Genomic DNA, 56,292 nt, shown 5'->3' with positions numbered 1-56,292 from the left:
TGGTATTGGTTCATGGTTTTACTTTTGGCGAAGCAAATTATAACCCTTTACCATGCCGTTCAAAAAACCACCACGAAAGATCAACAGTCCCTAGGTAAGCGTCAGCAATTTAGCGTCGCATTAGATATTTCAGGAACAGAATTTCAACAGCAGGTCTACCAACAACTACGCCAGATCCCTTATGCGCAGACGCGAAGTTATAAGGACATTGCGCTGGCACTGGGTAAACCGGGCGCGGCAAGAGCCGTTGGTATGGCAAACAACAGAAATCGCCTCCCTATCATCATTCCTTGCCACCGAGTAATTGGCCGCAATGGTCAGCTGGTCGGGTTTGCTAGCGGGGTCGAAATTAAACAGCAGTTGCTAGAACTGGAACAAGACTACTTACCACAACCTTTGTCAGTATGAATGCGCAATCACGGTGACTTGCCTATATCTGTAACTGAGCGGCACCGATCGCCGCTTGTCCCAGAGCCAATCCCCCATCCCCACATGGATATTGCCGTGCACAAATAACCCGTTTGGACTTTAGATAGTATTCGAAGCGTGAGCGCAACAGCAGGTTATTCATCACCCCTCCGCAGAGCACTATCGTCTCGATACGACGCGCATCGGCCACCTTAAGGGCCAACTGAGCAAAACCATTAGCCAACGCATCATGAAATAACCATGCTTTTTGTGCTCGTGAACCTTTGACACTCAGCCATTGTTGCCAAAAATCAGTCATATCCAAATAATACTGATCGCCACATGGCACTAAAGCCATGGTTAAAGACGTAGGTAAACTGCTCACCTGCATCGCTAACTGTTCAAGGCTGATAGCCGCCTGCCCTTCATAATCAAGCACTCTTGGTGAGCAACCAAGATAAGCAGCAACCGCATCGAACAAACGCCCAGCAGAGCTGGCAAGCGGTGAGTTCACCTGCCTAGCTATGGCTGCGCTCAGTGGTTGAACGGGACAATCGGCTAGATCGTTTGGCCAACGTTCAGACCAGTTCGGCACAAATGCTAACCACTGCGCTAATAGATTTCGCCACGGCTGGCGCGCGGCTAAATTTGCTCCCGGGAGAGCCACCGCAGGCAACCCACCGACATGCTCAAAACTTTGGTAGTCGGCGACCAGACACTCACCGCCCCACCAGGTCCCATTGGGCCCCATCCCCAAACCATCCAAACAGATCCCGACCACCTGCTGGTTTGCTTTCACCTGAGCCTCAACCATTGCTGCAGCAACGTGCGCATGATGATGATACACCTTAACCACCTGCGCATTGAGTTGCTCAGCCAACATTCGCCCTATCTGATGGCTGTAATACCCCGGATGAGCATCAATGACGATATGTTCCGGATGGAGCTGATACAACTTCAGGTAATGCTCAATCGCTTGCTGATACTGATTTTGCACCGACAATGACGTCAGATCACCGAAGTGGGCACTTAAAATCACTTCTCGGTTTCTTGCCAGTGCAAACGTGTTTTTAAGATCAGCCCCCATCGCCAACAATGGTGCAGCCAGCATGAGAACTTCATCCATTAGGCTGCTTTGCGGCACATAACCGCGACTGCGCCGTAGCAGCACCGCTTGTTGCTGGTGATCTAAGCGTAACAGCGAGTCATCGACTCGAGTTACAATCTTACGGTTGTGACCAAGCATGCCATCGACCAAAGGGCCCAGTGTTTCCCAAACGTGTTCATCATCAAGCATGGGAGCCAGTGCTGACTGATTCGCCGAGGTTAACACCAACGGTCGGTTGAATTCTCGGGCAATTAGATGGTGCAACGGATTAGATGGATAAATAAGGCCTAGCTCATCGAGCCTCGGTGCCACTAAGGAGGCTATGGGCGCATCGATCCGCCGACGAAATAAGCCAATGGGCGCCGCGCTTGAACTGAGTAACCGATGTGCCACGGCTAATTGCTCTGGCACAACTAATTTAGCTAACCACTGATGATTAGGGACCATCAATGCAAATGGTTTACTCACCCGTTGTTTGCGCTGGCGCAAGGTTGCCAGAGTTTGCTCATTGGTCGCGTCACAAACCAGATGAAAACCACCTAACCCTTTGAGTAATATAATTTTCCCCTCTTGCAAGGTTGCAAGTGCCGTCGCAAGTGGGTCAAGATGGCGAACATGGGGGCTATGATCGAGCCAAATGAGTTTGGGCCCGCAATCAGGGCAAGCCGTTGACTCAGCATGGAAACGCCGGTTATCAGGCGAGTGATACTCACTTAAACAATCAGAACACAAGGGAAATTCATGCAAAGTCGTGCGTTCACGATCATAAGGCAGTGCTTCTATCACACTAAAACGAGGGCCACAGTGTGTACAAGTGGTAAACGGGTAACGGTAGCGATGGCTAGTTGGGGAAAAAATTTCAGCTAAACACTCTGGGCACGTTGCGGCATCAGGTGCAATAGCGGTTTGACTGCCATCAAGACAACTGGCTCGAATAGAAAAATTCGGGGGCGGCTGATGCCAGTGAAAAAACTGCCACCCCACGTTTTGAACATCAGACAAAGGCGGTGCATGCATTCGTAAATCTTGCGTAAAACGCTGCAAATCAGGAATAGGATAGGCTCTGATTAATACCCCAGAGCCGTCATTACAAACATCCCCACACAGTTGATAACGCTTAGCCAACTGCCAGATAAACGGGCGAAATCCTACCCCTTGAATCGTTCCCTGAATACGAATCGCAACCGCCTGATTCATACCAATTTAAGCACCAACAGCTTGATCTACTGCACTACGAAGCCGTGCTTTTAACTCATTGTAAACTTGAGCCGTATGATTTTCAGCCCAAATTTGATCGGCAATAGCACTCACTTTCACCGCGCAGTATTTAGTTTCAGGTGTTTTTGAAGTTGGATCCAGATTATCCTGAGTCAACTCATTACAAGCACCAATCCACCATTGGTAAGTCATATAAACCGCGCCTTTGTTGATCCGGTCATTATAGTTGGCACGAGTAATCACTTTACCACGAGGCGATTCAACCCATACGAGCTGCTGATCATCGATCCCCAGTTTCTGCGCATCTGCAGGATTCATTTGTACAAATCCGGGTTCATCAGCCAAGGTACGTAATGCAGCACAGTTACCACTCATAGAACGACATGAATAATGACCCACTTCACGGACAGTACACAACACCAGAGGGAAATCTTTACTTGGTCGTTCAGCCGGACTGCGCCATGCAGTAGCAAATAATTGAGCTTTCCCGCTCGGAGTTGAAAATTCATTTTCTTTGTACAAGAATGGTGTCCCTGGGTGATCCAACGTCGGACATGGCCATTGAACGTGCCCTAACCCTTCCATTTTTTCGTAAGTTGCACCGTAATACAGTGGGCATAACTCACGCAGTTCATCCCAGATCTGTTGGTTGTTATCATAGTGCATTGGATAACCCATTTCAGTGGCTAGCAGTGAAATGATTTCCCAATCACGTTTGACGTTGTATTTGGGTTCAATCGCTTTTTCAAACCGCTGGAAGCCACGATCGGCACACGTAAAGACCCCACCATGTTCACCCCACGAGGTAGCTGGCAGTAACACATCAGCTTGGGAAGCCGTTTTGGTCATAAAGATATCCTGCACGACCAAGAAATCAAGCGCTTCCATTCCTTTACGAACTAACCCTAAGTCAGCTTCGGTTTGCAGCGGATCTTCACCCATGATGTAGTAGGCTTTGACTTTCCCTTCTAGAGCCAGATGTGGCACCTGGGTAATACGAACCCCAACTTCTTTATCCATTTTTTCAGGGTCGATATTCCAAGCTTTCGCAAATTTCTCGCGAACAGCTGGATCAGTCACTTTTTGATAGCCGGGGAACAAATCAGGCAGAACGCCCATGTCACAGCCACCTTGAACGTTATTTTGACCACGAACAGGCGCAACACCGGCACCTTCTCGACCTAAGTTACCGGTTAAGGCAGCAACCGTTGACAGACCTTTGACCACTTCAGTGCCCTGACCGAATTGAGTCACGCCCATCCCCCACATGATGACAGCCGATGGGGCAGCAGCGTATGTGCGCATCGCTTGGCGAACATCACCTGCAGGCACACCCGTAATCTCTTCAACTTTTTCAGGTGAGTAATCTTTTACGACATCCCAAAGTGTTTCATACCCTTCGGTATATTTAGCAACATATTCTTTATCGTAGAGATTTTCTTCAATCAACGTGTGAATGAAGGCATTCACCAGCGCCATGTTAGAACCATTGTTCAACTGCAAATGCTGATCGGCAATTCGGGCCGTTTCAATTTTGCGTGGGTCACAAACAATAATTTTTGCGCCATTTTCGCGAGCTTTAACAACACGGCGAGCCACAATCGGATGAGAGTCGGCACAGTTATAACCAAAGACTAATAAACAGTTTGATTTTTCAATCCCAGAGATTGAGATACTCATCGCACCGTTGCCGAGTGTTTCACGAAGCCCTGCTACCGATGGACCATGACAAACACGAGCGCAGCAATCGACATTGTTCGCGCCAATCACAGCACGCGCAAATTTTTGCATCACAAAGTTCGTTTCGTTACCAGTACCACGCGATGAGCCAGTGGTCATAATGGAACGAGGACCGTATTTTTCTTTAATTTCGCTTAAGCGTTTCGCGGTGTATTTAATCGCTTCATCCCAGCTAACCACTTCAAATGGTTCACCGCGTTTACGCCGGATCATCGGTTCACGAATCCGTGGTGTTAATAATTTGGTATCGTTTAAGAAATCCCAACCGTAGTAGCCTTTTAGACATAACTCATTTTGGTTGGTAGCACCATCAGCGCCTTCGGCGCGAATGATTTTGCCATCTTCGACAACCAGATTTAATTTACAGCCAGCCCCACAATAAGGACATACAGTAGTTACTTTTTTCATCTTTATATCCTGAAATCTTAAAAAATAGAGGCGCTGGCATCGAGTGCAGCACGACGGCGTTTTTCAGCATTCATTTTGGCCAATTCATTGCGATCAACACACCGCAGAGCTTTGGTCGGACAGACGCTGACACACGATGGGCCTTCAGGTTTGTCATAACACAGGTCACATTTGTTAGCTTCGGCTTTTTCCACAACGACATTAACCGCCGCACCGGTATTGCGCACTACCGGGTGAGTCACCACTTCCATGGCACCATAAGGGCAAGCTACGACACAGGTTTTACAACCGATGCAGCGATCTTGCAGGACATGAATAAAATCGCCTTCACGACGAATCGCACCATTAGGGCAAACATTCGCACATGGGGCATCTTCGCACTGACGACATAAAGTGGCAGTACTGATATTGCCACCTTTGATCACTCGAATTCGCGGAGTGAAATTAATTGGATCAACTTCGGTTACATCGCCGTGAGCATCGTGAGCCACGACACAGGCTACCTCACAAGTCCGACAGCCGATGCATTTGTTCGCATCCGCTAAGATAAAACGATTCATGAGCACTCCCATTGTTAGTATTCGGTATAAAGCTGCCTAGATACCGCTGTTTTGTATATGTTATACATAATCCAAGCCAACTTATTTTTTACATATATTTCAATCAATTAACTAAAAATAACGACATCAGATTTGTCTGTTTCTCTCGTCTTTTCGACACAAATGACGAAGATGACGACATCTAAGCGCAGGGTTCGTCAGTCGTGTCATCAACCAGTTGCGGAAGTTGCCGCCAACTCCCATCAGCATCATTCAGTAAAGATGCTAACTGGGCGCAGGCCTCCTTCACCGCTTCAGTCATGGGGTAGCAAAATCCGACGATGTCAGGCTGAATGCCAATCATCACCACTTCATCAACCACTTCTTTTAAGTCGTCGATAAGAAAATTAAGCGGCATACTATGAGTGCTCATCAGCATCATTTCGCCGATCATGGCGGGATCAATTTGGCGAATCGCGCCCGGTGGCAGCCCCATTTCAGTGGCATCGACAATCACTAAGGTCTGAGGGGCGCTCTGGCGAATAGCAGCCGTCTCCCCTTCAGGAAAGCTGCCACCGACATAAATCTGCCAATCGCTCTGATGTTCTTTGAGCAAGTTAGCCAGCAATACGCCGGCACCGTCATCGCCCATCATGTCGTTACCAACACATAAAAGGGCTTGGGTTATATTAGTCATTAAGCCTCCGGACAATCAGATGAATAGCTTTTTCCTGTTGGATCATCTTAAGCAATTGCATCAATTGATCGCGCCAGTTGATAAATCGGGGTTCGCAATCTTCATTCATTGCCTTCAGTGCGGTGGCCAACATCACCACATGAGATGCATCAATAATGATTTCACCATATTTCGGTAAACCGGCTAATTTGGCATGGGCATAGGGCTCGTCAATCAACTCAAGCCAGCGCTGATAATCAGCGTAATCACAACTAAATTCTGGCTCAAAGCAGTCGATCACCCCTAAGTGATGACCAATTGCTAAGCCGTAATAAACCAGCTGCTGGCTTTGCGCCGGGCTGTCTTTTTCATCGATAAACTTGCGCCGTAGAGCAAAAAAGGTCACCGTTTCACTCATACTCGGATCTCATCGGTCAGTTGCGCCAACTGCATCATAATTTCAGTTAAACGCGGATCATTGCGCTCTTGTAAAAAACTGCTGAGCGCAAGCTCAGTGCGCGGTTTTACAAGTAATGCTAAAAACTCATCGGCAATCTGGTGGCCATAGCGATACCCTGCCAACTCGCGCGCTTTTCTCTCGATGGCCACCCGCAGACTCGGAGCCACTTTCGGGTGTCGAATTTCAGCAGCTTTGAGATCATTTTCAGAACTATCGCGCGCATGAATTTTCTGCTCCAACAGTCCTAAAGCCATCGCTAGACCATACAACGTTGCGGCGGGTGTAGGAGGACAGCCAGGAATGTACACATCGACTGGCAAAATTTTATCAGTCCCTCCCCAGACACAATAAAGGTCATGGAAAATACCCCCACTATTGCCGCAAGCACCGTAGGAGACGACAATTTTTGGATCTGGTGCCGAGTCGTACGCAAGCAGTGCCGGAACGCGCATCGAACGGGTCACTGCTCCGGTATATAGTAAAATATCGGCATGTCTTGGTGAGGGAACCACTTTAATCCCAAAACGTTCCGCATCAAAAAGGGGGGAAATTGATGCAAAGATTTCAATTTCACAGGCATTACATCCCCCGCAATCAACGCGATAGACATATGCAGAGCGGCCAATTTGATTCAGCAAAGTGCGTTTCATCTGCGCGACAGTTTCATCGACACTGACCGGGATCGGTTGTCCCTGACTATCACGAGGTCCAATCAATTCACTCATACTTTTTCCTCCCGTAATAATCGACCAATTTGTACTCGCTGCGACTGGGTAACATTCTGTTTTCGTTTGCATTCTGGACAGGTATAAAGCTGTTCAATCAGGCTTTGCTCATCGGTGTATTGACCACTTTGCAACAACACCTCTTTGGCATACTCAAGCTCTTTCGTCACGGCAAAGGGTTGACCACATTCACGGCAATGTTGAATTGGAAAATCTGCTTTGATATACAGATCATCTTTATTCCAAGCCGCCATCTGCACATCTTGGCCCAATTCAATTGCCCCGGTTGGACACACTTCTTCACAGCGTGCGCAGAAAATGCAGCGCCCCAGAAAGAGTGACCAGTGTTGCGTATTGGTGGCAATATCTGTTTCGACTGATAGCGCATTGGCCGGGCATGCATTGATACAGGCCCCACAAGCAATGCACTGCGAACTATCGTGTTCAGGTTTACCACGAAAGTTTTTATCAACATCCGGAGGGGTCAGAGGATCAGTTCCGGTAACAACTCCGGTTTTTAGTGCTTTTTTAAAAAATTTCAGCATGATTTACGCTCTCCGACCCTTTATTTCAGCGGTGAATTTTTACGTTCAATGCCATAGCGTTCGACCTCTTTATAAGAGACCGTTTTGCTACGCCGTTTATTAACATCGATAAAGGTCACCCGGTCTGTGCATGAATAACAAGGATCAAGGCTGCCAATAATGAGTGGCGCATCCGAAACCGTATTTCCCCGCAACATATAACGCAGTGTTGGCCAGTTCGCATAAGTGGCCGCACGGCATCGCCAGCGATAAAGTTTCTGGTTATCACCGGTCATGCTCCAATGAATATCATCGCCACGCGGCGCTTCACAAAAGCCCAGTGCAAATTTATTCGGCTGATAGGTAAACCCTTCGACCATCAATGGTCCCTGCGGCAAATTATCCAAGCCATAATCAATCAGATTTAACGCGGTAAACACTTCGTCCACTCGCACCATCAGACGCGACATCACATCGCATCCGTTTTCGCTGTGAACCTTCATCGGCATCAAGTCATAGCCAGCAAAAGGATGGTCACTGCGGGTATCGCGGGCATGGCCACTGGCTCGCACCATAGGCCCGACGTTACTGAAATCACGCGCAATCTGTGGATCCAAACGCCCTACGCCGACACCACGCTGTTCCATATTCGGCGTGCTCATCATGACATCCAGCAAATCCTTAACTTCTCGGCGCATCTGCTGAGCCAGCTTACGAGTTGCGATCATGTCCTCTTTTAGAATGTCACGACGGATCCCCCCGATGAGGTTCAGTCCATAGGTTTTACGAGCACCAGTGAGGATCTCGGCCATCTTCATCGATTTTTCTCGCACCCGGAAAAACTGCATAAATCCAGAATCAAAACCCGTAAAGTGGCATGCCAACCCCAAGTTCAAAAGGTGGCTATGCAACCGTTCGATCTCGAGCAAAATAGAGCGAATCATTTTGGCGCGATCAGGCACTTCAATCCCCATCGCATTTTCTACTGAGGTGGCATAAGCCGTGCTATGAGCAAACCCACAAATCCCACACACCCGATCTGCAAGGAAAGTAACTTCGTTATAACCCATACGAGTTTCGGCCAATTTTTCCATGCCCCGATGAACATAAAATAACCGGTAATCGGCATCAACGATCTGTTCTCCATCAACAAACAGACGAAAATGACCGGGTTCGTCAGAGGTAACATGCAATGGACCGATTGGTACCACCTGGTTACTGGCATCGCCTAGTTCATTGTCAAATGGATACGTTTCTCGATCAGTCGTAGGTGCCGGACGCTGCCGGTAATCCATACTATCTTTACGCAGTGGATAGAGATCTTCTGGCCAGTCATCAGGTAGGACCAACCGTCGTTCATCTGGCAATCCGACCGGAATCAAACCGTACATATCACGGACTTCACGCTCACCCCAAACGGCGGCAGGGACTTTCGGTGTCACTGATGGGAATTCTGGAACCGCTTCGTTCACCAATACCTTAATGGTAACCCAGCATTTTTCACCTTGTTCCATCGACAACACGTAATAAAGGCCGTAATGACCATTGAGTTTACGTTCATCATTACCAAATAGAACCGACAGCCAGCCACCTAGCTGGTAATAAACATATTCGACCACATCCGGCAACGCGTTAAGTTTGACCGTGATGGTCAACTGGTCAGCGGTCTGCCATTCGCTGGCTAACACCGCATTTGGAAATTTTTCGCCGACTTTCGCCAGATACTGCGCACCTTTTGTGCTTTGAGAAAATTGTTCAGTCACGGGTTAACTCCAAAGATACAGCCGAGGGAGAAAAAGAAGACGGCAGCGCTGAGCTTGCCGCCAGATTTTGTGGCACAGATTCAACATGCATCACAACTTGAGAAGCTTGTGTTAATAACTGGCTGACTGAATGTGGAATATGAGTCCCCATCAACAGCATCAGAGCCAGCAACAACGCCATTGGTGTTGTGGTTAACCAACCCAATTCGCCTTTCGGCAGCGAATCAGGACATGGGCCTAAAATCGCCTTGGCAATCAATCGAACCAAACCGGCCAATACAATGGTTAACAAAATCAACAAAAATCCAATTAACCAGAAATGGCCACTTCGAATGCCCGCCGTCACAGTGAGCAGTTCGCTTAAAAAGACATTAAAAGGTGGCATCCCACCCAATGCCAAAGCCCCACCCGCGAGTAGGACTCCGGTGAGGGGAGTTAAACGCAGAACACCTTTAACGACATTCAGGTCGCGGCTACCATATTTGAGTAAGACGTTACCGGAGCCACAGAACAACAAGGTTTTTGCCAGACTATGGTTTAAGGTATGCAACATGGCCGCCAATGTCCCAAGCGGACCACCGATGCCAAGTGCCAGAGCAATAAACCCCATATTTTCGACACTGGAATAGGCCAACAGCCGTTTCATATCGCGCTGCACTAAAATCAGCAATGCAGCCACGGCAACCGACAAGAAACCAAAAATCAGTAACAGATGTTGAGAGAAAGCACTCCCGATAGTGGCACTGACCAACACATGAAAACGGATGATAATCAGCAATGCACAGTTTAGAAGTACCGCCGAAAGTAGTGCACTGGTTGGGCTGGCTGCTTCACTATGGGCATCCGGTAACCAAGCATGCATGGGGAATAACCCAGTTTTCGTCCCAAAACCAATCAGGGCAAACACAAATGCCAATTTCATCAGCGTTGGATCCAGCATTTTGGCATATGGCAACACAGCGCTATAGAATATGGCCTGATTGGGATCGGGCATCACTTGCACAGCATTGGCGTACACCAAAATTGTTGCGTACAGACCAAATGCGACCCCGACTGTACAGATAATGATGTACTTCCAGCCAGCTTCAAGCGAAGTTCGTTTACCATATATCGCGACCAAAAAGGCTGAACTGATCGTGGTTGCTTCCACCGCCGCCCACATTAAAATCAAGTTATTACTGGTGATGGCCAATAACATCGTGAACAAAAACAAGTGAAACAATCCATAGTAATTACACAGTGTTGTTTCACTGACTTCACCATGGGCAAGTTCGTGATTCATATAGCCAATCGAGTGGAGGCCTGTCATAAAGCCTATCAGTCCCAAAATAGCCATAAATAATGCAGCTAAACTATCAATATGAAACCAATTGCCAAGCGCAAAAATGTCGCCCTGAGCATAAACCGCACAAGTTCCATACACGGTGAAGACCAAGAGCAGCACAATGGCAATCGTATGGAATGTGCTGACCCAGATTTTTTTATTGGTAAAAAGCCATTGGCAGGCAAACGTTAACGCCGATGCGACCAGCGGAATGGCCAGCAGGGTGAACATTAGTTCATTATTACTCATCCTTAATCACCCTTTCAGTTGTGTCAGTTGACGGACATCTAAGGTGTTCAATGTCCGGTAAATCTTACGAACCATCAGCACCATCACGATAACCGCAAAAATAGAGTCAGTCGCAATACCAATTTCGACCAGTTCGGGGGCTCGATATGCCAACAGCGCCAGCGTCAAATGGGCGCCGTTTTCCATCAGGCAATATCCAAAAATCTGTTTAAGGATATTGCGTTGACTAACAATGCATAAAATGCCCAGTAAAAAATGGCCCAGTGAAATCGCCAATACTGGCTTAAGTGCGGGATTCATCGGTAACGTAACGGGTTCAACCGCAGCAAAGCTAATTAAAACAATCACCACCGCGATGGCCACCAACACAGGCGTACTAATCAGCGGGGGGACTGGCGAACGGTCCATTTTGCGCAGCGCCAATAACATGATCCCCGGCACCAAAACCACCTTGGTGACAAAGGCACTAATCGACCACTTATACAGTTCATCTGCGCCAAGCAGATGCCCTAATGCAATAAAAGTGGCCACCAATACCAACGATTGCAGACTATACAGCCAAGCCGCCGTGGTTGGCCGCCGGGCAATGATGACCAGCATCGAAGTGATAATCAGCAGTCCGGCTATTTGAATGACAAGATAACTTCCGGTCATAATCCTTTCCTATTGCAACCAGAGCGCAGCAATCACGCTCGATATAAGTGACATAATGATCAGTACCACCAAAACCAATTTCATCGATACGGGCACTTCGCTCGCATTGGCAATGGTTTCTGAAGGCTCCCCAGGAACAGTTTTGCCGAACCAGTGTAAGAACCAGGCAAAACTGGCAACCGACTCCAAGAGCACCACGATCAGCAACGGAACTAACCACAGTTGTTTGGCACTAATGGCAAAACCTGCAGCAAACAGCGGGAATTTACTAAAGAAGCCGTTAAACGGTGGCACCCCGGCTACCGCCATCGCCGCAACACAAAAGCCAATACCTAACAGCGGCAATTTATGTATCATTCCTTTAAAGCGTGGTAATAAACGAGTACCGCAGCTATAACTCAAGGCACCAGCGACTAAGAAGAACAAGCTTTTCGCATAAGCGTGGTTGAAGATATAAGAGACCCCAGCATTAAATGCTTCGTGTGAGCCAAAAATCGACAGCGATAGTGCCAAAAAGATATAAGACAACTGGGTAATCGTTGAGTAGGCCAACAAGCGCTTCATATCTTTTTGCGGCAGATACATAAAGAAGCCATAAATCAGCGTAATCACGGCCATGACAACCCCAACGACCCCAATAATGTGCGGCACATTTCCGGCAGAGAGAATCGCCCGAGCAAAGATATACACCCCGACTTTGACCATCGATGCCGCATGCAGATACGCACTCACTGGCGTTGGTGCCTCCATCGCATCCGGCAACCAAACATGCATCGGCAACTGCGCTGATTTTCCCCAGGCAGCAAACAAGATGCCGCCAATCACAACCAATTTGCTCGGTTCATCAAGCTGAGCCATAGCCGCCAGATCGAAGGTGCCAGTTTTGGCAAACAACCAAGCGGCGGCAATGTACAACCCCAAAGAGGCAATATGGGTGACCAACAAGGCTTTAAGCGCGGCTTTGAGGGACTTCTCGCTCTGGTAATAGCCAATCAAAGCCCACGAACAACCGCCGGTAATTTCAAAAAACAGCAGCTGACCTAAGATGGTTGACGAGAGGGTTAAACCCGCCATGGCCCCGATGAAGACCAGCAAAAAGGCCCAGTAACGATTATCACCTGTCTGTGGATGTTCTCGGTTACCCATACTCATATAACCACATGAGTAAAGGCTAACTAAAAAGCCGAGCGACACCACTGCAAAGCCAATCAGCAAACTGACTTTATCCAGACGGAAACCAAACAACTGAGCGTGACCGACCTGATAAAGAATCAAAGTGGTCTCGTGCTGACCGTTTTGCCAGAACAAATAGGCTAAAGAAGCCATTCCCAGTGTCGCCACCAGCGCGAATAACGAGCAGAGCACAGGCCCATATCGTTTCGGTAAAATGGCAATCAACAGCGCCCCGATAAACGGCAAAAGCATCGTTGCCAGGGCTATATGCATCATCATGAAAAACAACTCCTTAGCTTAAATCCCAGTCAGGAAAAATACGAAGGCCAAAGCGGCGATTCCAAATCCCAGCCAGGTCACCCGATCGGTTAGCAAAAACCGGCCTCGGGCCATGGCATTCTCAACCAGAGCTGCCAGCACAAAGACCACTACTAATTTAATGAGCAGCGCCACAAAACCACCGAGAACACCGATGAATGAGGGCGAAACGCTTTTGCCAAATGGAATAAAAATGGCCAGAAATAATGCGGCAACCACAACCTGTTTAAGGCTTAGGCTCCATTTCATCAAAGCCAAACCTACCCCCGAGTATTCACTGAGAGGACCTTCTTGGAGTTCCTGCTCAGCTTCGGCCACATCAAACGGAATTTTGCCCATCTCGATAAACGCCGCAAAAGCACAGGCAATTAACGCCAGAACGGTAGCTGTCGGAAACTGCCAACTCTGAGCTAAGGTATGGCTAATCAACGAAATATTGGTCGAGCCAGCAATTAAAGCGACCACTATCATGGAGAGCATTAAAGTGGGTTCAACCAACACCCCTAAATTCATCTCACGGCTTGCACCTATTCCAGCAAATGGGCTCCCCGAATCAAGTCCGGCCAGAGCAAAGAAAAAGCGGAAAATGGCAAACAGGTAGATCAGCGTGATAATGTCTCCCCCGGCAAAAAACGGCGATTGCACCGTCAGCATTGGCAATGCCATGGCAATCACCAAAAGCGTGCCCAGCAGAATAAACGGTGCTATTCGAAAAGCAGTACCGCTGTCACTCGGCGCGACTTCCTGACGGGCCATTAATTTGAACAGATCGCGGTATTCCTGCCAGATAGGCGGTCCCTTGCGAGAGTGCATTTTGGCGCGTAGCACTCGGGATAAGCCGGCGAAAAATGGTGCTAGAACCAGCAGCATAACCGCCTGAATGAATCCACATAACAGAGGAAACCACAGAGAATGATAAGTCATAGTGTTTCTCCCTAAAGCATGACCGCAAACAGTAAAATCAACAGGGCCGCGACCACATACAAGCAATAGGCACGAAAGTCACCGAACTGGATCCATTGCACAACCCGACTCAGGCGCTGCGTCCCTCGAACCACAGGCATCACCAGATAGTTATCAAAGCTAGGCTCGATAAAGGCAGCCCCGCGCTGTGCAGCATTTAAACAACGATGTAGTATGGGGGAGGGATCAAGGGTTTGACGCAGTTGATACAAACCGCTAAAGAAAACGCGCAGGGGCTGAGCAAAACCGCCGGCGGAGATCGCCATCTCTTGCTCATAACCATAACCGCAAGCCCATGGGTCACCACGCCGACGAAACCCAAGACGTCCTTGGCGTAACACACTGGCAATGATCAGTGGTAATAATGGTAGAGCTAACAACAACACAAATAATAATGGTGCATTCAGTGCAGTCAGGGCGTGACTACCGGGCATGACAGCTAGTGAGCCCGCTGCAATCGTTGTGCTAGAGCTATGAACCAGTTGCGCAGCAACTGCGGTTAATACCGGTGCAATTTTCCAGGCGCCAAGTCCCAACACAATACACAGCAGAGCCAACAGTCCCATCGCAATACGCATGCTGAGTGCTTCTTCATGAGCATTCTGGGCCGCTTCACTTTTCGCTCGACCACAAAAACTCACACCATAGACTTTGACAAAACACATCGCCGCCAAAGCGCCGGTGATTGCCAGCAAAATAATGCCGATAGCCCCAGCCAGCTGCAGCCACATATGATGATGTAAAGCTAAAGAGAATAACGATTGATAGGTGAACCATTCACTGACAAAACCATTGAGTGGTGGCAGTGCGGCAATCGCCATACAGCCGATTAAAAAGGCTAAGGCCGTATGTGGCATGCGCTTAGCTAATCCGCCCATTTTTTCCATATTCTTGGTGTGCACCTGCTCAATCACCGCACCGGCACCAAGGAATAACAACCCTTTAAATACCGCATGGTTAATGGTGTGATATAGCGCGCCAAGCAGGCCAATCAATGCCAATAGCGGATGGTGGGTCGCCATACCGATCATGCCGGCACCAACGCCCATCAAAATAATGCCGATATTTTCAACTGTGTGGTAGGCAAGCAGCCGTTTAATGTCATGTTCAGCAAGCGCATAAAGCACACCCAGTACCGAAGAGACGGCACCAAAAGCCAAGACCACCACACCCCACCATGCTTGCTGCGCGCCGAGTAAATCAATCCCCACTTTGATGATCCCGAAGATACCGATTTTGACCATCACTCCCGACATCATGGCCGATGCGTGGGATGGAGCTGCGGGATGCGCACGAGGGAGCCAACCATGCAGTGGCAACATCCCCGCTTTGGCGCCGAAACCAAAGAAGGCTAACAAAAAGATAATTGAGCCTTGCAGCGCTCCGGGGTGAAATTGTCGAAACGAGGCAAAATCAAGGCTCCCGGTACCGCGATACATCAAAAAGAACGACAGCATAATGAGCACAGAACCGGCGTGGGCAATCAGAAAATATAAAAAGCCCGCGCTGACTGAGGATTCATCTTGTTCGCCAATCACCAAGAAATAGGATGACAAGGACATAGCCTCGAACAACACGATGAAATAAAAGGCATTATCAACAACCACCAGGGCAATCATCGAGGCGATAAAGATATTCATAAAAAAGCCCAACGCCCAAGCGCCACGCCCTCGATAATGCTGAAGATAGCCAATAGAATAAATCGCAGAGATGGTCGCCAACAGACTAATCACCAGCACCATGAAGGCTGCCAGAGCATCCAAACGCACAGTGAGATGGGCAAACTCAGCAAAAGGGCCAGCCCATTGGGCACTCACAACTTGCGCGTGAATCAGCACCGGCCAGATAGCGACAATGGCAACCACGCCTGCAATCGCGGTTAAACTGCCGCTTAAACGAATCGCCAAGGCTTCTAATTTTGGCAAACACAGCGATACCAGCGCACTAAACATAAATAGGCCGAGGGCAAATATAAGCAAGGCTAATGAATGATTCATTTTCGCCCTCCTGAAACAGGCTGATCTTGCCATGAAGTGATCGTCATTTGATTCGATTGAGGCAGCGCGCCTTGGATGCGTTTACGCTCATTCGATTGGGCGATAGCGGCATCGCTCACTTCAATAATGGCCCCAGTTGGACAAGTGGCGATACATGCCGGGCCTTGCTCACTAAAGGCACAGAGATCACATTTCACTGCGACTGAACGGACCCCTTTGCGCCAATCCAATAATGGACTTACCGGGCGGGCTTCACGCTCAGGCAAAGGCGCTTTATCAGTTGCGACATCATCGGGAATATCCACGGGTCGGGAACCACTTAAGGTAATCGCACCAAATGGACAGGCAATGGCACACAACTTACAGCCAATGCACAAGCTCTCGTTAAGAACAATGGCATTATTTTCTCGGCGGATAGCCCCCACCGGACAAACAGTCGCACACGGAGCATCTTCACACTGATGACACATTTGCGGAGCAGATTCCTGCTCAGTGCGCATCACCTTTAACCTGGGTTCACCCTGCAATCCTTGTTGGAGATGTGTTTGGGAACACGCCGCCACACAGGTATTGCAGCCGATACACAAGCTCGGATCAGCAATTACAAAACGGTTCATAATCTCTCTCTTTGCTTAATCTGACGTCACTTCTGGGAAAGGTGTTCGAGTGCTCGTCATTTTTGACGAGATCACCAAAGATGACATTTCTGTCGACATACCTACGTCATTTTCCATAGCATTAACGCCTGAGCCTTAAACTATGAGTCAGCATACAGCTGACGGGGTTTAGCCAGCATTTAAAGACCTGCTCGCTCACAGCTTATGGGTCGTTCTTTTGCTGCGAACTTGACGTCGTGTATCACAGCAAATCATATTTCTTAGTAGATACAGCATTTTTCGCACCAACCTGATAAAAATAAATAAAAATCCTTTTATTTCATTATCTTAATAAGTTAAGAGAGGCATTCAAAAAGAACTTGTCACGTATCAAATCGACAGCCACAGGCTTGGCGTAACATGATCTATGGAGTGCTTGGCACTGGTTTTGCTATATCAGCGTTAGATTATTTTTTGTTTTTCGAGACGTTCCATGCATGAAATTACGCTTTGTCAACAAACCATCGAAACAGTTGAGCAATATGCTTGCGCCAATGGCGCCAGAGCCATTACCGATGTCTGGTTAAGAGTGGGTGCTTTTTCGTGTATTGAACCAGCCGCTATGAATTTTTGTTTTGAGCTGGTCTGTCGGGAAACGCTGGCTGAAGGCTGCAAACTGCATCTAGAGCTACAAGTCGCTCATTGTTTTTGTAACCACTGCCAAAAAGAAATCGAACTACTTTCGTCATTGGTGAAAGTCTGCCCTCATTGTGGCAGTCATGATCTGAATATCGATGCAGACAATGATGTCACCATCGAACGAATCGAAATCATTTAAATCGTTATTGATAAAAAGACGTAGCGGTCTTTAAGGATCTAATATGTGCAGTACTTGCGGTTGTAGTGAAGGCGGTGTCACCATGTCTGGCAGCGATCATCACGAACATGATCATGAACATGAACATGAACATCATCATTGCGATGTTCATGCCCAACATCACCATCATCACCCCGATGGCTCGCACCCAAAAGCCAATTATATCGAAGTCCACCATCACTATTATCACCATGGTGATGTTCACCACCATATTCATTATCATGTGGACACGCTGCCCTCAGAACAACCACCGCAAAACATGACCCAAGGGGTCAAACGCACCATCAATATCGAGCAGCAAGTGCTGGCTAAAAACAATCAGCAAGCGGCTCACAACCGTGAACATTTTGCCAGCCACCAACAGTGTGCGCTCAATTTTGTCTCGAGCCCCGGTTCTGGCAAAACCTCTTTACTAGTAGAAACGCTCAAAAGACTTTTACCTGAGCACTCTTGCTACGTGATTGAAGGCGATCAACAGACCCAAAACGATGCGCATCGGATTGAAGCCACTGGGGCACCAGCACTACAGATCAACACGGGAAAAGGGTGCCATCTCGATGCCCAAATGATCCACGACGCACTGCATCGTCTTGAACCCAGCGATCACAGCTATGTGTTTATCGAAAATGTTGGGAACTTGGTGTGCCCTGCTGATTTTGATTTAGGTGAAAAACACAAAGTTGTGTTGCTATCAGTGACCGAAGGTGAAGATAAACCACTAAAATATCCGCATATGTTTGCCGCATCATCATTGCTACTGATCAATAAAGCTGACCTATTAGAACATGTCGATTTCGATCTAAAACAATGTATGGAGTATGCTCATCAGGTCAATCCTGAATTAACCATTATCCCGATTAGCACCACTACCGGTGAAGGAATGGATGAGTGGATGAGCTGGTTGGAGGCCCAACAATGTGCATAGGGACACCGGCACAGCTCATCGCACTCGATAATACCCAGCCAGATATCGGCATCATTGCCGTAGGTGGTGCTCGACGCGAAGTCGATCTCTCACTCATTGGTGCCACCGATGAAAGTGGTCAATCTCGGCTCGGTCAATGGGTATTGGTGCATGTTGGTTTTGCCATGAGCGTATTGGATGAGCAACAAGCAAAAGAAACGCTTGCAACGCTTGAGGCAATGAGTGAGCTGGAAAGTGATGTCGGTGCCTTTTTAAATAATGGCGGGGGCAGCCATGCGCTGGATTGATGAATATCGCGATGCGGATATGGTTCAAAAAACACTCGCATTAATCAATGCAAGGATGGAAACACTCAGTCAGTACAATGCGCGTGCACCGCTGCGAATTATGGAAGTCTGTGGCGGACATACTCACGCTATTTTTCGCTTTGGTCTCGATAAACTGCTCCCCGAAAGTATCGATTTCATCCATGGACCGGGGTGTCCTGTCTGTGTTTTGCCGATGGGACGTATCGACAGCTGCATCGAAATAGCCCATCACAAAGAGGTGATTTTTTTAACCTTTGGAGATGCCATGCGAGTTCCTGGCAGCCATGGTTCGCTACTCGATGCCCGTCGTGAAGGCGCTGATGTACGGATGATCTATTCACCACTCGACGCACTTAAAATTGCACAAGAGAATCCATCACGGCCAGTGGTCTTCTTTGCATTGGGTTTTGAAACCACCATGCCTGCTACAGCCATGACCTTCATCAAAGCCAAGGCGCTGAAACTCTCCAATCTCTTTGGATTTTGTCAGCACATCACCATCATTCCCACACTCAAAGAACTACTCAGCGAACCCGATCAACAAATTGATGCGTTACTTGGACCGGGCCATGTATCGATGGTGATCGGCGCAGACGCATATCAGGGCTTATGTCAGCAGTATCACTGCCCATTCGTGGTCAGTGGCTTTGAACCCGTTGATATGCTCCAGAGCGTCTTGATGATTGTCGAACAGATAGTCCAAGATCGATGCGAAGTTGAGAATCAATATGCTCGAGTGGTGCTAAGTGAAGGCAACCGTCAAGCTCAAGCAGCGATTGCGAAAGTATTTACACTCAAAGCATCGAGCCAATGGCGCGGATTGGGTAGTATTGCTAAATCAGGAATGCGCTTTCGTGATGAATTTGCCCAATTTGATGCTGAAAAGCAATTTACCCCGCATCAGTATGAGGTCAGCGAACAGTGTGGCGCTCGCTGTGGCGATGTTCTCACCGGCAAATGTAAACCTCAACAGTGCCCGTTATTTGCCAAACAATGCTCACCCAAACAACCAGTTGGTGCACTAATGGTATCATCAGAAGGCGCATGTGCAGCCTGTTATCAATATGCTTTGGAGGATGAATGTCCAACGATGTAATTACCCTGGCGCACGGCAGTGGTGGTCAGGCAATGGGTCAATTAATTGAAAATCTGCTCGTTAAGCAATTTGATAATCCCTATTTACGCCGTGGCGAAGACCAGGCTCGAATCGCACTCTCATCAATGAATAGCGAATCAGGCACTTTAGCCATGACCACTGACAGTTTTGTGATTGATCCCCTGGAATTTCCCGGCGGTGATATCGGTAAATTAGCTATTTGTGGGACCGCGAATGATTTGGCCGTCGGCGGAGCACGCCCTCAGTATCTGACCTGCAGCCTCATTTTGGAAGAAGGGCTGGCTATTGCGCGTTTAGAAAAAATTATTCAAAGCATGGCGCATACGGCTCGACAAGCCAATATTCAAATTGTCACTGGCGATACGAAAGTAGTTGGCCGCGGCAATGCCGATAAACTATTTATCAACACCACCGGGATTGGCTTCATCGACCCACGAACGCACTGGGGCATGGAACAAATTACCGCAGGAGATGACATCATTGTCACTGGCACACTAGGCGACCATGGTGGCGCGATTTTAAATCAGCGCGAAAATTTAGGCCTAGGCGATGCCCTGCAAAGTGACTGTGCGGTCCTCTGGCCATTGGTTGAACCGCTCGTGCACATAGCTGGCGTTCATACCTTAAGAGATGCAACCCGCGGCGGCGTGAATGCTATTTTGCATGAATTTGCGAAAACCAGTGGTTTAGGTTTTGAAGTCAGCGAAGTACTCTTGCCCGTTAGTGACGCCGTTCGGGGAATGTGTGAGCTACTGGGGCTTGAGCCATTGAACCTTGCCAATGAAGGCAAATTAATTATTATCTGTAAAAATAGCGCGACCACGCAGGTTTTAACACAGCTGCACAACCACCCTCTGGGAGCCAACGCCACCGTTATTGGCCAAGTGCAGGAAAAACCAGGGGTTCGCCTCAAAGGTGCTTATGGTGTAACTCGCTCTTTAGAGCTGCCCTATTTTGAACCTCTTCCACGTATTTGTTGATCGAGTTTAGGTTATTGAACAACTCAAATCATTATAATACCTGACAAACAATATGGCTTTGTAGATGCAGCTGATTTCGCGGTGATGAAGTAGGCGACTCAATATCATCTGATCATCTGTTATCGAATCCATTGCCTTAAATATTGCGTGTCATCGGTTAGTTAAGGCACTTGTCCAATGCTCATTCATGTTTCAGCGAGAGAGTCATGTTCATAACGACCAACGATCATACACAATCGACATTTTGGCTGGATTTGACTCATCAGCTCCTTGAGCAATTTACGATTGAGGATTTCCTGGGATGCTTGCAGCAAAAGCTAGCCACACACCCAGCGCACGGCCAACCGACCTTACTCGTTTCTACTGCTGAGCAATTGAGTTGGCACATTTATGACCCTCAATACCGCAGCTTGGAACAGTCAGAGTTATTTGAAAATGGCCCGCTTCATCAAATTCAGACCACTCGACAACCGCTTGAGTTGAGCTACGACGAATTCGTTAAACGTTATCCGGCATTATTTCGCCAAGTCAACTACCCTGAATTTAACTACTATACCGCGCTCCCGTTGGTCGATAATAAGGGGCGTTATAATTTATGTGAAATCTTGAGTGAGAAGCCATTTAAAGACGCCCAAGTACTCACCCACTCACTATCAATTGCTCTGGCCCATCTACAATCACACGTTGAACTGCGCTATCAAGAACGCCAGTTGTGTCGACAGCGTGATGACTTTCACGTTTTAGTCAATGTGACCAACTCAGTGCTTGCTCAGCGAGAGCTAGATAAGGTCATTTTACAAATAGCTCGGGAAATCCACCGCTATTTTGCGCTCGATGCCATCACCATTACTTTGCCTGATAACAAGCCCAAACATAATATCAGCTACAGTACCTTCTTTTTTAATGACCAAGAAATATCACTATGTGAGCACCGGTCACTGAGCAAAAAAAGTCCGAGTCGCCAAGTTTTTGAACATGCCAAACGCTCCCTGCACTCGCTCAACAACGATGAGGACATGGCCCTATCCGAACAAAAATTATTCGAGCTATGGCCAGCACTGTCTCATCAATTAGGGTTATTACCCATTATTTATGCTGGTAAGGTGTGTGGCGTTTTAAAAGTGGCGCACGGCGAGCCAAATACCGATAGCTTTAGTCAGAACCGACTAGCACTACTGGAGCAAATTGCGGAACGAGTCGGCATCGCTATCGATAATGCCCTTGCGTATCAACAAATTAAATCGCTTAAAGAGCAGTTAGTACATGAGAACCACTATTTAAGTGAACAAATCGACCAGATTGATCATCAATTTGATCAGATTATTGGCCGCAGCTCGGCTATCAGCAATGTGATGAAGCAAATAGAGCTTGTCGCCAAAACTGATTGTAGTGTATTACTACTGGGAGAAACCGGCACCGGTAAAGAGCTATTTGCCAAAGCAATCCATCAACTAAGTCCACGCAATGAAAAACGCATGATCAAAATGAACTGTGCAGCGATGCCAGCAGGCTTGTTAGAGAGCGATCTCTTTGGTCATGAAAAAGGCGCATTTACTGGTGCCAGTACCAGCCGCGCCGGGCGTTTTGAGTTAGCACATCAAAGCAGTTTGTTTTTAGATGAAATAGGCGATATGCCACTTGAACTACAACCGAAACTGTTACGAGTACTCCAAGAGCAAGAGTTTGAAAGACTCGGCGGAAGTAAACTGATTCAAGTCAATGTACGGCTCATTGCCGCAACCAATCGAGACCTCAAACAGATGGTCGAAGATAAAAGTTTCCGTAGTGATTTATTCTATCGGCTGAATGTCTTTCCGGTCCGTTTACCTCCTCTTCGTGAACGCCTTGAAGACATTCCAACGCTCGTTAAGTTTTTTGCCTTTAAAGCGGCTCGTCGCCTCGGTCGAGAGATCAACAGTATTCCAGCCAAAGTGCTCCACCAGCTCCAACAGCATCCGTGGCCTGGCAATGTTCGCGAATTAGAAAATGTCGTCGAGCGCGCCGTCTTACTCTCACCAGGACGGGAACTCTGCTTGCCACCGGAGCTAAATATTCAAAGCGAATCGGACTTCGCCTCATTTTCCCATCAAGTCGCTCCGCCCCCTAAACCAGAGCATCATCAGTACGACCAGATTATTAGCGCTTTAAAAGCAACGAATGGGATTGTGGCAGGTCCGCGAGGAGCGGCGCAAAAACTGGGTATCAAGCGCACAACGCTGCTTTCGAGAATGAAACGGTTAGGTATTGATAAAAATGCCATTTTTAGTGATGGATCTTACTGATAATCTGACATAAATGCTTGTCGGTGATTTCAGGCCAAGGTCGATTCACTGCGATTAGAGAAAATTAGTGGCCTGACATAAAAAAAATGCTAGTCTCGCTTTCTCTGCATTAAGTTAAACATGTTATGAAACTCATTATTGTCGGCATTTTGCTGCTAGCTTCGGCCATTGTAATTGCGTCTACGCAGACGTATCAGCTTTATTATATCCGTGAACTGCACTCTCTTGGCAGCAACCTACTGTTTGTACCACTGGTATGTTTTGTAGTGATTATTTATGTGATCCACGATTTTGTACAAATCAGTAAAGGACCTAATTTGGTAGATAATCCGCATGCCAGACATAACGAAGATCATCTGCTGGCCGCTTGGAGCAACCAGCCAGCAACTGATAGCCATTACCATCAGCAAGGGATATGGCGTCAATATCTGCTTGGGTTATTGAGCTTTGATATTGGCTTTACGGTCTTAGGGCGCAAATGGCGAACTAGGCGCTGGCTAGAAAAAAAAGCCCGGAGCATCCCATCCCCTTATGCTTGCTGGGCAGCTCGCTGTTGGCTTACTCAAAAAAGTGAACCTAATTTTGCCAAAGCTCTCGAACAATTAAGTCTATCGGTAACACGCGAAGATCCAGCGGCTTATGGTTTGCTAGGCTTTATTTATAGCTGCCCTGACAGCCCATGCTATGACTGTGAAACCGCCATTCGTTATTTTATTCACGGAGCGAACAACCAAGACTGGTTTTCACGGCTCAATCTGGCGTATTGCTATGAACATGGGATTGGCATCAAAGAAGATAGTCAAAAAGCTCAACAATTCTACCAACAGGTTGCCGAACAAAATGGGCAAGTTGCTGCAGCGATGCGACTTTCATTAATACAACAGCAAGATCCAAATCAGTTAGAAAATGCTTATTACTGGGCTTATATTACGATGGTTGAATCTGAACGCAACGACATGGTTGTGGCATACCGTGCGGCATTGATGAACAAACTACTCCCTGAACAAGTCGTCAATCTTGAAGAACATGCTAAACCACTACTACGCTTACTGGCACTCAAACGCTCTAACCACATAGGAAGTACTAGCTGGCAAATATCGCAAAGCCTAAATCGCTAACGTGTAGTTCCTGTATTTGCCAGTGTTGACGATAGCTCCATTGGCAAATTGGATCTTGCCTTTGCTCGAACCATTGTCGCCCAGTGGATATCGGAAATAATGCCTGTCCAATCGCAAGTTCTTCAAACTCATTTAGCCTGCCAAGATGCCTCCAGTAATGTTTTCTCTTGGCATTTGACCTTACCCTTAAAACGATCCCCTTTCATGACTGGTCCTACCCCTTTGGGCGTCCCCGTCATTAAAATATCGTTGTCATCCAGCGTGGTGTAACTGCTAATCTCGGCTAGCATCGCCTGTGGCAAGTGGATCATCTGACGACAATGGCCCTGCTGAACTAGCGTCCCGTTAATCTCAAGCTCGAGACTTAACTCATTAATATCAACGCCATCCAGCGCCACAAAATGACTGAAAACAGCGGCCCCATCAAAAGCTTTTGCCCGTTCCCACGGAAGCGACTTACTTTTTAAACGATTTTGCAAACCACGCTTAGTTAGATCGAGGCCAAAGGCAACCGCAGCGAATTGACCGTCGCGAATCAAAAAACTTAACTCGGATTCATAATGCAGTGGTTCCTGATGAAAGCTCTGCAGTTGTTCAGAAATCGCTGAATTTGGTTTATTAAAAATAACCATTTGATCGGGAACTTCGTTGTTAAGTTCAGCGATATGTTCAGCATAGTTACGCCCAATACAGACGATTTTACCCGGAGTCACACGAGTTTGACCCATTAATACAGTATTCATACTTTCTCCATCATCTGATACTCGAAATCATTAGCTAATTCTCTATCTGCTCCTGCAACATTTAATAAAAGAGATAAGATTAATACTTACTTATTAATCTTATCTCTACTGTTCTCATAAAATAATTACAACAAACCACTCCCCGACTAAACTATCATTCGGGAGAGCACACTGAGCAAATCCACTCCGTCCCATAACCAATCAAATGCAAGCGCTTGACCTGGGGCAACGATCCTATCGATCATCACTTGGGGGGCGTTCACCAACTGCTCTTTCATGGATTCTCGAGAGCCGCCAACAATGACACAGGTTTGATAATTAATGGATTGCTTAAAAAATGCATCCATACTCTCAAATTGCTGCCAATAAACGGTACCACCTTGTCGAGGGGGCAGTTGTTCAAGGCTATTCAGCTGTCCCCAGCCAAGGTTCCCGAAATAGTCATAATCTTTGATTCGCCTCTCTAAACAAGCTTTTTGGAGCAATGCAAGCTGCGTGCTTCCTCGGCAAATGGATGACTCTATATACCCAGAGAGTTGGGCAAATGTTTTCTGACGCAATATGCTATCAGTACCAATCCAAACCAGTGCCCCGGGTGATGAACAAGATTGTTGCGCAAATTGACTAATGTCTTGAGCGAGCTGTTGCAATTGCAGCTGCACAGAATGCCCAGGCATCTGACGCAGACTCTGCTCATCAAAGACAGCTAATGACTGGCGATCAGCAAATGTGACTTCCAGCGCACCAGCGCTTATAGGATAATTTCGGACCTGCTGAATGGTTGCATCGCCTCCCCAGATCACTCGGCTCCGGCATTGCCGGCTCAAAGCGGCGGTTAATGCATCACTGTGCGGGTAGCGAACAAATCGGATCCGTTGCGCAATACAGTGCCAACGAGCTTGGCTCAATAGTCGATTGAGCGTTTCAAGAACTTGTTGCTGCTCGGGTAATTGTCGGGAAGATAAACGCACAATAGTTGGATTACCCTGTAATAACGAAGCAAAAGCCGAATGAAATGCCACCATCGGTACATTCGCAGGCACCAGATGGAAACTCAACCCGCGCGGAGCACGCAAATACTCTCGTTGGCGAATAGCCACCGCCTGTTCTAGCGCTCTGGCTCGCAAAAAAAAACCTAGCGCCCGGGCATTCGGCGCGTCGCTTAAATGACCTAAAGCATCGCTAAGCGCAGTAAAGAACTCCATCAGGACAGGGGCATAACAGGGTAATGGCTCAAGATTTAACGTTTGCACTTGAGCTTTTTGGGGCACTTCAACCTGGATGAGTTCAGACTCATCATCCGTTAACTGAAGGTATCGCTGCATCCTCTCACCTCTGCTTTTGGCTCCCGCCCTAACACTTTAAAATAGCGCCCTTTGCGACCGCATGGGCAATCATCATCGCCTAACCAAAGTCCCATATCTTCGGTCAAAATACTGTGCCCTGGATAGCTTTGAGCCAAAGCAGAGAAGACCTGAATTAATCCAGGCTTACCGATTGGACAGGGCGCTAAGTTCATCGGGTCACGAATGAGAATGTCTGAAAAAATAGGGCAATGCAGATGCCCTTGCTCGCAACTGACAAAGATGCTCCCGGTTTGTTCTGCCATCCCATAAAAGTTATGCACACACGAGGAGCCAATGGAAGCTTCACAGTGACGGTTAAATTGCTCAGAACTGACCGAAAGATGTTCGAGTTTTTTCCAGCCCCCACTGTGAAAAATAATGGCCTGTTCCAGCCCCAAACACACTCCTTGCTGCATCAACGGTTTAAGCAGATATTCCCAGAGCATGAAGGTAAAACCAAAAATCAGTACCGGTTGATTCTGATGCGCGGCAACGAATGCCTTGATCACGGGCCAATTGGGTTGCATCTGTTCATCTAACGCATAGCAATGTTCACGTCCCATAAAGGACAACCCTAATGCACCCGCCCCCCGCGCAGAGAAGCCGCTACGCTGAGCAATCAGATTACTCTGCTCAATCAACAGCATGGGTAACCGATCCCGACCAACCCAGCTTTGCATGATTTTCACCAGCGCCTTGCTCTGCAGTGCAGCCGTTGTTCTATCGAGGATAATCTGTGACTTAGAACCGCTGGTTCCTGATGAAGTAATCGTTTTAAACACTTCATCATCGGTGATACTCGACAACCGCACTTGTTTGAATAGTTGAACGGCAAGTGGCAAAATTTCGCTATAATCATTGGCAGCCACGCTAGCATGAGCGCTTTCCAACAGCGTGGCATAACTTTGGCAATGCTCGCGATGCCACTGACTTAATCCATTTAAGCGTGAGAGCAGAAGCTCAGCTTTATCAGATTGGTTCAGTCCATAAATTGGCGCATCCCACAAACTCTCCATCTGACTCATATCGATGCTCTTATGTGGCCTTTTCAATCATTGAAACCAGTCCGATATAGTCTAGTTTCCCGTTAATGTTGTGAGGTAAATCAGCAATCACCGCGACTTTAAATAACGATGGATGCAGTTGCAGCTCTTCACGAAGATACGATTCAACTTTGATCTTTTGCGCTGGAATTAACACTGAGATACGAAGTGCATTATCCCCCCCGCAACAGGTTGCAGGGATCCCTTGTGCTGCCAAAGCACTCTCTAACGAATCAAGCGCGGTACGCACACCAGCCAGCTTCACAATCCGTTTAAGCCGCCCAGTGACATAATAAAAGCCTTGCGAATCACGATACCCCAAATCGCCCGTTTTGAGAAACTCGGGGCGCTCCGGATGCGCCAAATCGCGAAGCTCTTCGGCGTAGCCGAGCATGACATTCGGCCCACGATAGATGAGCTCGCCCACTTTATTATCGCCCAGAGGTCGGCTCTGTTGATCATGAATCTCGAGCGTTCCACCAGGGATCGCAACACCGATGCTCTCCGAACGCGCCAATACTTGAGTCGCTGGCAAATAAGCGATCCTAGCTGTCGCCTCTGTCTGCCCATACATGATAAAAAATTCTTTGCCCTGCAAACTCGCCCAGTTAGCAAAGCGCTCTGCGAGGTTACTATCCATATGACCGCCAGCCTGTGTCAGTACTTCTAAGGCTGGCCACTCACTGCGACGGATACGGAGCTGTTCATAAATTTGGTAACTATAAGGCACACCGGCAAGCTGAGTAATATGCTGCTCACGCATCAGTTGCCAGAAATCTGTTCTTAAAGGATCTGGATCGGTTAAGACTGTCGCCCCTCCCACCCACAAATGGCTATTTAATAACGATAAACCGTATGAATAGGCGAGTGGCAGAACCGTTAAAACTCGAGACGAAGGTGTCATTTGCAAATATTGTGCAATAGAAGCTGCATTTGAGGAGATATTTTCAAGGCTGAGCTGCACCAATTTTGCGCCTCCCGTGGAACCGGAGGTTGTCAGCATCACCGCTAAATCATCATCAAATTGGTGACATTGTTGAGACAACTTTTGTCCCTGCAAACGCCCATTCAGATAACACCAATTAGGTTGATAGAGCTTTAAAATGGCCTGTTCAGTACGGCGATTTAATTTTGGATTAAAAAGAATGACTGGATGTTGACCCAATAATGCAGCCAGATAAACAATAACCGTTTCCGGACGATGGTAAGCCCGCAAGACAATAAGCTGACGTTCTTTTCCCCATTGGCGAACCAATAACTGTGCCTGTTTGAGTAACTGCTTATAACTTAAGGATGTTCCATCGTGCCAAAGGGCTTCACCTTGGTGACACGTTATCTTTTCCACTAAGTTCAAAGTTGCGTTCCTCCATCAACTTTTATGACTTCTCCGGTAATATAACTGGCCATGGCACTGGCTAAAAATAGTGCACACTGCGCGACTTCCTGTGCACTTCCTGCTCGTTTAAGAGAAATTTGCTGAATATGTTCAAGGCGTTGCGAATCAGTCAAATCAGCGACTAACGGTGTCTCAATAAAACCCGGCGCAATGGCATTCACGCGAATCTGATCACCCGCTAACTCTTTAGCCAATGATCGACTCATCCCAATTAATGCTGCCTTGCTCGCAGCATACACGCTTTGTCCGGCGTAGCCGTTGAGCGCCATCCCCGAAGACATATTGACGATACTGCCACCACCAGCTCGACGCATCATTCGGGCTGCATACTGGCAACAATAAAAAGGCCCAAAACTATTTGTGGCAAAACTCTCTGAAAGAGCATTTTTAGACGCCATCGCCAACAGCGAATCAATGCGCACACCCGCATTATTAATTAATATATCAAGCGATTTAGTCTGAGCAAATACATTGCGAAACCCTTCTTTTACAGCCTGAGCATCCCCTACATCAAAGGCATGCACAAATACAGACACGCCATAACGCTGGCGCAATTTCTCAGCCAAAGAGTCCAGCACTTCACGATTTCGGCCATTAAGATATAATGTGGCTTGATGCTCAGCAAACAACTCCGCTATCGCCCGGCCAATACCACTACTAGCACCGGTGATAAACGCCTGTTTACCCTGCAAAAGCGCATTCATTACACCGTTACTCCATAGTTCGCAAGAATTTCCCGAGCTTTAGCAACCGAGCTCATTTCGATAATGTCATCGGTATCGAGCATCACATCGTAACTGTCTTCAATGGCCGCAATTAGTTGCATATGCGCCACAGAATCCCACTGCACAATCGACTGATATTGCAGTGAATCATGAATCAGGCTGACATCGACAGCCAAAGCTTTCGCAAAAACTTCATTTAAAGGTATTAATTCAGACATGACGAAAAAATCTCATTAAATTCTGCCGCGCGCGGATATAAGATGGCGCGGTTAAGGTTAAGGTAACCCAATAATTTTCATTGGTTTGGGGTTGATAGCCTAACATCTGGTTTAGTTTTATCGCACTATTATTATCTCTTTTCACTTGGGTCTGTATCTGACCTATCTTAAATTGTTCAAATGCTACATCCAACTGACATAGCGCCACGGCTGCGGCCAACAAACCATGACGAACAGAGCTTTGCCCCAGATACAAACCACTGTCAGCGGTGTGCTGAGCACTCAGAGGAGCCTGCGCAAACCCTTTTAAATTAGCATAGCCGGTGCGGACATTGTTGACATAGGCACACCAGTGACATTGCGATTCATCATTGCTAATTCGCTCATACCATTGACGTTGCTGGGAAGGTGATATGAGCGTCTGGCTGAGCATATTCAAACGCACTTCGTCACTGTTACGCCAGCGCCGCAAAGCAGGTAAGTCAGCAGGCGAAACTGGTTTTAAACTCACGCCATAGCGCGTGATAGAGGGGGTTAACATATTCTAAATCGTTTCCTAAATTGCAACTCTCGCACGGTTCTTTTGTTCAACGCTGGTACTGAGCTCAAGAATATCTTACCCTTGAACATCTTCCTCTTTTAACAAGGAATTGGCATGGCGATCGCAATCATTCCTGCGCGCGGTGGCAGTAAACGGATCCCGCGTAAAAACTTAAAACAATTTTGTGGCAAACCAATGATAAGTTATGCCATTGAGGCCGCCAAACAAAGTCAATGTTTTGAGCATATCGTGGTCTCGACTGACGATCCAGAAATAGCTGAAGTAGCCAGACAATATGGCGCTAGTGTTCCATTTCTGCGAGATGCATCACTTTCTGATGATTACGTCGGCACCACCCCAGTGATGCTGGATACTATCCAACGCCTCGAAAAAGAGTGTCAGATTAGTGATAAGGTGTACTGCTGCATTTATGCAACCTCCCCCCTACTTGATAGCGATGCTCTCTCCCGCGCCCTGGCACTTCTAAAGCAAAGTGGTGCCGCTTATGTGTTTTCTGCCGCCGAATATCCATATCCTATTCAGCGCGCCTTAAAACGCGACCAGCAGGGATTTATAACGCCTTTCCATCTAGAGCATATCGGCAAACGCAGCCAAGATCTTGAGAGTGCCTATCAAGATGCCGGACAATTTTATTGGGGGATCCGCGAAGCTTGGCTATCTGGCGAAAGTGTCTTTGAAGGACGTGGCCAAGCATTGATACTACCGCGCTACAAAGTCGTCGATATCGATACCCCTGAAGATTGGAAGATGGCTGAGTTGCTGTTTCGCGCATTACACTTTGAGAAATAGCGCCCATGAAGATTCTGTTTCGTCTGGATGCAACAACAGCGATTGGAACAGGCCATCTGATGCGAGCCTTAACTTTGGCGCAGGCTTTTGTCAGCGAAGGACAGAAATTACAACGGGCAGTGACCTGTTGTTTTTACACTCAAACACTCCCCGCTGCCTTAAATGAACTGGTTTTAGCGCACGGGTTTAGCACACTGCATACCGATAAACTACACGCCGATATTGCCCCCATAGAAGCCGCTCAACCCGATTTAGTGATTGTCGATCACTATGCCTTAGATGCTCGTTGGGAAAGCAAACTATACGGCCGGTTTCCACTGCTCGTACTCGATGATCTAGCAGACCGCACACACCAAGCAAACTGGCTACTCGATCAGGGCCCACTGCGCCATAAAAGTGATTACCAGCCATGGCTCAATAGCGATTGCCAGCTACTCTTAGGTGGTCGCTATGCGTTAATCCGTCCAGAATTTCGCGCGGTTAAAAAAAATCAAGATCCAGCAGTGTTACAACACGGTTTTATCTGCTTTGGGGGGGCTGATCCTGTTCATGCCACACTCAAGCTGCTAACTGGCTTAAACAAAGTTGAAAAAGCCCGAACAATCCATTGGCGAATTGTTGCTGGTGCAGCGAATCCCGACTGGCTGCAATTACAGACGTTATGTCAAACATGTTCCTTAGCCGTTGAGCTGATTCACCATGACCCCAATATTAGTCAACAACTGGACTGGGCCGATTTTGCCATCGGCGCGGCTGGTGGCATGACGTGGGAGAGATGCTGTGTCGGGCTGCCGACACTGGCGGTGCCGATTGTTGATAATCAAAGCTTCAATGCTCAGGTCATCGACCATTTTCAACTGGCTCGATTACTCGATTTTACCCAACTTGATAATACTTTAGTGCTCAACAACGTCTTAGCAGAGCTAGGGCAAAAAGCTAACGTTTATCGACACAACTCACAACGGCTCATAGATGGCTATGGTGCCAACCGAGTTGCGAAACAATTAATCAGCGCTTTGTTTTAGCTAAATTTCTGCCACACTTAACCATATGGATCTCATGGGAGGAAGAGCACATGCCTTGGCAATGGAATGAATTACTCAATGCAACGCCTTGGGTTCCAGCTCTTTTAGTCGTTGCCTTATCGCTGGTCATTGGCTTGGTAGCCAGATTCTTAATTTTCCAGTTAATTCGTTATTGGCAAAAGCGTGATAAGCCGCTGTTTAAATCCCTCGAAAATCACCTACGTGGTTCGATGTTTCTATTTATTCCGCTACTTTTGATCAAAATAGGCATCAGCTACGTCACGATTGCCCCCAATATTATGAGTGCAATTTACACCACGATTAACATCCTTATTATTTTGTCACTGTGCTCCGTTGCTATTCGCTTAACAAATGTGGTTCAGGATATTTTGTTCCTGCGCTATGATATCTCCCAGGCTGACAATCTCCGAGCCCGAAAAATTCGCACCCAGATCATCTACATCAAAAAGGTTGCGATGGTGATTATTGTCATTTTGGGGATCTCATTTATTCTGCTCAATTTTGCCAGTGTGCGCCGCTTTGGTACCACCATCTTAACTGGGGCTGGCGTTGCGGGGATCATCATTGGTTTTGCACTGCAGAAATCGCTAGCTAATCTATTTGCAGGTATTCAAATAGCCTTTACCCAACCGATTAAGATTGACGATGCGGTTGTAGTTGAAAACGAATGGGGCTGGATTGAAGAGATTAATTTAACTTATGTCGTGGTGCGCATCTGGGATTTACGCAGGCTTGTGCTACCCATTACCTATTTTACCGAAAATGCTTTTCAAAACTGGACGCGGAACAGTGCGCAAATTTTAGGCTCGGTATTTTTATATCTTGATTATTCCATGCCGCTGGCACCACTTCGAGAATATTTTGAAAAAGTGCTCGATGAAACCGAACTATGGGACCGGCAAACGCAAGTTTTACAGGTCACCGACAGCACCGATAAAATCATGACGATCCGCCTGCTCATGACCGCAAAAAATTCACCAACCGCTTGGGACCTGCGCTGCTATGTTCGCGAAAAAATGATCGAGTATATTCAGCAAAACTATCCACAAAGCCTACCTAAATTTAGGGCCAGCTTAAGTGATGAAGACCAGGCAACCATTGCTCAGAGTATCGCAGATCACCCATCAGAACGGATACAGAACAAGCAATGATAAGAAAAGTGATGTCCTATTATGTCCAAAGCGTTTCTACGTGATGTTCGAGACACACAATGCAGCCGAGAAGGAAAGCTTTCATGACCTTTTCGTGCTGTTCATACTAAGCCAACGCAATTTATTCTTCTTAGTCACGGCCCCGGATGGGTCGCAATAAAAATCACCATAGCGAATCCTGCAGCAAACAGAACAAAACCAAAGCAATACAACCAGATGCGTTTAAGATAACTTTTCAGCAGTTTTTGCTCTCCTTTAGAAGAAACGACAAATGGCTGCTCACGGTAGGCCGGCTTAAGCATGTCATGACGTTGTTCGCCAGTACGTTGATCAACATGAGTCTTAAACTCTCCCAGTGCATATAATGGATCACCGGCCACAATCAGCGACTCGCTATACCGATAACGGTGGCTATAACCAATAGACTGCCCCCCGAGCATTTCATGACTCGAAATAGTGTCGTAGGTGCTGTTCACTCGACGAAAAATCGCAGGCGTTACATCGGCCCCGGCAGGATGCACACAGCAATGGCCCGTACTGTCCACTAGCTGAAATGGCGCATCGGAACGCTGGCTAAATATCGTTTTCCACTCGACGGTTTTTTTGCCATCTGCGTCCTTAGTTACTTCTTTGCGCTCTTTCTCAACAAAGAACCAAAGACATTCAAGGTTCGAAAATGGGGCATGCTGATAAGTTTGCCCCGGACAGGCCGAAGCCTGACCGATCAGTTCCACGTAGCCTTGTGGTGCAGAACGAATTTTTGATGTGGCGGTATCAGCTACCATTCGATAACGATGATAGTTTCTGCGAATAATCCCAATCAAGGCTATAAAGCAGATCAAAAAAATGCTACCCATGGCTAAGATGGCAGTCCATTGACCTGAAGACATTGAATCCACGCTCTTCTAGCTCCTTAATTAAACAGACTTTTAAGGTCGACATCGCGGGTCTGCTCTTGCGAAAAGGAGAGCATTTCAGCACTTTTAAAGCCAAAGCGGCGAGCGATCAAAACATGAGGAAACTGCTCAATGCGAGTATTCAACAAATTGACCGAATCGTTATAAAACTCCCGGCGATCGCTAATAGATGATTCTAACGTGCTGATACGCTGCTGCAGGTTGGCAAAGCTGTCATTAGCATGGAGGTCTGGATAAGCTTCGGCCAGTGCAAATAGTTTCCCTAGCCCGTTTCTAAGCTCACTTTCAGCCACGCCTACCGCTTTCACATCCCCCGCATCACTCGCCTGATAAACACCAGAACGAGCCTGCATCACTTGTTCGAAAGTTCCCTGCTCATATCCCATATATTGTTTACAGGTTTCAACGAGTTTCGGGATTTCATCATGACGCTGCTTAAGCAATACATCAATGTTTGCCCAGGCACGGGCAACATTATTTTTGAGATTCACCAAATGGTTATAGATGGAAATTCCGTAAAAGATAAAAATGACAATCAGTACCGCAATAATAATTACACTGGCCATCGAAGGGTTCATCGCTATCTCACTCTAATCAATTAATCCAACTGACTTATTTAACAATATTGAAGAAGGATTTTTATACAAAAACCAGACAGATGCAAGTCAGACAGCAACGGGGGGCTTTCACTCAAATTTTGAACCTAGAAGTTGAAGCGGCTGTACTCTGCGGCAATTTGAAATCAGGGGAATCCCTGCCCAGTGACCGCGAACTCCAGCAGTTATTTCAAACTGGTCGGGAGTGGTTCGCGAAGCCCTGCAGACGCTTCGCTAAAAGGGGCATGATCGAAGTCCGCAAAGGCGCGCATGAAGGCACTTATATTAAACAAATCGAGGTCGCGCAAGGCATCGAGCCAAGCATCGATGTACCTGGGATTGGGGAGAATTACAAGATCATCTTGAATTATATGTTCAGTAAAGCTGCAAATAGCCTGTCAGTCGTTACCCAGCACTTAAGTGGTATAACCAACCCGCGATCGGTTGGCAGTTGTTAACCAAAGGGATAGGAGCCTCTGCGACTAACCACTTTGAAGCAGGTGGTTTTATTCGTAGTAATGACCAAGTTGCCTATCCGAACCTGCAATACCATTTCCTACCGGTTGCCATTCGCTAATAACGATACAGGTGACCAATCATAATCAGATTGGTCACTTAAAATTAGCCCACTATATCTATAGTTAAATTTACCTCAGAAAAAACGTACAAAATAATTAAACCAATGAAAATTATTCACCTTTCTACACAAACATAACCTCCAGTAAATTAATAAAGATACAACCTTTTGACATCTAACCAAAACTCTGCCAACCTATTTTTAATTAAACGATTAATTAAAAAAAACATGCCTAAAGTAGGAATGCCCGAGATCCGCCGTCCACAACTGATAAATGCCACGATGGAAGTCATCAATGAAGTGGGATTAACCGGCGCGAGTGTTGCACTAATTAGTCGCAAAGCTGGCGTCTCAGCAGGGATCATCAACCATTACTTCGGTGGGAAACACGGCTTGCTAGAGGCCACCATGCGCTCAGTCTTAAAGTCTCTAGGAACAGGCATTACGGAGCGGCTCCGCCAAATCCCATCCGACCAAGTCATCGAACGAATCAAAGCGATTGTTGAAGGAAACTTTGCTCCTCAGCAAACCGAAAGCAAAGTGGTCAAAACATGGCTGGCATTTTGGTCTCAGTCGATGCATGACCATAGCCTGTACCGGCTGCAGCGAGTCAATGAACGGCGGCTACATTCACATCTACGCGGCGAGCTAAAAAAGGTCTTAAGCACCCAGCGTGCAGAATTTGTCGCCAGGGGAGTTGCCGCACTCATTGATGGCTTGTGGCTACGAGGTGCTCTTGCCCCAGAAGGGATCCAGAGAGAGAAAGCCATCGAGCTTATTCGCGATTATTTGGCTCGAGAAATCGAACTTACCGAAGTGCATTAATTTTTAAAGGAAAGATCATGTCACTGCAATCACCGATGGGACATCAACAGCTTTATATCGCTGGCCGTTATCACCGCGCAACCTCGAACGAGACATTTAAAACCATCAACCCAGCAACAGGTGAATTACTTGCAGAAGTCGACCAAGCCAGCCAGAACGATGTCAATCAAGCGGTAAAAAGTGCGCTCGAAGGCTTTGCCATCTGGTCCCAAATGAGTCCACAGGAGCGCTCTAGAATCTTGTTAAAAGCCGTTGCTCTGTTACGTGAGCGTAATGATGAACTGGCTAAACTCGAAGTACTCGACACCGGTAAACCACTGCAAGAAGCCAACTGTGTGGATATTATTACAGGTGCGGATGTCATTGAATATTACGCGGGTTTAGTGCCAGCCATGCAGGGCGAGCAACAACCGCTATCAAATACCAGTTTCTTTTATACGCGTCGCGAACCCCTTGGCGTCTGTGCAGGAATTGGCGCCTGGAACTATCCGATTCAGATTGCGATGTGGAAATCAGCTCCAGCGCTTGCCGCTGGCAATGCAATGATCTTTAAACCTTCTGAAGAAACTCCCCTGAGTGCGTTAAAACTGGCCGAAATATACAGCGAAGCCGGTGTTCCTGATGGGGTATTCAATGTGGTGCAGGGGGATTACCGAGTCGGCCAGATGCTCACTGCCCATCCGGACATTGCCAAGGTTTCATTCACGGGTGAAGTCGGAACTGGTAAAAAAGTGATGTCTGACGCCGCTCAGACACTTAAGGAAGTCACCATGGAATTAGGCGGTAAATCACCGCTGATTATATTTGATGATGCCGACCTTTACACCGCTGTTTCCGGGGCGATGGTGGCTAACTTCTACACCCAAGGAGAAGTATGTACCAACGGTACTCGAGTATTCGTTCAGCGCGGCATCTACAATCAATTTATCGAGCAACTTCGGGAACGCACAGCTAAATTGACGATTGGTGATCCGCTCGATCCGAATACACAAGTGGGGGCCTTAATCAGTGAAAAACAACTTTCTAAAGTACTGGAATATATCGAGCTGGCTAAACGCTCTGGCGCAAATTTAATTGCGGGCGGCGAGCGCGTCACGCACGGCGTTTTAGCGAATGGCTTTTTTATTGCGCCGACTATTTTTGCCGACTGCACCGATGAGATGCCTAACGTCAAAGATGAAATTTTTGGCCCTGTCATGTCCATTTTACCGTTTGATAGTGAACAAGAAGTTATTGAGCGCGCAAATGCCACGCAATACGGTCTGGCAGCAGGACTGTTCAGCAAAGACTTAAGCCGCGCCCACCGGGTCATCCACCAGTTAGAAGCGGGTATTTGCTGGATCAATACTTGGGGCGATTCCCCCGCAGCAATGCCTGTTGGTGGTTATAAACATTCAGGCGTTGGCCGTGAGAACGGCATTGAAACCCTCAAACACTATACTCAAACCAAGAGTGTTTACATCGAGCTCGGTACGTTTGAGAGTCCATATGTCTAATTAGCAGCTCTTTAACCAGAATAGAGGATTTATGAGCACCACCCAGTTCGATTACATTATTGTTGGAGCAGGTTCAGCAGGCTGTGTACTCGCGGATCGGCTTAGTGAATCGGGCCAATACCAAATTCTGTTATTAGAGGCAGGCGGCAATGACCACAGCATTTTTATCAAAATGCCGACTGCGCTATCTTATCCAATGAACACCAACAAATATGCTTGGCAGTTTGAATCGCAGCCTGAGCCAGGCTTAAACAACCGCCGATTACATTGTCCTCGAGGCAAAGTTTTAGGCGGTAGCTCATCGATTAACGGGATGGTTTATGTGCGTGGTCACGCTGAAGACTTCAATCAGTGGGTTGAGCACGGTGCAACAGGTTGGGATTATCAGTCATGCCTACCTTATTTTAAACGCAGCGAAAGTTGGATCAATGGTGGCGATCATTATCGCGGCGACAAAGGACCAGTTGGGACCTGTGCGGGAAATGAAATGCGCTATAACCCGCTCTATCAAGCATTTATTGAAGCTGGCAAACAAGCGGGTTACCCTCAAACCAACGACTATAACGGTTATCAGCAAGAGGGATTTGGCCCGATGCAGATGACGGTCGATGCTGGGGTTCGTGCATCAACCGCTCGTGCTTATCTAAAACGCGCTCGAAAACGTGCCAATCTGACCATCAAGAAACAGGTTTTAGTACACAAAGTACTACTCTCTGGCACACAAGCCGAAGGCATTGAATTTAGCCACAACAAGCAAACTTTTAAAGCTTTTGCCACACGTGAAGTTATTTTAAGCGCCGGCGCTATCGGCTCGCCACAGCTATTACAACTCTCTGGCATTGGTCCGGCCGAGCACTTAAAGCAAGCGGGGATTGAACCCATACTTGATCTGCCTGGTGTCGGTGAAAACTTACAAGATCACCTGGAAGTATATTTTCAACATCGCTGTCTACAACCCATTACACTTAACAGTAAATTGGATCTGTTAAGCATGGCTTGGATCGGAACACGTTGGTTATTGAGTCGTGATGGACTCGGCGCTACCAACCATTTTGAGTCTTGTGCCTTTATTCGTTCGTCAGCAGGTGTAAAATGGCCCGATATTCAATTCCACTTTTTACCCGCGGCCATGCGTTATGATGGTAAAGCTGCTGTAAAAGGTCATGGATATCAGGTACATGTAGGGCCAAATAAGCCCACTAGCCGAGGTTACGTGCGTATTCGAAGTAGCGACCCAACGGCCGCACCAATCATTAAATTTAACTATTTGTCCACCCAGCGTGATATTGCAGATTGGCGCAAAACCATTCGCCTGACTCGAGAAATTTTAGCACAAGAGGCATTATCCGCTTATCGGGGCGAAGAGATCGCTCCCGGGATTGATATTGACAGTGATGAACAAATCGATGCCTGGGTCCGCAAAAGCGTTGAAAGCGCTTATCACCCCTCTTGCAGTTGCAAAATGGGCGCTGACAATGACCCATTTGCGGTTTTAAATGCCCAGTGCCAAGTTCGCGGTATCAAAGGATTACGGGTTGTTGATTCATCTATTTTCCCAACCATTCCCAATGGCAACCTCAACGGACCAACCATAATGGTTGCAGAACGTGCTGCCGATATGATCCTCGGCAAATCCCTTCTTCCACCAGCCGACGTTGCTGTCTGGATCGATCCAGACTGGCAAACTCGCCAGCGTCTTCACCAAGACCTTCAGTTTACTCACCCCTGACGATAGTTTCGTCAAATTCTGTTCACCCAGACAGCTCAACCCATACAGGGTTGAGTGATATCACTTAAATCAAAGAGGATTTTTGTCATGGAGACAATCTCAAAAAAGAGACATCTTAAACTTTGCGGCGCCCTTCTGGCAGCCTTCAGCCTAACCTCTGCCGCACATGCTCAATCGAACTGCCAGACCGTACGTTTCTCCAACGTCGGCTGGACTGACATCAGTACCACCACTGCAAGTGCCAGAGTGGTATTAAAAGGCTTAGGTTATAAAACCACTACCCAAATGCTTTCGATTCCAGTCACCTACCGCTCACTCGCCAACAACGATATTGATGTATTTTTAGGGGACTGGGCACCAACAATGGATAGCAACATCGCCAAATACCAAAAAAATAATACGGTCGATACTATCCGCGCAAACCTTACTGGTGCTAAATTCACATTAGCAGTACCGGAATATGTTTACAATGCCGGAGTTCACAACTTCAGTGACCTGAAAAAATACGCAAGCAAATTCCATCGCCGTATTTACGGAATTGAACCGGGAAATAGTGGTAACCGTCTCATTAACTCGATGATCAAGAAAAATGCCTTTGGCCTGAAAAAATTCAATCTGATTGAATCGAGTGAAGCAGGTATGCTCTCTCAGCTCAAACGAGCAATTCGTCGTAAACAGTGGATTGTTTTCCTTGGCTGGGAGCCTCATCCTATGAACACTAACTTCAAAATTAAGTACCTCTCGGGGGGCGATGCCTTCTTTGGACCTAATTTCGGTGCCGCCGAGGTCTATACCAACGTGACTCATGGCTATGTCAAACGCTGTCCGAATGTAGGTCAATTGCTAAAAAATCTTAAATTCTCGCTATCGATGGAAAATCAGATCATGAACGCCATCATCAATCAAGGCCAACAACCAAATCAGGCAGCACGTGCTTGGCTTAAAGCGCATCCACAAATTCTCAATGGCTGGTTAAAAGGGGTCAAAACGATTGATGGCAAACCTGGTCTACCCGCTGTTAAAGCCTCATTAGGTCTGCAATAAAAAGCGTTTAACGCTTAAATTCAATTGAGGAATCTCATGAATTTTATTACCGAACACAAAATTCCTTTTGGCCACTGGATGGAAGTACTATTTGATTGGCTCAGTATCCATGCTGCTACCTTTTTCGATGCCATTTCTAATGGGCTAGGATGGGCGATTATGTCGCTGGTTGATCTATTTGAATGGATCCCACCACTGGCATTGATCGTCATCGTCGCGGCCATTGCTTATCTTATTCATCGGCGCTGGTCATTAGTGATCTTCATTTTGCTGGCCCTGGCTTTAATTTTGAATCTTGGTTACTGGCAAGCGATGATTGAAACCTTCGTTTTGGTCTTTATCGCAACCATACTCAGCGTTTTCATGGCTGTGCCAATTGGTATTTTTGCCGCGCATAAACCGCGGGTGTTCACCGTTTTACGGCCCATTTTAGATCTCATGCAAACTGTTCCAACCTTTGTTTATCTGATCCCTACCCTGGTGTTATTCGGCTTGGGCGTTGTACCGGGACTGATTTCAACCATTATTTTCTCCATCGCATCACCGATTCGACTGACTTATTTAGGCGTTCGGAAGGTGCCAGAAGAGCTCATCGAAGCAGGCAAAGCCTTTGGAGCCACCCCCATGAAATTACTATTTAAAGTCGAACTACCAGCAGCGATGCCGAACATTATGGCCGGGGTAACCCAATGCATTATGTTGTCACTGTCGATGGTCGTCATGTCAGCGTTAGTGGGAGCTAACGGCTTGGGGAAACCCGTGGTGGAGGCACTGAATAACGTCAACATATCACAAGGATTTGAGTCTGGATTATGTATTGTAATCGTCGCAATGATTCTTGATCGTATGTGTAAAAATCCATCAAGTGAACAGGAGGACTGATGAGTATTGCCGTAGAAATAAAAAACCTAGATGTCATCTTTGGTAACCATATCGGCAAAAGCGCTAATTTGCTTGATAACGGCCTATCTCGTCAGGAAATTATCGATAAAACTGGCGATGTTGTTGCCGTCAGCAATGCATCGCTAACGGTGAACAAAGGTGAAATTTGCGTATTAATGGGGCTCTCAGGCTCTGGCAAATCAAGCCTGTTGCGTGCCGTAAACGGGCTCAACCCCATTACTCGTGGTGCAGTGGAAATAGAATATGATGGCGACATGGTTGATCTTAGCAGTTGCAACCGTTCAACACTTCGTCATATTCGCACCAATAAAGTTTCCATGGTCTTTCAGAAATTTGCCCTAATGCCATGGCTAACCGTGCTAGAAAATGTCGCGTTTGGCTTAGAAATCCAAGGCATGAATAAACATGATCGCGAGCAAAAAGCACATGAACAACTAAAAATGGTGGGGTTAGATGATTGGGCTCAGCAGTATCCACATGAACTCTCTGGAGGCATGCAACAGCGTGTTGGGCTGGCCCGAGCATTTGCCATGGATAGCGATATTTTGCTGATGGATGAACCGTTTTCTGCTTTAGACCCGCTGATTCGTGCACAGTTGCAAGATGAACTGATTGAGCTGCAGCATCAACTCAATAAAACGATCATTTTTGTCAGTCATGACCTCGATGAAGCGCTCAAATTGGGTAGCAAAATTGCCATTATGGAATCAGGTAAAATTATCCAGTACGGAGAACCTGAAACGATTGTCCTTAAACCTGAAGACCAATATGTTGAAGACTTTGTCGCCCACACAAACCCACTGAATGTCTTGCGCGGTCAATCATTGATGACGCGGCTGAGCGAACTGAAAACAGCAGATCAAAAAGTTATCCTCAAAGAGTATGAAGATACCTACCTGAAATTGGCATTTGATGGCTCAATTGCACAAGTGACTCGCCAAGAGAAGCCGCTAAAAATTACTCGCTGGCAAAGCTCTCGTGATGATTTTACAGCGATTGAACCCGACTCAATCGTCGTCACGGATTTAGCCATCACCATGCGCGATGCATTGGAACTACGTTATCGCAGCCGCCAACCAGTGATACTCAGCGATGGCGGTCAAATGATGGGTATTTTGCGCGATCAAGATTTTTACCATGCTTTACTTGGCAAACATTTTGGACACTGTGCTTAGCAACCAATGGCAACTACCTAAGGGGCTCAAACAGCAACGAAGTAATTAACTATTCCAACGGCGCTTAAGAGCTTAAAATCCGATATCAGAGGCTGATATCGGATTTTTTTTACATCTTAATTCACCTAACTAAATAGGTTACTTCATCGAGCAATTCAAATTATTACTATCCCAATTGGCAATGGCACAGGGCAAATTCGCAATATCAACCATAGATGACCACGGCCCATTTGACCAACGATTATAAAAAGCCGGGCATACCCCGGCTCATTCAATTCGTTCATCTCATCACTGGATTAAGCAATATAAGAAGACAGCATCCAGACTTCTTTTTCCTGACTGGCGATATAGTCACTTAACAGGCTAACCGTGCCTTCATCATTAGCTTCAGCCGCTTTAGAAAGCAACTCGCGCTGCAACTGCAACAAAGTCTGATAACCCGCCAATAAACCACTGACACAAGTCATGCCATCGTGTACACCGGTATGTTCTTTAATACTGCTTGTTTCAATATATGCACTGTAGCTATGCGATGGCGTTCCACCCAAGGTGAGAACACGTTCTGCCACTTCGTCTATTTTCGTCAGTATATCGGTATAAGTTGTTTCGAATTTTTCATGTAATTCAAAGAACTTATCCCCACGGATGTTCCAATGATAGCCGCGCACATTTTGATAGAGTAGCTGATAGTTTGCTAAAAGCGTATCTAAGCCTTTGATAAGTTGTGATGCTGCTTCTTCATCTAAACCAATGCGATTCATAAGTGTTCTCCTTTTGAACCAAGTATGTATTGCTAATGAGTTATAATTTAAATGATAAAGAGCAATAACTCCAAACGATTAATGTTATAAAATTGATTGATTAAACCTATCCACTAAATCGCATATTCATCCATCAAGGGCACATCACAAAGCGAGGCCATTTTCTGTCGATAAGTTTCAACTTTTTCTGGATAAACAATCCCTTTCACACCGGAAAGTGAACGCAATGTGGCGAAAAGATGAAAATCATCTTCTGACAGTTCCCCATTGACGCCTCGCTCACAAGCAATCCATGAATTAAGTTGGACCAGCGCTTTGTTGATTCGTTCTAGGTAGTCATCAGTCTGCGTCAACAGCTCTTTAAAATCACCGAGGATATTCTGTTTAGCATTCGTATAATAAGCCCGCGCAGATTCAGTCGCGAACTCAGCAAATGGTAGATGTGGCGTACGAGGCATCACTAATTGATTCACCAGGAAGTGATTGTCATCCAGCCACTTTGATAGCTCTTGATTATGGCGTTGAGAGATTAAAGGTTGCCCATCTAGACGGTCAATCCAATGCACAATATCCATACTCTCAGGCATAAAGCTACCGTCTTCTTTTTCCAAAATCGGCACCATTTTTTTACCGATCATGGCTGTGGGTGTATCAACATCATCATTTAAGAGAATGTTAAGTGTGACCGGAATCCCTTTCAAACCGAAGATCATGCGCGCTTTTACGCAAAACGGACAATGATCATATTGATGTAACTTCATCCTGACCCCTTACATTTAAGGATACAAATAGCCTATGATCCATCGACCATTCTGGGCTGATTTTACATCCGAATCAACTCCCCCCAATAGGCCCGAAAATACTCTTGTACAAAATTTTCCAGAAAATGCTGTAACAAACTATTCTCATACTTCCATTTATTCACTAAAATAGTTACCCTTAGGCGCCTTTATTAATGGGCGATAATTAGTGACAGGTATGATCGCAAAAGGCACGCTTTACATTGTCTCCGCACCAAGTGGAGCAGGCAAATCATCGATGATTAATGCACTGATCAATCGAAATCCTAATTTGCCAATACAGGTTTCTATCTCACACACGACTCGGGCCCCTCGGCCAGGGGAAGAAAGTGGTGCGCATTATCATTTTGTCAGCAAAGAGCAATTTGAAGAATTGATCGCTCAAAATGCTTTTTTTGAGTATGCTGAAGTGTTCGGCCAATATTATGGCACCTCAAAAATGGCCATCGAGCAAACACTGACGCAGGGGATTGATGTTTTTTTAGATATTGACTGGCAAGGGGCTAGGCAAGTCCGTGAACAGATGAATGACGCGGTTTCTGTCTTTATTCTACCGCCCAGCAGCGAGGAGCTCGAAAATCGGCTCAAAATGCGCGGTCAAGACTCTCAAGAAGTGATTCGCTCAAGAATGCGCCAGGCAAAAGCTGAAATGAGCCATTATGATGAGTATGATTACTTGATCATTAATGAAGATTTCGACCATGCAGTCACCCAACTGCAGGCTATTTTACAGTGCCATCGATTACGTCAGAGCGCTCAGGCACTTAAATACCAAACAATTATTCAGGATCTGCTGGTAAATGAACCAGAGATCGATTAACATTTTGCGTTATTTTTGAACAACGGAGTTACACATGGCACGGGTTACAGTTGAAGATGCGGTAAAACAAGTCGGCAACCGCTTTGATCTGGTCCTTATGGCGTCACGTCGTGCACGTCAAATCGCACTGGAAGGTAAAGATCCTCTGGTTCCTGAAGATAACGACAAACCAACCGTTATCGCCCTTCGTGAAATCGAAGAAGGATTAATTAATAGTAGTGTCATGGATGCTCAGGATCGCATAGAACGTCAAGAACGCGAAGCAGCAGAACTGGCAGCCGTTGCAGCTATCGCGGATAAACATAATTAAGCATCCCCGCCTTAATTGATGCGTTGCGCCGGGTTTACTCGGCGCTATAAACCTTACATAATAATTATTAATGATATATTCCTAGAGCAGTGCGCCAAGGGGTGACAGCTTGTATTTGTTTGAAAGCCTCAAAGAAGTAGCGAGTCAATATTTAGACGATGAGCAGATGAATCTGCTCAAGCAGGCTTATATTGTTGCCCGCAATGCTCACGAAGGACAATTTCGCTCGAGCGGCGAACCATATATCACCCATCCGCTAGCCGTTGCGCGGATCCTCGCAGAAATGCGCATGGATCATGAAACAATATCAGCAGCATTACTCCACGATGTCATTGAAGATACCGAGGTCAGTTACGAAACCCTCTCAGCACAATTTGGTAAGAACATTGCTGATTTGGTCGAAGGCGTCAGTAAACTCGATAAATTAAAGTTTCGCGATAAAAAAGAAGCTCAGGCCGAAAACTTTCGCAAAATGATGATGGCGATGGTGCAGGATATTCGGGTTATTTTGATCAAGCTAACCGATCGCACCCACAATATGCGCACTCTCGGTGCTTTGCGTCCAGATAAACGGCGTCGAATCGCCCGTGAAACACTTGAAATTTACAGTCCAATCGCCAACCGTTTGGGTATTAATGCGATTAAAAGCGAGTTAGAAGAACTCGGTTTTGAAGCGCTCTATCCAATGCGCCACCGAGTGTTAAAAGAAGCAGTTAAAAATGCCCGAGGGAATCGTAAAGAACTCATAAAAAATATTCTTGATGAAATAGCCGGACGCCTTGAAGAAGCAGGAATTCGCGGCAAAGTTGTGGGCCGTGAAAAACATCTGTTTAGCATCTACACCAAGATGGTCAACAAGGAACTGCAGTTTCACGAAGTGATGGATATTTATGGGTTTCGCATTATTGTCGATAACTTAGACACTTGCTATCGTGTTCTGGGACAAATGCATAGTTTATATAAACCGCGCCCAGGCCGGTTTAAAGACTATATTGCTATCCCTAAAGCCAACGGTTATCAATCACTACACAACACCCTAGTTGGCCCTCATGGCGTCCCCGTTGAGATTCAGATCCGAACCGAACATATGGATCAAATGGCCGATAAAGGGATCGCAGCACATTGGTCTTATAAAAACCATGAGCCCGCTGGCAGTGCCGCACAGGTTCGTGCTCAGCGCTGGCTGCAGAGTTTGTTAGAATTACAACAAAGTGCGGGGAACTCCTTTGAATTCATCGAAAATGTTAAGACGGACCTGTTCCCTGATGAAATTTATGTCTTCACCCCTGAAGGCAAAATTATCGAAATGGCGGCTGGTGCAACTCCGGTTGATTTTGCCTATGCGGTACACACGGATATTGGCAATAGTTGCGTCGGGACTCGCGTAAACCGCCAGCCCTATCCTCTCAGCCGAGCGTTAAGTAACGGTCAAACAGTTGAAATTATCACCGCACCTGGTGCTCGCCCGAATGCGGCTTGGCTTAACTTCGTGGTTACCGGTAAAGCACGCGGCAAAATTCGCCAATTCCTAAAAACTCAGGAACGCCAAGACTCCATCGCTCTGGGTAAACGACTGCTTAACCACGCGCTCGGTGAATATTCCATCGACGATATTAAAACCAGTGACTTTGAGCGAGTGTTAGCGGGCACCAAATGCAATAGTCTCGATGAACTGCTAACCGAAATTGGCTTAGGCAATGCCATGAGTCAAGTGATTGCTCGGCGCCTGCTGGGCGAAGAAGATGAATCGCCGAACCACTCGCATCGCCATGGTTCAATGGCCATCCGCGGTGCCGAAGGGGTGATGGTGACTTATGCCAAATGCTGTCAACCGATCCCAGGCGATCCGATTGTGGGTCATATTAGCCCGGGCAAAGGGCTGGTCGTTCACTTAGAGTCATGCCGTAATATTTACGGCTATCAAAAAGAACCAGATCGTTACATCACTCTGCGCTGGAGTGATGATGCCGATAAAATGGGTGATTATCGCACTGAGCTGCGCATCGACGTCGTTAACCATCAAGGCATTTTAGCGCACTTGACCAACGTGGTTGCCTCAACGGGCGCGAATATTCATAATATTGTGACCGAAGAAAAAGAAGGTCGCGTGTACACCATCGACCTATTAATCACCACCAAAAGTCGCATCCATTTAGCGGGTATTATGCGTAAAATTAAGGCGATTCCTGAAGTTCTGCGCGTCATCCGCAACCGTAATTAACCATGCATTGGTACCTGTTGACGTTAATTTTTTAGAAAATACGGCAGTTGTTTCCACCTCCTCTATACTAAATGTGTAATCATCGGAGGTGGCAATGCAAGTAAAGAAAGTTCTTCCTATCCGCACCAAGCTTATTATTCTTGCAACCGTTTTAACCTTAACCATGCTTGCGGTCGTTGCACTGGTTTGGATCTCGCTGCAAAATAATCAAGCCAACGCTCAGATTATTAATATCGCAGGGCGCCAACGGATGCTGACAAAAAAATTCTCAGCTGAGCAACTTTATGCCGCGCTCAGTCGCTCCCCTAATCAGCAAACCGTCAAAGCCCTAGGTATGGACAACACCCAACGACTTTATGAGGTCTCATTGAAGGCGTTGCAAAACGGTGGTCAAACTTACCTTGATTTGGGTCTGAAGAAACCCTTTACACTACCAAATGTGGCACACAATCAAGCTTATCTGAATACTCTGGCCAAGGTTAAAGAACTTTGGGCACAGCAGCTTGAAGCCGCAAAACTGATGCGTCAAGCGAAAGGCCAACCTGATTTTGAGCAAAAAATTGATACTTTTTTACAGCTCAATCATCAAGCCATGGTGACGATGAATAAAGCGGTTGGACAGTTCACACAAACAACCAAAGATAATCTCGATGGGATGTTAATCGATGTTGAACTGCTGGCAATCATTAGCTTAGTGATTGCCATTGCGATGTCAGGATGGATCATTGCCAGCATTACCCGACCAATGGATAAGCTGATAAAAATTAGCAAGTTATTTAGCGATGGCAAGTTGGAACCCAATCATGATTTAACAACCATCATTAGTACGAGTGAGCCAGGTCTCATTGCTCAAAGCCTAGAAAAATTACGCGCCAATTTGCAAAACACACTGATGCAGATGCAAACCTCATCATCGCAAGTCCATCTGTCTGCGGAACAAGTCTCATCACTATCGGCAGAGATAAGCCAAGTCAATGCCGAAGAGCAAATACAATTTAAATCAATGATCGGCAGTTCCGATGAGCTGAGTATGGCTTCTCAACAATTTAGTGAAATCGCTGCTACCACTTCATCGATTGTCGAACAGTGCACCGAACAATCACAGCAAGCCAGTGAGTCAGTCTCAGATAATATTGTCATGATGCACGCCACAGCACAGGAAACGCAACGCGCCTCCGAAGTCATTCAAACCTTAAGTGCCACCGCTGAAAGCGTTTATGGCATTGTCGACTCAATCCGCAATATTTCAGATCAAACCAACCTGTTGGCACTCAACGCCGCGATTGAAGCCGCTCGCGCCGGTGAACAAGGGCGAGGCTTTGCCGTGGTCGCCGATGAGGTTCGCACACTAGCCGCTCGGACCGGCAGCTCAACCAATGAAATATCAACTTTAATTGGTGAGCTAACCGACGGCGTAAATAATGCGGTGACCAGCATGCAAAGTGTTGCTGATAAAGTCACCCAAAGTCAGGATAAATCCAACCTGACTGAAGAGAGTATCGAAGCGGTGCGCCAGTTAATCGCACAAGTCAGCCAATCCCAACAACAAATTGACGAACAGGCCCGCACTCAAATTGACCAGTTAAGTCAACTAAAAAGCCGGCAAATGAAATTGTATGAGACCCTCGATGAAAGCCGGCAAAAATCACATGCATCCTCACTGATAGCCGAACAGCTGGCTGCTATTTCAAACGATATTAATATCAGCTTGGCACAATTTGATTTAGGTAAAGCGAAACGTTCAATGGCGCGTATCGCCGAAGATAAACGCCATTACCCACGTCTCAAAGCGGGGCTGCACTATGAATTGAAGCAGGGTCAGATCCATTTTGAAGGGGTGACCGAAGATATCAGCCTGGGCGGTGCTAAGTTACTGGCCAGCGAAGAGATTAAACAGCTCAATGCCGCTGAGCCGATTGAGGTGTACTTCAATTACTCAAACGATCCGAACCAAAATCTACATATAAAGGCCAATTTAGTCGGACAATCACAGTCGGCCAATCACACCTTCCAATACCACCTGAAGTTCATTGAGCTTAATAGCCAGCAGAAACAATTACTGAATCATTTGTTTGCGCAACACCAAGTAAACAGTGAATTTAGCTAACGGATGAAGCTGACAATGAATAGCAAAAGCAGCAACTTAGCTATCTTTGTCAGTTTTAAGCTTAAAACACTCTGATCATCGGGTGTACAATGAACTTACGTTTAACGACATGATATTGAAATTATGACTGATATTGCCAAATCGATACCGCTTTGGCCCAATCTACAACCATCCAATGACTCACCAGAATACTCACAAGATGGCTGCTACTTTGCGACCTCACAACCGTATCTTGAAACGTTTTTTGCCCCTTACAACCCTAGCCATGGTGCGGTGATTATCTTCCCTGGCGGTGGTATGCGAGCATTAGCTTGGGCTAACGAAGGGAAAGACATTGCTCTTTGGGCCAATCAAACTCTGCAAATTGATGCTTTTGTCGTTCACTATCGACTTAGCCCTCATCACTACCCTGAACCACAATATGATGCCCGCCAGGCGATTCGATTGGTTCGCCATAACGCTGAACGTTGGCAACTCAATCCACAAGCGATTGGTGTGATGGGATTTTCTATCGGCGGACACTTAGGGTTACAACTGGCAATCGCGCCAGATCTATATCCACCTTTAGCTAACGAATTGGTCCAGTACGATGCCCGTCCTAATTGGGGAATTTTTGGTTATCCTGTTTCAACCATGAACGCCGATTTGGCTCATCAACCATCCACTGAACAAATGTTTAATGGTCTACCGGACAAAGAGCAACAACATGCCTGCGACCTTGCCCAGTGGGTCAGCGAAAAAACGCCACCATTATTTATCTTTCATGAGCAAGGTGACCCAGCAGTCACCGCAGAGCAAAGTATTCGGCTGATGCAACATATACAACGCGTGAATACCTTAAGTGAGCTATATCTATTTTCTGGCCATAAACATAGCCTTGGACTGGCGACTCACGAACCGGGCAACGTCCGGATCTGGCCAACCCTTGCTAAACGCTGGCTAAACTTCACCCAATTTATTTAACACTGCGACAAGCAAAAAGGGCAGACCTATGGCCTGCCCTTTCATTCTAGGGACTGTTGACCTTTTGTGATTAGTTTTGCAGAAATCTGAGAGGGATTTAGGCAAGGCAAACGTTGTGCCGTGTAGTTATTCTCCACAAAGAACGTTTAACGCTGGATAAATTCCTCTCAGATACTGCCCTTGGGGTTCATTTAAACGCATCCTGAACTTTGTTGCCCCCTGCTTGCTTAACTCATTAAGCGACGCCGGGGGCGCCGCGTTCAAAATGCGTTTAATTTGAACAAAATTCAACCACCAAAGGTCAACAGTCCCTAGGAGAGGAAAAAGTTAATCCTTTTTATGCGCCAGATATTTCACTAGTGCAATATATTCACCGACACTACGAACAGAGCCAGGTTCCACTTTATATTTCCCATTGACGATGACAGTCGGAACGCCCTGAATTTGGTAATCTTCTACCGACTTGTTCATCTGTGCCACTAAGCCATTGACAGCAAAACTGTTCACCGCATTATCAAACTGTTCACCAGAAACACCATTATCGATAAAGATCTGGCGAATATCATTGCGACTAGTAATCGGCATATGCTGAACTTGGATCGCATCAAAAAGTGCTGGTACCATTTTTTTACTCACATTAAGCACTTCAGAGACCGCATACGCGCGAACCATCTCTTCGCCCATCTTGCCGCCTAAAAAGGCCACATGTACCCGTTTAAAGGTGACATCGGGCATGCTTTTTTCCATTTTTTCAAAAATCGGTTCAAAGGCATAACAATGAGGGCAAAAAAGTGAGAAAAATTCAGTCACTTGCGGCTTTGCGGTTGCTTGCTGACGAACGACTTGGTAGTTCTGCCCCTCAACGAAGGCCTGCGCACTGGCAACCATCGGCAACATCAAAGCAAAAATAAGAATAAACAGTTTTTTCATTGAAAATAATCCAGTTCAATTTAAGGCCGTCGTTTAGCTTACGGGGTAATAAAAACCAAATCAACGCCTGCTTGATAGCAAAAATGATTAATACAATACCCGCGACAACGGCGCTTCACGCAGCGCCGAAAGCTGCTCTTTGAGCGCCAAAATCTGGTTTTCCCAATATTGCTGAGAGTTAAACCAAGGAAATGCGCGCTGAAATGCACCATCTTCCCAGCGCTTGGCCAGCCACCCCATGTAGTGAATCATCCGCATCGCCCGCAAACACTCTATCCATTTCAGTTCTTGATCTGGAAAATGAGCAAACTCTTCGTAACCATCTAATACGGTATCTAATTGAATCAGCTGATCCTGGCGTTCACCATTTAACAACATCCAGATATCCTGAACAGCTGGCCCCATCCGAGCATCATCTAAATCCAACAATTTCGGTCCATCCAACCATAAAATATTGCCTGGATGACAATCGCCATGCAAACGTATTAACTCGGTGGGCCGATATTGCGCGCACACTTCATCGCGTACTTGCTCAGCAATCGCAAAAAAGGCTTTTTGAATAGAATCAGGGAGCCAACTTCGCAAAAGAGCCAGCGGCTTGTCAATGAAATCATCGAGGGTAAGTGTTGGGCGCGCCCGAAAAGGCTCTTGGGCACCAATCTGGTGTAACCGACCTAAATAACGTCCCACCTGCGCGAGCTGAGCTAAATTATCCACTTCAAAACTGCGCCCACCAACACTATTGAACAACGCAAAACGTACATCTTGCCAATGCAGTAATGTTTGCCCTTGGATCTTAAGTGGCGCAACAATTGGAACTTCGGCTTCGACCAGCTGCTCGCAAAATCGATGATCTTCTAGAATTTGCGCATCACTGAGCCGTTCGGGACGATAAAACTTCACCACATAACGTTTATTGTCATCGGCCAGAAATTGGTAAACCCGGTTTTCATAGCTATTGAGGGCCAGCAGCCCACTTTGCGCATAGACACCAACAGATTCTAAAGCATCAAGCTGGCAGTCGGGTGTCAGGTTAGAAAAATTAAATTGCGCCATAATCGCCTATCCGAGCAAAACACCATGATAGCAGATTCAGGCGCATCATCAGCCAGTGTTATTTGATAATTCCGCGGGCTTTTAAAATCGCAGATTTAAAATCTTCTTCGTAATCTTTTTGTAATCCAGGAATCGCTTTGCCCTCACCGGTCTCTTTCATTTTCAGCTGATAAATCAGCGTATCATCACTGAGCTCTTCCAATGTACCGGTAAAACCTGCTTCTTTAGCAAGCAGCGCGAGCATCTCTGTTAAGTTTAATTCCTGATGCTGTAGCCAAACAGGGGTTAACAACTCTATGAGTTCTTCTATACGATGGCACTGCATCATTACTCCTTAGCATACATGTTACATAACCATTACAAAGTGTAGGGGATAGAGCACAGTGAAGCAATCGATTCTGTGAACAGCTGCACTTAATTTAAGGTATGATAACTTATCTGCACCAACGTTATAAATAAGCTCACTCGGTGAGCATTCAAAGATAACGGATGAAGCATAAAGCTAATTATTCTATGATGAACGAACATTGATCTTATCACTGACGCATTTTTTACGAAAAATTGCAGCAATCATGTTTATTCATTCGATATTCACTATCATTTGGGGATAAAAAGTATGTTAGAAAAGATAAATCCTACCCAAACGGCAGCGTGGCAAGAGCTTGAAGCACATTTCAAAGCTATGAAAAAGACAACTCTTAAAGAGCTCTTTGCAAATGACCCGAACCGTTTTGATAAATACACTGCCAGCTTTAATGATCAAATTCTTCTGGATTACTCAAAAAACCTGATTACGGATGAAACCCTAAACAAATTATTTAATCTGGCCAAACAGTGCAAACTTGCCGATGCAACCAAAGCCATGTTCAGCGGCGAAAAAATCAACCGGACGGAAGACCGCGCAGTACTGCACACCGCTTTGCGTAATCGCTCAAATACCCCTGTCTATGTCGACGGTCAGGATGTCATGCCGCAGGTCAATGCTGTTCTTGAAAAAATGAAAGCATTCTGTGAAAAAATCCACAGCGGTAAATGGACCGGCTACACGGGTAAAGCAATCCGTAGCATTGTAAACATTGGCATTGGCGGTTCAGACTTAGGTCCGGTGATGATCACCGAAGCACTCAAACCTTATAAAAAAGCCAATATTGAAAGCTATTTTGTATCAAATGTTGATGGTACTCACATAGCTGAAACACTGAAAAAGCTTGACCCAGAAACCACGCTATTCCTAGTTGCCTCAAAAACCTTTACCACTCAGGAAACCATGACCAACGCTCATAGCGCTCGTGATTGGTTCTTAGCTAGTGCTAAAGATGAAGCCTTTGTTGCCAAACATTTTGCAGCACTGTCAACGAATGCCAAAGCAGTGAGCGAATTTGGGATTGATACCGACAATATGTTCGAATTCTGGGACTGGGTCGGTGGTCGTTATTCGTCATGGTCAGCCATTGGTTTATCGATTGCCCTAAACATTGGTTTTGATAACTTCGAAGAGCTGCTCGCAGGTGCCCATGAAATGGACCAACATTTTGTGAATACACCTATTGAGAAAAACCTTCCCGCCCTGCTGGGATTGATAGGGATCTGGTATAACAACTTCTTTGGTACACAAACCGTTGCCCTACTCCCTTATGACCAATATATGCACCGTTTTCCGGCATATTTCCAACAAGGTGATATGGAGTCAAACGGAAAATATGTTGACCGTAATGGCCATCCTGTTGATTACCAAACGGGCCCAATCATCTGGGGGGAAGCCGGTACAAATGGTCAGCATGCTTTCTACCAGCTAATTCATCAGGGCACTAAATTGATCCCTGCTGACTTTATCGCCCCAGCACAAACCCACAATCCTTTAGGCGATCATCACCAAAAACTGCTGTCTAACTTCTTTGCTCAAACAGAAGCCCTAGCCTTTGGTAAAGATGCCGACAAGGTTCGTGCTGAATTTGTCGCACAGGGTAAAGCAGAGGATGAAATCGAACAGTTGGTTCCATTTAAAGTCTTCCAAGGAAATCGCCCAACTAACTCGATTCTAATGCAGAAAATTACACCTCGGTCATTAGGATCATTGATCGCAATGTATGAGCATAAAATCTTCGTTCAAGGGGTGATTTGGAATATCTTTACATTTGACCAATGGGGCGTTGAACTAGGTAAACAGCTCGCCAACAAAATTCTGCCTGAATTAGCCGATGATGCAACTGTCACCAGCCATGACAGCTCAACGAATGGCTTGATCAATACCTTCAAGAAATGGCGTTAATCACACCATTTAGATAACATCGCTACAGAGCCTGCCAGCGGCAGGCTTTTTTATGCGCTAGAATGTGTTCGCTGTACCCAACGACATAAAAAATCAGCAAAACAGTCCCTCACTGATCGCCTTTGCTTAAAAACTGACCGAGCAAGAAATTGCCCGCCGGGCAACTTTTTGCTCGCTCCAGGCAACTTCTTGCTCGACCAGCTCTATCCCTTACATCACGAAAAATAAATAATGCTTAAAAACAATACCTTATCATTTATAAAAAAGTGGCATGGATGTTGATTCCTTTTTTATCGTTTCATCAATAAACCAAATCAAGAGGATTACATCCATGCCAACTCCTTGTTATATTTCCATCGAAGGCAAAACTCAAGGCAATATCACCGCCGGCGCATTCACCGCCGATTCCGTCGGCAACATCTACGTGCAGGGCCACGAAGATGAAATGCTGGTCCAGGAATTTAAACACGTCGTCACCGTCCCTACTGACCCGCAATCCGGTCAGCCGGCAGGGCAGCGGGTCCACAAACCGTTTAAATTCACCGTGGCCCTTAACAAAGCCGTGCCATTGCTCTACAACGCCCTGGCCTCCGGTGAAATGCTTCCCACCGTCACCCTGAACTGGTATCGCACCTCGGTTGAAGGCAAACAGGAACATTTCTTCACCACCACCCTGACCGATGCCACCATCGTCAACATCGATGCCCAGATGCCCCATTGTCAGGACCCGGCTAAATCTGATTTCACCCAGCTCATTGAAGTCTCCATGGCCTATCGCAAAATCGACTGGTCCCATGACATTGCCGGCACGTCCGGCTCCGATGACTGGCGCGCGCCGATGGAAGCTTAAAGGCGGCGTTGGATTTAACCCCGGGCTGAGCGGGTATCGCTCAGCCCGGATGTTTTGTGTTCGTTTTACACAGCTGCCCCGGGTATGGCATTGCCGACATACCCACGTTCTCCCGGTGCTTTACCCTGAAGCAGCGGTGCGGTAGCTATGCCCATTTCACAGGATGGTTCGATTATGGCAGAACCCAGCGGATTACAATTTACCCTGACGATTGAGGGGCTCACCGACCCCAGCCTGCAGGTGGTGTCCTTTACCGGTCAGGAAGCCTTAAGCACCCCCTTTGCCTTTACGGTGCAACTGGCCAGCCGCAATGACCAGCTGGATGCGGCAACCCTCATCGACCAGCCGGCCACCCTCACCGTCTGGCAGGATGGCGACGCTCAGCAGCGCTGGTCGGGTATCGTCAGCACCTTTACCCGGGGCGACACCGGCTTTCATCACACCCGCTATGCCCTGACCCTGGTGCCGGCCCTC

Annotated in this window: 53 protein-coding genes and 1 pseudogene; 26 read left to right on the top strand and 28 right to left on the bottom strand. The window is 46.7% G+C overall.

Annotation, left to right across the window (positions count from 1 at the left end; translation table 11 throughout):
- Nucleotides 1-408: methylated-DNA--[protein]-cysteine S-methyltransferase (locus tag EV690_RS02770; RefSeq protein WP_131911419.1), on the top strand; the 408-nt coding region annotated here is incomplete at its 5' end.
- Nucleotides 409-430: 22 nt separating this feature from the next.
- On the opposite strand, the gene hypF is transcribed toward EV690_RS02770, so the two are convergent.
- From hypF to EV690_RS02700, 14 genes are all read right to left on the bottom strand, one after another.
- Nucleotides 431-2,713 carry a carbamoyltransferase HypF gene (hypF, locus tag EV690_RS02765; RefSeq protein ID WP_131911418.1) on the bottom strand — a complete coding sequence of 761 codons (2,283 nt, stop codon included), beginning with the start codon at nucleotides 2,711-2,713 and terminating at the stop codon, nucleotides 431-433.
- 6 nt (nucleotides 2,714-2,719) lie between these two features.
- A complete protein-coding gene (fdhF, locus tag EV690_RS02760; protein WP_131911417.1) occupies nucleotides 2,720-4,882 on the bottom strand; it encodes a formate dehydrogenase subunit alpha in 2,163 nt (720 codons plus the stop codon).
- 17 nt (nucleotides 4,883-4,899) lie between these two features.
- Complete coding sequence (gene hydN, locus EV690_RS02755) at nucleotides 4,900-5,442, bottom strand: electron transport protein HydN (RefSeq protein WP_131911416.1); 543 nt, start codon at nucleotides 5,440-5,442, stop codon at nucleotides 4,900-4,902.
- A 181-nt stretch (nucleotides 5,443-5,623) separates the two neighbouring features.
- Nucleotides 5,624-6,109 carry a hydrogenase maturation peptidase HycI gene (hycI, locus tag EV690_RS02750; RefSeq protein ID WP_131911424.1) on the bottom strand — a complete coding sequence of 162 codons (486 nt, stop codon included), beginning with the start codon at nucleotides 6,107-6,109 and terminating at the stop codon, nucleotides 5,624-5,626.
- Between the two features lies 1 nt (nucleotide 6,110).
- Nucleotides 6,111-6,515: a formate hydrogenlyase maturation protein HycH gene (hycH, locus tag EV690_RS02745; protein ID WP_131911415.1), complete on the bottom strand. Its 405-nt coding sequence runs from the start codon at nucleotides 6,513-6,515 to the stop codon at nucleotides 6,111-6,113.
- On the bottom strand, nucleotides 6,512-7,282 hold the full coding sequence (locus tag EV690_RS02740) for an NADH-quinone oxidoreductase subunit B family protein (RefSeq protein WP_131911414.1): 771 nt from the start codon (nucleotides 7,280-7,282) through the stop codon (nucleotides 6,512-6,514). Before EV690_RS02740 ends, hycH begins: the two co-directional genes overlap by 4 nt.
- A complete protein-coding gene (locus tag EV690_RS02735; RefSeq protein WP_131911413.1) occupies nucleotides 7,279-7,827 on the bottom strand; it encodes a formate hydrogenlyase complex iron-sulfur subunit in 549 nt (182 codons plus the stop codon). The genes EV690_RS02740 and EV690_RS02735 overlap by 4 nt, the downstream gene beginning before the upstream one ends.
- Before the next feature lie 20 nt (nucleotides 7,828-7,847).
- The gene (locus EV690_RS02730; RefSeq protein ID WP_131911412.1) at nucleotides 7,848-9,569 is read right to left on the bottom strand and encodes a hydrogenase large subunit; all 1,722 of its coding nucleotides are present in this window, start codon (nucleotides 9,567-9,569) and stop codon (nucleotides 7,848-7,850) included.
- Nucleotides 9,562-11,142, bottom strand: a complete 1,581-nt coding sequence (locus EV690_RS02725; protein ID WP_131911411.1) for a hydrogenase 4 subunit F — start codon at nucleotides 11,140-11,142, stop codon at nucleotides 9,562-9,564. The genes EV690_RS02730 and EV690_RS02725 overlap by 8 nt, the downstream gene beginning before the upstream one ends.
- A 6-nt stretch (nucleotides 11,143-11,148) precedes the next feature.
- A complete protein-coding gene (gene hyfE, locus EV690_RS02720) occupies nucleotides 11,149-11,796 on the bottom strand; it encodes a hydrogenase 4 membrane subunit (protein WP_131911410.1) in 648 nt (215 codons plus the stop codon).
- Nucleotides 11,797-11,805: 9 nt separating this feature from the next.
- Entirely contained in the window at nucleotides 11,806-13,245 is a 1,440-nt protein-coding gene (locus EV690_RS02715) for a hydrogenase 4 subunit D (RefSeq protein WP_131911423.1), read from the bottom strand.
- Between the two features lie 21 nt (nucleotides 13,246-13,266).
- The gene (locus EV690_RS02710) at nucleotides 13,267-14,211 is read right to left on the bottom strand and encodes a respiratory chain complex I subunit 1 family protein (protein WP_131911409.1); all 945 of its coding nucleotides are present in this window, start codon (nucleotides 14,209-14,211) and stop codon (nucleotides 13,267-13,269) included.
- An 11-nt stretch (nucleotides 14,212-14,222) separates the two neighbouring features.
- Nucleotides 14,223-16,247 carry a hydrogenase 4 subunit B gene (gene hyfB, locus EV690_RS02705; protein WP_131911408.1) on the bottom strand — a complete coding sequence of 675 codons (2,025 nt, stop codon included), beginning with the start codon at nucleotides 16,245-16,247 and terminating at the stop codon, nucleotides 14,223-14,225.
- The gene (locus tag EV690_RS02700) at nucleotides 16,244-16,864 is read right to left on the bottom strand and encodes a 4Fe-4S dicluster domain-containing protein (RefSeq protein ID WP_131911407.1); all 621 of its coding nucleotides are present in this window, start codon (nucleotides 16,862-16,864) and stop codon (nucleotides 16,244-16,246) included. Before EV690_RS02700 ends, hyfB begins: the two co-directional genes overlap by 4 nt.
- 472 nt (nucleotides 16,865-17,336) lie before the next feature.
- Here EV690_RS02700 and hypA point away from each other — a divergent pair, with 472 nt between their 5' ends.
- The 7 genes from hypA to EV690_RS02665 all read left to right on the top strand — a co-directional run bounded on the left by hypA (nucleotide 17,337) and on the right by EV690_RS02665 (nucleotide 24,450).
- Nucleotides 17,337-17,681, top strand: a complete 345-nt coding sequence (gene hypA / locus EV690_RS02695; protein WP_131911406.1) for a hydrogenase maturation nickel metallochaperone HypA — start codon at nucleotides 17,337-17,339, stop codon at nucleotides 17,679-17,681.
- A gap of 43 nt (nucleotides 17,682-17,724) precedes the next feature.
- Nucleotides 17,725-18,645 (top strand): hydrogenase nickel incorporation protein HypB, encoded by a 921-nt coding sequence (hypB, locus tag EV690_RS02690; RefSeq protein ID WP_131911405.1) that lies wholly within the window; start codon nucleotides 17,725-17,727, stop codon nucleotides 18,643-18,645.
- Complete coding sequence (gene hypC, locus EV690_RS02685) at nucleotides 18,636-18,932, top strand: HypC/HybG/HupF family hydrogenase formation chaperone (RefSeq protein ID WP_131911404.1); 297 nt, start codon at nucleotides 18,636-18,638, stop codon at nucleotides 18,930-18,932. Before hypB ends, hypC begins: the two co-directional genes overlap by 10 nt.
- Nucleotides 18,919-20,049: a hydrogenase formation protein HypD gene (hypD, locus tag EV690_RS02680; RefSeq protein ID WP_131911403.1), complete on the top strand. Its 1,131-nt coding sequence runs from the start codon at nucleotides 18,919-18,921 to the stop codon at nucleotides 20,047-20,049. Before hypC ends, hypD begins: the two co-directional genes overlap by 14 nt.
- Nucleotides 20,034-21,050, top strand: coding sequence for a hydrogenase expression/formation protein HypE (gene hypE / locus EV690_RS02675; RefSeq protein ID WP_131911402.1), 1,017 nt, complete (start codon nucleotides 20,034-20,036; stop codon nucleotides 21,048-21,050). The genes hypD and hypE overlap by 16 nt, the downstream gene beginning before the upstream one ends.
- Nucleotides 21,051-21,256: 206 nt before the next feature.
- Complete coding sequence (locus EV690_RS02670; protein ID WP_131911401.1) at nucleotides 21,257-23,332, top strand: sigma 54-interacting transcriptional regulator; 2,076 nt, start codon at nucleotides 21,257-21,259, stop codon at nucleotides 23,330-23,332.
- Between the two features lie 125 nt (nucleotides 23,333-23,457).
- The gene (locus EV690_RS02665) at nucleotides 23,458-24,450 is read left to right on the top strand and encodes a tetratricopeptide repeat protein (protein ID WP_131911400.1); all 993 of its coding nucleotides are present in this window, start codon (nucleotides 23,458-23,460) and stop codon (nucleotides 24,448-24,450) included.
- Between the two features lie 128 nt (nucleotides 24,451-24,578).
- Here the strand turns inward: EV690_RS02665 and EV690_RS02660 are convergent, their stop codons facing one another.
- The 7 genes from EV690_RS02660 to EV690_RS02630 all read right to left on the bottom strand — a co-directional run bounded on the left by EV690_RS02660 (nucleotide 24,579) and on the right by EV690_RS02630 (nucleotide 30,462).
- The gene (locus EV690_RS02660; protein ID WP_131911399.1) at nucleotides 24,579-25,193 is read right to left on the bottom strand and encodes a fumarylacetoacetate hydrolase family protein; all 615 of its coding nucleotides are present in this window, start codon (nucleotides 25,191-25,193) and stop codon (nucleotides 24,579-24,581) included.
- Between the two features lie 146 nt (nucleotides 25,194-25,339).
- Entirely contained in the window at nucleotides 25,340-26,518 is a 1,179-nt protein-coding gene (locus EV690_RS02655) for an acyl-CoA reductase (protein WP_131911398.1), read from the bottom strand.
- Nucleotides 26,497-27,555, bottom strand: a complete 1,059-nt coding sequence (locus tag EV690_RS02650; protein ID WP_131911422.1) for a LuxE/PaaK family acyltransferase — start codon at nucleotides 27,553-27,555, stop codon at nucleotides 26,497-26,499. The genes EV690_RS02655 and EV690_RS02650 overlap by 22 nt, the downstream gene beginning before the upstream one ends.
- A gap of 19 nt (nucleotides 27,556-27,574) precedes the next feature.
- Entirely contained in the window at nucleotides 27,575-28,927 is a 1,353-nt protein-coding gene (locus EV690_RS02645) for an AMP-binding protein (RefSeq protein ID WP_224055032.1), read from the bottom strand.
- A gap of 5 nt (nucleotides 28,928-28,932) precedes the next feature.
- Complete coding sequence (locus EV690_RS02640; RefSeq protein WP_131911396.1) at nucleotides 28,933-29,682, bottom strand: SDR family NAD(P)-dependent oxidoreductase; 750 nt, start codon at nucleotides 29,680-29,682, stop codon at nucleotides 28,933-28,935.
- On the bottom strand, nucleotides 29,682-29,921 hold the full coding sequence (locus EV690_RS02635) for an acyl carrier protein (RefSeq protein WP_131911395.1): 240 nt from the start codon (nucleotides 29,919-29,921) through the stop codon (nucleotides 29,682-29,684). The genes EV690_RS02640 and EV690_RS02635 overlap by 1 nt, the downstream gene beginning before the upstream one ends.
- Entirely contained in the window at nucleotides 29,914-30,462 is a 549-nt protein-coding gene (locus EV690_RS02630; protein ID WP_131911394.1) for a GNAT family N-acetyltransferase, read from the bottom strand. Before EV690_RS02630 ends, EV690_RS02635 begins: the two co-directional genes overlap by 8 nt.
- 114 nt (nucleotides 30,463-30,576) lie before the next feature.
- Here EV690_RS02630 and pseF point away from each other — a divergent pair, with 114 nt between their 5' ends.
- The 3 genes from pseF to EV690_RS02615 are packed head-to-tail and all read left to right on the top strand — an operon-like array spanning nucleotide 30,577 to nucleotide 33,469.
- Complete coding sequence (gene pseF, locus EV690_RS02625) at nucleotides 30,577-31,272, top strand: pseudaminic acid cytidylyltransferase (protein ID WP_131911393.1); 696 nt, start codon at nucleotides 30,577-30,579, stop codon at nucleotides 31,270-31,272.
- 5 nt (nucleotides 31,273-31,277) lie between these two features.
- A complete protein-coding gene (gene pseG, locus EV690_RS02620) occupies nucleotides 31,278-32,297 on the top strand; it encodes a UDP-2,4-diacetamido-2,4,6-trideoxy-beta-L-altropyranose hydrolase (protein WP_131911392.1) in 1,020 nt (339 codons plus the stop codon).
- 50 nt (nucleotides 32,298-32,347) lie between these two features.
- A complete protein-coding gene (locus EV690_RS02615) occupies nucleotides 32,348-33,469 on the top strand; it encodes a mechanosensitive ion channel family protein (protein ID WP_131911391.1) in 1,122 nt (373 codons plus the stop codon).
- 134 nt (nucleotides 33,470-33,603) lie between these two features.
- Here EV690_RS02615 and EV690_RS02610 read toward each other — a convergent pair whose 3' ends face one another.
- Together EV690_RS02610 and EV690_RS02605 are read right to left on the bottom strand one after the other, a co-directional pair.
- Entirely contained in the window at nucleotides 33,604-34,359 is a 756-nt protein-coding gene (locus EV690_RS02610) for an E3 ubiquitin ligase family protein (protein ID WP_224055031.1), read from the bottom strand.
- Between the two features lie 23 nt (nucleotides 34,360-34,382).
- Complete coding sequence (locus EV690_RS02605) at nucleotides 34,383-34,952, bottom strand: LemA family protein (protein ID WP_131911389.1); 570 nt, start codon at nucleotides 34,950-34,952, stop codon at nucleotides 34,383-34,385.
- A 356-nt stretch (nucleotides 34,953-35,308) separates the two neighbouring features.
- Between EV690_RS02605 and EV690_RS02595 the strand changes: the two are divergent.
- The 7 genes and pseudogenes from EV690_RS02595 to choV all read left to right on the top strand — a co-directional run.
- Nucleotides 35,309-35,556 (top strand): annotated as a pseudogene (locus EV690_RS02595) (choline dehydrogenase); the annotation flags it as partial.
- A gap of 231 nt (nucleotides 35,557-35,787) precedes the next feature.
- Nucleotides 35,788-36,384: a transcriptional regulator BetI gene (gene betI / locus EV690_RS02590; protein ID WP_131911388.1), complete on the top strand. Its 597-nt coding sequence runs from the start codon at nucleotides 35,788-35,790 to the stop codon at nucleotides 36,382-36,384.
- A 35-nt stretch (nucleotides 36,385-36,419) separates the two neighbouring features.
- Nucleotides 36,420-37,880, top strand: a complete 1,461-nt coding sequence (gene betB, locus EV690_RS02585) for a betaine-aldehyde dehydrogenase (protein WP_131911421.1) — start codon at nucleotides 36,420-36,422, stop codon at nucleotides 37,878-37,880.
- Nucleotides 37,881-37,911: 31 nt separating this feature from the next.
- Nucleotides 37,912-39,609 carry a choline dehydrogenase gene (gene betA / locus EV690_RS02580; RefSeq protein WP_131911387.1) on the top strand — a complete coding sequence of 566 codons (1,698 nt, stop codon included), beginning with the start codon at nucleotides 37,912-37,914 and terminating at the stop codon, nucleotides 39,607-39,609.
- Between the two features lie 87 nt (nucleotides 39,610-39,696).
- Nucleotides 39,697-40,653 carry a choline ABC transporter substrate-binding protein gene (locus tag EV690_RS02575; protein WP_131911386.1) on the top strand — a complete coding sequence of 319 codons (957 nt, stop codon included), beginning with the start codon at nucleotides 39,697-39,699 and terminating at the stop codon, nucleotides 40,651-40,653.
- 36 nt (nucleotides 40,654-40,689) lie between these two features.
- The gene (gene choW / locus EV690_RS02570; RefSeq protein WP_131911385.1) at nucleotides 40,690-41,535 is read left to right on the top strand and encodes a choline ABC transporter permease subunit; all 846 of its coding nucleotides are present in this window, start codon (nucleotides 40,690-40,692) and stop codon (nucleotides 41,533-41,535) included.
- The gene (gene choV, locus EV690_RS02565) at nucleotides 41,535-42,731 is read left to right on the top strand and encodes a choline ABC transporter ATP-binding protein (RefSeq protein WP_131911384.1); all 1,197 of its coding nucleotides are present in this window, start codon (nucleotides 41,535-41,537) and stop codon (nucleotides 42,729-42,731) included. The genes choW and choV overlap by 1 nt, the downstream gene beginning before the upstream one ends.
- Nucleotides 42,732-43,027: 296 nt before the next feature.
- Here choV and EV690_RS02560 read toward each other — a convergent pair whose 3' ends face one another.
- Together EV690_RS02560 and grxB are read right to left on the bottom strand one after the other, a co-directional pair.
- Nucleotides 43,028-43,492, bottom strand: coding sequence for a Dps family protein (locus EV690_RS02560; protein ID WP_131911383.1), 465 nt, complete (start codon nucleotides 43,490-43,492; stop codon nucleotides 43,028-43,030).
- Between the two features lie 113 nt (nucleotides 43,493-43,605).
- Nucleotides 43,606-44,253: a glutaredoxin 2 gene (gene grxB / locus EV690_RS02555; protein WP_131911382.1), complete on the bottom strand. Its 648-nt coding sequence runs from the start codon at nucleotides 44,251-44,253 to the stop codon at nucleotides 43,606-43,608.
- A gap of 220 nt (nucleotides 44,254-44,473) precedes the next feature.
- On the opposite strand from grxB, the gene gmk reads away from it, so the two are divergent.
- The 5 genes from gmk to EV690_RS02530 all read left to right on the top strand — a co-directional run bounded on the left by gmk (nucleotide 44,474) and on the right by EV690_RS02530 (nucleotide 50,713).
- Nucleotides 44,474-45,112 carry a guanylate kinase gene (gene gmk, locus EV690_RS02550; RefSeq protein WP_165872636.1) on the top strand — a complete coding sequence of 213 codons (639 nt, stop codon included), beginning with the start codon at nucleotides 44,474-44,476 and terminating at the stop codon, nucleotides 45,110-45,112.
- A gap of 34 nt (nucleotides 45,113-45,146) precedes the next feature.
- Nucleotides 45,147-45,422 carry a DNA-directed RNA polymerase subunit omega gene (gene rpoZ / locus EV690_RS02545; RefSeq protein ID WP_131911380.1) on the top strand — a complete coding sequence of 92 codons (276 nt, stop codon included), beginning with the start codon at nucleotides 45,147-45,149 and terminating at the stop codon, nucleotides 45,420-45,422.
- A 109-nt stretch (nucleotides 45,423-45,531) separates the two neighbouring features.
- The gene (gene spoT, locus EV690_RS02540; RefSeq protein WP_131911379.1) at nucleotides 45,532-47,643 is read left to right on the top strand and encodes a bifunctional GTP diphosphokinase/guanosine-3',5'-bis pyrophosphate 3'-pyrophosphohydrolase; all 2,112 of its coding nucleotides are present in this window, start codon (nucleotides 45,532-45,534) and stop codon (nucleotides 47,641-47,643) included.
- A 94-nt stretch (nucleotides 47,644-47,737) separates the two neighbouring features.
- Nucleotides 47,738-49,750, top strand: coding sequence for a methyl-accepting chemotaxis protein (locus EV690_RS02535; protein ID WP_131911378.1), 2,013 nt, complete (start codon nucleotides 47,738-47,740; stop codon nucleotides 49,748-49,750).
- A 123-nt stretch (nucleotides 49,751-49,873) separates the two neighbouring features.
- Nucleotides 49,874-50,713 (top strand): alpha/beta hydrolase, encoded by an 840-nt coding sequence (locus EV690_RS02530; protein ID WP_131911377.1) that lies wholly within the window; start codon nucleotides 49,874-49,876, stop codon nucleotides 50,711-50,713.
- A gap of 327 nt (nucleotides 50,714-51,040) precedes the next feature.
- Here the strand turns inward: EV690_RS02530 and EV690_RS02525 are convergent, their stop codons facing one another.
- From EV690_RS02525 to EV690_RS02515, 3 genes are all read right to left on the bottom strand, one after another.
- Entirely contained in the window at nucleotides 51,041-51,643 is a 603-nt protein-coding gene (locus EV690_RS02525) for a thiol:disulfide interchange protein DsbA/DsbL (RefSeq protein ID WP_131911376.1), read from the bottom strand.
- 87 nt (nucleotides 51,644-51,730) lie between these two features.
- Nucleotides 51,731-52,699, bottom strand: coding sequence for a serine/threonine protein kinase (locus EV690_RS02520; protein WP_131911375.1), 969 nt, complete (start codon nucleotides 52,697-52,699; stop codon nucleotides 51,731-51,733).
- 58 nt (nucleotides 52,700-52,757) lie between these two features.
- Nucleotides 52,758-53,024, bottom strand: coding sequence for a YihD family protein (locus EV690_RS02515; protein ID WP_131911420.1), 267 nt, complete (start codon nucleotides 53,022-53,024; stop codon nucleotides 52,758-52,760).
- Between the two features lie 291 nt (nucleotides 53,025-53,315).
- Between EV690_RS02515 and pgi the strand changes: the two genes are divergently transcribed.
- From pgi to EV690_RS02500, 3 genes are all read left to right on the top strand, one after another.
- Complete coding sequence (gene pgi / locus EV690_RS02510) at nucleotides 53,316-54,968, top strand: glucose-6-phosphate isomerase (protein ID WP_131911374.1); 1,653 nt, start codon at nucleotides 53,316-53,318, stop codon at nucleotides 54,966-54,968.
- A gap of 331 nt (nucleotides 54,969-55,299) precedes the next feature.
- Nucleotides 55,300-55,818: an Hcp family type VI secretion system effector gene (locus tag EV690_RS02505; RefSeq protein ID WP_131911373.1), complete on the top strand. Its 519-nt coding sequence runs from the start codon at nucleotides 55,300-55,302 to the stop codon at nucleotides 55,816-55,818.
- A 174-nt stretch (nucleotides 55,819-55,992) separates the two neighbouring features.
- On the top strand, nucleotides 55,993-56,292 hold a 300-nt coding region (locus EV690_RS02500; protein ID WP_267901904.1), incomplete at its 3' end, for a contractile injection system protein, VgrG/Pvc8 family.

The sequence above is a fragment of the Celerinatantimonas diazotrophica genome (assembly GCF_004339545.1).
GTDB classification, from domain to species: domain Bacteria; phylum Pseudomonadota; class Gammaproteobacteria; order Enterobacterales; family Celerinatantimonadaceae; genus Celerinatantimonas; species Celerinatantimonas diazotrophica.
The sequence above is the reverse complement of the archived record's forward strand: the minus strand, read 5'-3'. Positions and strand labels throughout refer to the sequence as shown.

Bases quoted from the DNA above. Each gene is read 5' to 3' on its own strand.
- hypF (WP_131911418.1), bottom strand. From the start codon at position 2,713: ATGAATCAGGCGGTTGCGATTCGTATTCAGGGAACGATTCAAGGGGTA.
- fdhF (WP_131911417.1), bottom strand. From the start codon at position 4,882: ATGAAAAAAGTAACTACTGTATGTCCTTATTGTGGGGCTGGCTGTAAA.
- hydN (WP_131911416.1), bottom strand. From the start codon at position 5,442: ATGAATCGTTTTATCTTAGCGGATGCGAACAAATGCATCGGCTGTCGG.
- hycH (WP_131911415.1), bottom strand. From the start codon at position 6,515: ATGAGTGAAACGGTGACCTTTTTTGCTCTACGGCGCAAGTTTATCGAT.
- EV690_RS02740 (WP_131911414.1), bottom strand. From the start codon at position 7,282: ATGAGTGAATTGATTGGACCTCGTGATAGTCAGGGACAACCGATCCCG.
- EV690_RS02735 (WP_131911413.1), bottom strand. From the start codon at position 7,827: ATGCTGAAATTTTTTAAAAAAGCACTAAAAACCGGAGTTGTTACCGGA.
- EV690_RS02725 (WP_131911411.1), bottom strand. From the start codon at position 11,142: ATGAGTAATAATGAACTAATGTTCACCCTGCTGGCCATTCCGCTGGTC.
- hyfE (WP_131911410.1), bottom strand. From the start codon at position 11,796: ATGACCGGAAGTTATCTTGTCATTCAAATAGCCGGACTGCTGATTATC.
- EV690_RS02715 (WP_131911423.1), bottom strand. From the start codon at position 13,245: ATGATGCATATAGCCCTGGCAACGATGCTTTTGCCGTTTATCGGGGCG.
- EV690_RS02710 (WP_131911409.1), bottom strand. From the start codon at position 14,211: ATGACTTATCATTCTCTGTGGTTTCCTCTGTTATGTGGATTCATTCAG.
- hyfB (WP_131911408.1), bottom strand. From the start codon at position 16,247: ATGAATCATTCATTAGCCTTGCTTATATTTGCCCTCGGCCTATTTATG.
- EV690_RS02700 (WP_131911407.1), bottom strand. From the start codon at position 16,864: ATGAACCGTTTTGTAATTGCTGATCCGAGCTTGTGTATCGGCTGCAAT.
- hypA (WP_131911406.1), top strand. From the start codon at position 17,337: ATGCATGAAATTACGCTTTGTCAACAAACCATCGAAACAGTTGAGCAA.
- hypB (WP_131911405.1), top strand. From the start codon at position 17,725: ATGTGCAGTACTTGCGGTTGTAGTGAAGGCGGTGTCACCATGTCTGGC.
- hypC (WP_131911404.1), top strand. From the start codon at position 18,636: ATGTGCATAGGGACACCGGCACAGCTCATCGCACTCGATAATACCCAG.
- hypD (WP_131911403.1), top strand. From the start codon at position 18,919: ATGCGCTGGATTGATGAATATCGCGATGCGGATATGGTTCAAAAAACA.
- hypE (WP_131911402.1), top strand. From the start codon at position 20,034: ATGTCCAACGATGTAATTACCCTGGCGCACGGCAGTGGTGGTCAGGCA.
- EV690_RS02670 (WP_131911401.1), top strand. From the start codon at position 21,257: ATGTTCATAACGACCAACGATCATACACAATCGACATTTTGGCTGGAT.
- EV690_RS02665 (WP_131911400.1), top strand. From the start codon at position 23,458: ATGAAACTCATTATTGTCGGCATTTTGCTGCTAGCTTCGGCCATTGTA.
- EV690_RS02660 (WP_131911399.1), bottom strand. From the start codon at position 25,193: ATGAATACTGTATTAATGGGTCAAACTCGTGTGACTCCGGGTAAAATC.
- EV690_RS02655 (WP_131911398.1), bottom strand. From the start codon at position 26,518: ATGCAGCGATACCTTCAGTTAACGGATGATGAGTCTGAACTCATCCAG.
- EV690_RS02650 (WP_131911422.1), bottom strand. From the start codon at position 27,555: ATGGAGAGTTTGTGGGATGCGCCAATTTATGGACTGAACCAATCTGAT.
- EV690_RS02640 (WP_131911396.1), bottom strand. From the start codon at position 29,682: ATGAATGCGCTTTTGCAGGGTAAACAGGCGTTTATCACCGGTGCTAGT.
- EV690_RS02635 (WP_131911395.1), bottom strand. From the start codon at position 29,921: ATGTCTGAATTAATACCTTTAAATGAAGTTTTTGCGAAAGCTTTGGCT.
- EV690_RS02630 (WP_131911394.1), bottom strand. From the start codon at position 30,462: ATGTTAACCCCCTCTATCACGCGCTATGGCGTGAGTTTAAAACCAGTT.
- pseF (WP_131911393.1), top strand. From the start codon at position 30,577: ATGGCGATCGCAATCATTCCTGCGCGCGGTGGCAGTAAACGGATCCCG.
- pseG (WP_131911392.1), top strand. From the start codon at position 31,278: ATGAAGATTCTGTTTCGTCTGGATGCAACAACAGCGATTGGAACAGGC.
- EV690_RS02615 (WP_131911391.1), top strand. From the start codon at position 32,348: ATGCCTTGGCAATGGAATGAATTACTCAATGCAACGCCTTGGGTTCCA.
- EV690_RS02610 (WP_224055031.1), bottom strand. From the start codon at position 34,359: ATGTCTTCAGGTCAATGGACTGCCATCTTAGCCATGGGTAGCATTTTT.
- EV690_RS02605 (WP_131911389.1), bottom strand. From the start codon at position 34,952: ATGGCCAGTGTAATTATTATTGCGGTACTGATTGTCATTTTTATCTTT.
- betI (WP_131911388.1), top strand. From the start codon at position 35,788: ATGCCTAAAGTAGGAATGCCCGAGATCCGCCGTCCACAACTGATAAAT.
- betB (WP_131911421.1), top strand. From the start codon at position 36,420: ATGGGACATCAACAGCTTTATATCGCTGGCCGTTATCACCGCGCAACC.
- betA (WP_131911387.1), top strand. From the start codon at position 37,912: ATGAGCACCACCCAGTTCGATTACATTATTGTTGGAGCAGGTTCAGCA.
- EV690_RS02575 (WP_131911386.1), top strand. From the start codon at position 39,697: ATGGAGACAATCTCAAAAAAGAGACATCTTAAACTTTGCGGCGCCCTT.
- choW (WP_131911385.1), top strand. From the start codon at position 40,690: ATGAATTTTATTACCGAACACAAAATTCCTTTTGGCCACTGGATGGAA.
- choV (WP_131911384.1), top strand. From the start codon at position 41,535: ATGAGTATTGCCGTAGAAATAAAAAACCTAGATGTCATCTTTGGTAAC.
- EV690_RS02560 (WP_131911383.1), bottom strand. From the start codon at position 43,492: ATGAATCGCATTGGTTTAGATGAAGAAGCAGCATCACAACTTATCAAA.
- grxB (WP_131911382.1), bottom strand. From the start codon at position 44,253: ATGAAGTTACATCAATATGATCATTGTCCGTTTTGCGTAAAAGCGCGC.
- rpoZ (WP_131911380.1), top strand. From the start codon at position 45,147: ATGGCACGGGTTACAGTTGAAGATGCGGTAAAACAAGTCGGCAACCGC.
- EV690_RS02535 (WP_131911378.1), top strand. From the start codon at position 47,738: ATGCAAGTAAAGAAAGTTCTTCCTATCCGCACCAAGCTTATTATTCTT.
- EV690_RS02530 (WP_131911377.1), top strand. From the start codon at position 49,874: ATGACTGATATTGCCAAATCGATACCGCTTTGGCCCAATCTACAACCA.
- EV690_RS02525 (WP_131911376.1), bottom strand. From the start codon at position 51,643: ATGAAAAAACTGTTTATTCTTATTTTTGCTTTGATGTTGCCGATGGTT.
- EV690_RS02520 (WP_131911375.1), bottom strand. From the start codon at position 52,699: ATGGCGCAATTTAATTTTTCTAACCTGACACCCGACTGCCAGCTTGAT.
- EV690_RS02515 (WP_131911420.1), bottom strand. From the start codon at position 53,024: ATGCAGTGCCATCGTATAGAAGAACTCATAGAGTTGTTAACCCCTGTT.
- pgi (WP_131911374.1), top strand. From the start codon at position 53,316: ATGTTAGAAAAGATAAATCCTACCCAAACGGCAGCGTGGCAAGAGCTT.
- EV690_RS02505 (WP_131911373.1), top strand. From the start codon at position 55,300: ATGCCAACTCCTTGTTATATTTCCATCGAAGGCAAAACTCAAGGCAAT.